We start from the raw sequence: 57025 nt of genomic DNA, 5'->3' as shown, positions 1-57025 counted from the left end.
CTGGTAGACCTCTTCGTGTTCGAGGATGTACAAGTCATTGCCATCGGAATGCACCAGCATCAGGTCGATGTGGTCGGTCTCCAGGCGCTTGAGGCTGCGTTCGATGGAAAAACGCGTGTGAGCGGCGCTGAAGTCGAAGCGAGACTGGCCGCTGTCGAACTCTTCGCCCACCTTGCTGACAATCACCCATTGTTCGCGCTGGCCACGTAGCAATGGGCCGAGACGTTCTTCGCTTCGGCCGTAGGCGGGTGCGGTGTCGATCAGGTTGATGCCCAGCTCGCGCGCTTGCTGGAGCAGCATGCGCGCCTGGTCATCGTCGGGGATGGTAAAGCCGTTGGGGTACTTGACCCCTTGGTCGCGGCCCAGCTTGACCGTGCCCAGGCCCAGCGGCGAAACCCGCAGGCCGGTGCTACCCAAAGGGCGGTGAAGGTCGTGAAGGGTTGGCAGGCTCATGGCAACAGTTGCTCCCATACCGGCACCGCCATCGGGGGTTTCGGCAGGTCAGGCAAGGCGGCGGTATTGGCGGGCTTGATGCCGTCACGCTCAAGGTTGGCCAGTACACGGTCGGCGAAGTCTGGCGCGAGGGCCAGCTTGGTTGGCCAGCCCACCAGCAGGCGATCCTGTTCGGCGAGAAAGGCGTTGTCGGGTCGCACCAGGCCAGACTGTGCAGGTTCAGCGCGGTCGATGCGTGCGGTCGCCCAACGCACCTGGCTCAGGTCGATCCAGGGCAGCAGGCTGGCGACTTCTTTTTTCGCCGCTGCAATTTGTGCTTCCGGTTCGCGGGCCACGCCGTCGGCTTCGGCCAGGTCGCCACCCAGGTACCAGACCCACTGGCCATCGGCAGCCGGATGGCTGGTAACGGTAATGCGCGGCTTGGGGCCACCACCCAGGCAGTGGGCATACAGCGGCTTGAGGCTGGGTCCTTTAGCCATGACCATGTGCAGCGGCCGGCGCTGCATGGCGGGCTGCTTGAGGCCAAGGGTTTCGAGCAAACCGGCATTGCCAGCGCCGGCGCTGAGCACGATGCGCTGGGCGCGGACCTCACGGCCATCGACGCGCAAGCCGGCCAGTTCCCCGCCTTCTTGCAGCGGTTCGATCTGCTCGCCGGCCAGCAAGCTGTCGCCGGCCAGTTCCGCCAGGCGGGTCAGCAGGCTCGGCACATCAATGACCAGTTCCGCCAGGCGATAGACCTTGCCCTTGAAGGCACGGTCCTGCAAGGCAGGAGGCAGTTGCTCGCCCTTGACCTGATCGACCCGCCCACGCACCGCCTTGCTGGCGAAAAAGCTGGTGAGGTTGCCGGCCAGGGTGCCGGGTGACCACAGGTAATGGGCTTCAGACAGCAGGCGCACGCCGCACAGGTCCAGTTCGCCATTGCCGGCCAGGGCTTCGCGCCAGCGTCGCGGCATGTCGGCGATCGCTTCGGAGGCACCGGTCAGGGCGCCATGCAGGGCGTACTTGGCGCCGCCATGAATGATGCCTTGGGATTTGAGGGTTTGCTCGCCACCGAGGCTGGCGCGTTCCACCACCACCGTCGAGTAACCCAGGCGACGCAGGCGAGCATTGAGCCAGAGGCCTGCGACCCCTGCGCCGACGATCAGGACGTCGGTGGAAATAACGGATGGCATGCATGTACCTCACAAGCTTGGACAGACGCCCAGTATACAGCCTGTGAAGCGGATCAATGGCCGGCGGTTTTCGAGAACACCTGGATCACCACCACGCCACCGACAATCATGGCCATGCCGAGCATCGCCGGGAGGTCCAGTTTTTGCCCGTAGATCACCAATGCCGCAATGCTGATCAACACGATACCCAACCCTGACCAGATGGCGTAGGCAATACCCACCGGAATGCTGCGCACCACCAGGGTCAGCATCCAGAACGCCACGGCATAGCCGCAGACCATCAGCAGCAAGGGCAAGGGGGTGCTCAGGCCCTTCACGGCCTTCATCGAGGCGGTGGCAATGACTTCGGCGCAGATGGCAATGGCCAGGTAGGTATAGGCATTCATGGGGGCGGTCCTCTGTTCTGGCTGGGCATTCTAGAGCAAGCCTGGATGGGGTAAAGTCATTACCTATCTTTTATGGAGATAGGTTGTATGGCCGAACAATGGAGTCTGGAGCAACTTCGCCTGTTTGTGAGGGTGGCCGAGCAGCGTTCGTTCTCCGCTGTCGCCCGCACCCAGCGCAAGGCCCAGTCAGCAGTGAGCAATGCCATTGCGCTACTTGAAGCTGACCTGGGCGTCACCTTGTTCGAGCGCAGCAGTGGTCGCCAGCCGCGGCTGACCGAGGCCGGCGCTGCCTTGCTGGAGGATGCCCGCGAGTTGTTGCGCCAATGCGAGCGGCTCGATGGCCGGGCGCTGGCGCTGATGCGGGGGCAGGAGGCGCAGTTGCGAGTGGCCCAGGACGAGGCCATGCCTTATCAGCCGGTGATCGACAGCCTGGATCAACTGGCGCAGCAGTTCCCCTCGCTGGAAGTGCAACTTGCCAGCGGTGCCCAGGGTGATGTGGCGCGCAAGCTGGTGGAGCGCCGCGCAGACCTGGGCTTGCTGTTCCACCATGAACACATGCCGCCTGCGCTTGAGCGCCGGACCCTGGGGCAGGTGGAAATGGTCACGGTCTGCGCTGTAAACCATCCCTTGGCCGAGTTGTCGCGGGTCAACCGCCAGCAACTGGCCCGGCACCGGCAATTGCTGATTACGCCTCAGGCTAGCGGTTATCCGGGAGGCGAACCCATTAGCCCGCAGATCTGGCGCGCAGACAGCTTCTATGCGATCGCTGAGTTGTTGATGCGTGGCCTGGGCTGGGCGTGGCTGCCCCGGCATGTGGTGCAGTACCCGACCTACCATGCGCAAATGGTCGAGTTGAGCAGCGAGTGGACGCCGCCGCCGCTGGTGGTCGAGCTGGTGTGGCGGCGCGACGAACCCCTCGGGCCAGCCGCGCAGTGGTTGGCCGAGCGCTTCGCAGTGCACTTGCGCGCCATTGGCTAGTACACTTTGGCGCCATGAACAGAACTCTTTATTCCTTGCTGTTTCACCTGGGCCTGCCGCTGGTTGCGCTGCGCCTGTTCCTGCGTTCACGCAAGGCGCCGGCTTATGCCCAGCGCGTCGGCGAGCGCTTTGCCGTGAACCTGCCAGCCATGGCCAAGGGCGGGATCTGGGTACATGCCGTGTCGGTGGGCGAGAGCATTGCCGCAGCGCCGATGATCCGCGCGCTGCTCAAGGCTTATCCACAACTGCCGATCACCATCACCTGCATGACCCCGACCGGCTCCGAGCGCGTGCGGGCGATGTTCGCCGACGAACCGCGGATTCAACATTGCTACCTGCCCTATGACTTACCCTGGGCGGCCGGGCGCTTCCTTGAACATATCCAGCCCCGGCTTGCAGTGATCATGGAGACCGAGCTCTGGCCCAACCATATCCATCAATGCGCCAAGCGCGGTATTCCGGTCGCCCTGGCCAATGCACGATTGTCCGAGCGTTCGGCCCGTGGCTATGCCCGCTTTGCCGGGCTGACCCGGCCGATGCTGGCCGAGATGAATTTCATTGCCGTGCAGACCGAGGCCGAGGCCGAGCGCTTCCGCCAACTGGGCGCACGTGCGCAATGCGTGCAGGTGACCGGTTCGATCAAGTTTGATTTGCGCATCGACGAGCAACTGCTGCCCCGGGCGCGCGACCTGCGCGCTCAGTGGCAGGCCAGCCAGCGCCCGGTGTGGATCGCTGCCAGCACCCATGAAGGCGAAGACGCAGTGATTCTCGCCGCACATCGCCAGTTGCTCGCGCAACATGCCGACGCCCTGTTGATCCTGGTGCCGCGGCACCCGGAGCGGTTCAACACGGTGTTCGAGTTGTGCTGTGCGCAGTTCCCGACCATCCGCCGTTCCAGTGCCGAGCCGGTGAGTGCAGAAACAGCGGTATTGCTGGGCGACACAATGGGTGAGCTGCTGTTCCTCTATGCGCTGGCCGATATCGCATTCGTCGGCGGTAGTCTGGTACCCAATGGCGGGCACAACCTGCTGGAGCCGGCGGCCTTGTCTTTGCCTGTGCTCAGTGGTCCGCACCTGTTCAACTTCCTGGAAATCGCGGCGATGTTGCGCGAGGCAGGGGCGTTGCAGGAGGTGGAGGATGCCCAGGGGTTGAAGGCACAGGTTCAGCGCTTGATCGAGTTGCCGCAGGATGCGCAGCGCATGGGTAAGGCGGGGCGGGCGGTGATGCAGGCCAACCAGGGCGCGCTGCAGCGTTTGCTGGAAGGTTTGGGGCGCTTGATGCAGCGCTGAATCACGCGGCAAGCCCGCTCCTACGGTTGCGGTAGGAGCGGGCCTGCCCCGCGATGCACGTCAAGGCCTGGCGTCGAAATTCGCCTTGGCCGCAGCCGCCAGGTCAGGCGGCAGGAAGTCCTTGTCCGGGTTGTAGTCCGGCTTCAGGTACCGGGCCAGGTCTGTCAGATCCTGCGGGCTCAAGGTGCCCGCTGCCTGCTTCAGGCGCAGGTTGTCGAGAATGTAGTCGTAGCGGGTGTTGTTGTAGTCGCGCACCGAGGTGTACAGCTGGCGCTGGGCATCAAGCACGTCGACGATGTTGCGGGTACCGACCTGGTAGCCGATTTCCGTGGCTTCCAGCGCGCTCTGGTTGGAAATGATCGACTGCTTGCGCGCCTGTACTTGCTCGACGTCAGTGTTGACCGCACGGTGCAGGTTGCGGGTGTTTTCCACCACCTGGCGGCGCAGGCTTTCGCGCTGCTGTTCGCTCTGGTTCAAGCGCTGGTACGCCTCGCGCACCTGCGAGCTGATCAGGCCGCCGCTGTAGATCGGGATGTTCAATTGCAGGCCGATGCTGGTCTGCTCGACATCACCGCTGTAGTTCTGTCCGGTCAGGTTGGGGTTGGCAAAGCCCAGGCTATCGTTGTCGCCTTTCTGGTAGCGCGCTACCGCGTCTACCGTTGGCGCGTGACCGGCCTTGCGCTGGCGCAGGGTTTCTTCAGCTGCATCGACCGCGTAGTTGGTCGCCAGGAGGTTGAGGTTCTGCTTGCCGGCGGTTTCGACCCAGGCCTTGGCGTCGTTGGGGATCGGCACCTGCACCGGCAGGGTGTGGACGATGCCCTGTACCGAGTTGTAGTAGCGGTTTGTGAGGGTGATCAGCGCCTCGAAGGCGTCATCGACCTGGCGCTGGGCAACGATGCGGTTGGCCCGCGCGGTGTCGTAGCTGGCCTGGGATTGCAGTACGTCGGTCTTGTCGGAAAGGCCCACGTCGAAGCGTTCGTTGGACTGATCGAGCTGGCGCTTGAAGGCTGCTTCTTCGGCCTTGGTCGAGGCCAGGGTGTCCTGGGCGCGCAGCACCGCGAAGTAGTTTTCTGCGGTCTGCAGGATCAGGTTCTGCTCGGTTGCCGACAGCTCCAGTGCCGCCTGCTCGTTGACCGCTTCGGCCGCTTGCAATTGGAACCAGCGATCGGCTCGGAACACCGGCTGCGCCAATGTGGCCTGCCAGGAGTTGCCGCTGCGGTTGGCGGTGATCGAGGGCGTGTCGATCTTGGTGCGGGTGTTCATCATCTCGGCACCGGCCGAGAGATTCGGCAGCAGGCCGGCGCGGGCCTGGGGTACCACTTCCTTGCGGGCGCCATAGTCGGCGCGGGCTGCGGCGAGATCGGCGTTGTTGTTCACAGCCTCCTGGTAGACGCTCACCAGGTCGGTCTTTGCCGACAAGGGCACATCTGCTGCCCAGGCCATTCCGTTGGTAGCACAAGACACGGCAAGGGCCAGTGAAAGTTTGCGCAGCATAGGGCGATCCTTGAACAATTGAGTGTTTCTGAACCGGTGAGTGTAGATGCGCGGACACTTTGCAACAATCTGCCATTTGCGCCATTTATCGTGCCCGTGCTTGTACTGTTGGCTTTGCGGGTGAGTCCAGTCTAGACTGGACACGTTCTTGTCGGGGTGCCTTGCGTTGAGGCTGAGATCGGATAATCCGGATCCCGTTGAACCTGATCAGGTTAGCGCCTGCGTAGGGAACAAGATTTCTCGCTTTCCCGGCGAGTCTCTTGTGCCAGGTCCGGGAATGTCGAGTCAGCCGTTGCAGCTGCAGGCATCACCGCGCATTTGGCACAGCACCGTCCTTGGTGCGTCCGTGCCTTTCAGGTTCTCCCCCGACATTCCACTGCTAGGAAGCCGTCTGGAGAGCCTGTGATGAGTAAACAAGAAAAATACATTACCAATCTGAGTGAGTCGGCCCAGGTCGATCAACAGTCCGTACAGCCGTTCACCCGCTCGCGCAAAATCTATGTCGAAGGCTCGCGCCCGGACATCCGCGTGCCCATGCGTGAAATCAGCCTGGACGATACCCCCACCGACTTCGGTGGCGAGCCCAATGCCCCGGTGCTGGTCTACGACACTTCCGGCCCCTACACCGATCCTTCGGTCATCATCGATGTGCGCAAAGGCCTGGGCGATGTGCGCTCGGCCTGGATCGACGCCCGTGGTGACACCGAGCGCCTGCAAGGCCTGTCGTCGAACTTCGGTCAACAGCGCCTGGCCGATGCCGAGCTGACCAAGCTGCGCTTCGCCCATGTACGCAACCCGCGCCGGGCCAAGGCCGGCGCCAACGTCAGCCAGATGCACTACGCGCGCCAGGGCATCATTACCGCCGAGATGGAATACGTCGCCATCCGCGAGAACATGAAGCTGCAGGAAGCCCGCGCTGCTGGTCTGCTCAAGCAACAGCACGCCGGGCACAGCTTCGGTGCCAGCATCCCGAAAGAAATCACCGCCGAATTCGTCCGTGAGGAGATCGCCCGCGGTCGTGCGATCATCCCGGCAAACATCAACCACGTGGAGCTGGAGCCGATGATCATCGGCCGCAACTTCCTGGTGAAGATCAACGGCAACATCGGCAACAGCGCCCTGGGCTCGTCCATCGAAGAAGAAGTGGCCAAGCTCACCTGGGGTATCCGCTGGGGTTCGGACACAGTGATGGACTTGTCCACCGGCAAGCACATCCATGAAACCCGCGAGTGGATCATTCGCAACTCGCCGGTACCGATTGGCACCGTACCCATCTACCAGGCGCTGGAGAAGGTCAACGGCGTGGCCGAAGACCTGACCTGGGAGCTGTTCCGCGACACCCTGATCGAGCAGGCCGAGCAAGGCGTGGACTATTTCACCATTCACGCCGGCGTGCTGCTGCGCTATGTGCCGCTGACCGCCAAACGTGTCACCGGCATTGTCAGTCGTGGTGGTTCGATCATGGCCAAGTGGTGCCTGGCGCACCACAAAGAGAACTTCCTCTACACCCACTTCGACGAAATCTGCGAAATCATGAAGGCCTACGACGTCAGCTTCTCGCTGGGCGATGGCCTGCGTCCGGGTTCGATTGCCGACGCCAACGATGAAGCGCAGTTCGGTGAGCTGGAGACGCTCGGTGAGCTGACCAAGATCGCCTGGAAGCACGACGTGCAGTGCATGATCGAAGGCCCGGGCCACGTGCCGATGCAGCTGATCAAGGAGAACATGGACAAGCAGCTGGAGTGCTGCGACGAAGCGCCGTTCTACACCCTTGGCCCGCTGACCACCGACATCGCCCCGGGTTACGACCACATAACCTCCGGTATCGGTGCGGCGATGATCGGCTGGTTCGGTTGCGCCATGCTCTGTTACGTCACGCCCAAGGAGCACCTGGGCCTGCCGAACAAGGATGACGTCAAGACCGGCATCATCACCTACAAGATCGCTGCCCATGCCGCCGACCTTGCCAAGGGCCACCCGGGCGCGCAAATCCGCGACAACGCCTTGTCCAAGGCGCGCTTCGAGTTCCGTTGGGAAGACCAGTTCAACCTCGGCCTCGACCCGGATACCGCGCGGTCGTTCCATGACGAGACACTGCCCAAGGACTCGGCCAAGGTCGCCCACTTCTGTTCGATGTGCGGGCCGAAGTTCTGTTCGATGAAAATCACCCAGGAAGTGCGTGAGTACGCCGCCAACCAGCGCATTGAGGCGGTGGATGTAGCGGTCGAGGATGGCATGCGCGAGCAGGCCGAGCGGTTCCGCCAGGAAGGCAGCCAGTTGTACAAGAAGGTCTGACCGGGCTGTTCAAGCGGTGTGCAGTGCACACCGCATCGCCGGCAAGGCCGGCTCCCACAAAAGCGTGCACGCCATGCCCTTGTGGGAGCCGGCCTTGCCGGCGAAAGGGCCCGAAAGAACAATAATTTTCTCCCTGTCGAGACAACTCTTTGTGAGCACACCCAGCCAATTCTCCCCGGATCACCCGGTCACCACCCAGCAGCGCGTCCTCAGCGGCCGCGATCTCTGTTCCCTCTGGTTCTCCCTCGGCATCGGCCTGATGGTCCTGCAGACTGGCGCCTTGCTCGGCCCCGGCCTTGGCCTGGCCAACGCTGTGCTGGCAATTATCATCGGTACGTCCGTGGGCGTTCTGCTGCTGGCGGCCGTCGGCGTCATCGGCAGCGACACGGGGCTCTCGTCCATGGCCGCGCTGCGTCGTAGCCTGGGTCGCGATGGCGCGCGCCTGCCGGCCCTGCTCAACCTGTTGCAACTGATCGGTTGGGGCTCATTCGAAATCATTGTCATGCGTGATGCCGCAAGCCTTTTGGGCGCACGCGCCTTCGGCGAAGACAGCGCGCTGACCAACCCGTTGCTGTGGACCCTGTGCTTCGGTGCTCTGGCAACCCTGCTGGCCGTCAGCGGGCCGTTGACCTTCGTACGCAAGATCTTGCGCAAGTGGGGCATCTGGCTGTTGCTGGGCGCTTGCCTGTGGCTGACCTGGAACCTGTTCGCCAAGGCGGATCTGGCCGCCTTGTGGGCGCGTGCCGGTGATGGCTCGATGTCGCTCGCCGTGGGTGTCGACATCGCCATCGCCATGCCGCTGTCGTGGCTGCCGCTGATTGCCGACTATTCACGCTTCAGCCGCCATGCCAGTCGTGTGTTCATCGGCACGGCACTGGGCTACTTCGTGGGCAACGTGTGGATGATGAGCCTGGGTGTGGCTTATACCTTGGCCTTTGCTCCGGCAGGGGAGGTCAATACCTTGCTCCTGGCGCTGGCTGGCGCCGGCCTGGGTATTCCGCTGCTGCTGATCCTGCTCGACGAATCGGAAAAGGCCTTTGCCGATATCCATTCGGCGGCGGTTTCCACCGGCCTGCTGATTCGCCTGAAGGTCGAACACCTGGCCTTGGCCATCGGCGTGCTGTGTACCCTGATCGCCTGCTTTGCACCCATGGCGCAGTACCAGAACTTCCTGCTGCTGATCGGCTCGGTGTTTGCCCCGCTGTTCGGCGTGGTGCTGGTCGATCATTTCATCGTGCGTCGCCGTCGCAGCGATGCCAGCCCGATCCATAGCCTGCATTGGCGTGCGCTGTTCGCATGGGGCTGCGGCGTTGCCACTTATCACCTGCTGGCACACTACGCCGCGGATGTCGGCTCGACCCTGCCGGCCTTGCTGCTGGCAGGGTGCGTGTACTGGATGGCGGCGCCGTCCGTCAGCCTCGACCGGGAAACAACGCCGGCTTGATGATGCCGTTCAGGCGCGGGTAGGGGATCTTGAGTTCGATGTGGCCCATGGAATAGGGGGCGATGGCATACACTTCGTACTTGAGCACCACCGCGCCGTACGTCAGGGCAATGTGCGGGGTCTGGCGGAAAGGCCAGGTCTTGACGAACTCGGCGTCCTTGTCCATGCCAGTGCTGATCAGCCAGCCCTTGTGGGCTTCCTCGGCAGTCTTCCAGAACGTCGCTTCCTGGCCCGGCACCAGCATGTCCTGCAGGGTCAGGACCTTGTCCTGCTGGCGCGAATAGTTGATGAAGCCGCGCCCGGGCATGCCATGGGCGCCGCCGGTGTCCAGGTAACTCGACAGCTCGATGATCACCAGTCCGTCATGCTGCTCGCGTACCTTGGCTTGCAGGTAGCTGCTGTGGCGGCTTTCGGCGCTGGCCATGAACGTGTCTTCATAAGCCTTGAGCGAAGTCGGAAGGGCATCGCGCTCGTTATCCTGGGTCATCTGGAGCAGACGTTTCTCGACGATCGCGTCCAGCTTGGGGTTGGCCGGGAAGTGAATGGTGTCGATATTGACCAGGGGGCAGTCAGCCGTATTGCAACCGGGCTTGATGTGCTCCCAACGATCGCGCTTGACCTCCAGTGGCGTGCGCATATTGGGCTGGAACAAGCTTTGACAGGCGCCCAGGGCCAGGGCCAGCACGGCCACGGTAGTCAGTTTCACAAGCGTCATGATGATCCTTGTAAGGCAAAGGTAATCGGGCTTGGACCGTCGGCATGGCCTTCAGTTCGCCACTAAGCTCAATACATCAGCAGGCTGCCTATCCTCGCAGCCAGGGCGCTATCTTTAAAGGGGTGAAACGCGACGGTGCGCAGGTTAGGATGGCGCGATGCAGTACACGAGGTTATGAGGATTCCCATGTCAGACACGCTGAACACTGTGCCCAAGGACGTCGAGATCGTCGAGCGGCTGAACTGCTTCAAGGGCTTCTACCAGCTCGATCGGGTGCGCCTGCGCCATGAGCTGTTCGCTGGGGGCATGGGCCGGGAGATCAGCCGTGAATTGTTCGTGCGCCATGATGCGGTGTGTGTGCTGCCCTACGATGCCCAGCGCGACGAAGTCGTGCTGATCGAGCAGTTTCGCGTCGGCGCCATGGGCAAGACGGCCAACCCCTGGTTGATCGAACTGGTCGCTGGTCTGATCGATAAAGATGAAGCGCCGGAAGAAGTTGCACACCGTGAAGCGCAGGAGGAAGCTGGGCTGAACATTCAGACGCTGTGGCCGATGACGCGGTATTTCCCGTCCCCCGGCGGCAGTGATGAATACGTGCACTTGTACCTGGGGCGTTGCGACAGCGCTGGGGCGGGCGGTCTGCACGGACTGGAAGAAGAGGGCGAAGATATTCGCGTGAAGGTCTGGGCGTTCGAGGATGCGCTGCAGGCAGTGCGCGATGGGCTGATCGCCAATGCGGCAACCATTATTGCCTTGCAGTGGCTGGCCTTGAACCGTGATGAAGTCAGGGGGCTATGGTCGTGAATCTGTTGCGCGAGCGCTACCGGGTCGATCTGGTCGGGTTGCAGGCAGCCTGCGAGGCCAACTATGCGCGTCTGATGCGCCTGTTGCCGGATATGCGCAGCGCCCAGAGCTCGCGTCGCATCGGCATGACCCAGGGCGACCAGATGCTCGGTGTGCTGGTCCTGGATGTGGTGCTCGCCTGCCCGTACACCACCACCCTGCGTGTGCGCCAGGAACACAGCCTGCCCTGGTTGCCGGTGCCGCAACTGGAAGTGCAGGTGTACCACGATGCGCGCATGGCCGAAGTGGTGAGCGCCGAGCATGCCCGGCGTTTTCGCAGCATTTATCCCTATCCGAATGCGGCGATGCACCAGCCCGATGAAAAAGCCCAGCTCAATCTGTTCCTCGGTGAATGGTTGAGCCATTGCCTTGCGTGCGGACATGAACTGGCTGTCGTTCGCTGAAATGTGATGCCGGTTGTTTTCGAGTATTTGCTCAAGCCCTGGCAAACGCCATAATCGCGCTGAATCCGCCCAAGGAGTCGGCCCTTGCCGCAACCATCTACCCCTCATGACCACGCGCCGGTGTACCTGGTGCAGCTGACCGACAGCCACCTGTTTGCCGACGCGGACCGTACATTGCTGGGCATGAACACCTGCGAAAGCCTGCAACGGGTCATCGAGCGCGTGCGCGACGAGCAGCCGCGTATCGACTTGCTACTGGCGACGGGCGACTTGTCGCAGGATGGCACGCAAGCATCCTATGCCCGTTTTCGCGACCTGACGTCGAGCCTCCAGGCGCCGTCCCGCTGGCTCGCCGGCAACCACGACGAACCGCTGTCCATGGAGCAGGCTGCACAGGGTTCGCAGGCGCTGGAGCCGGTGGTGGATATTGGCAACTGGCGTATCCTGATGCTCAACTCGGCCGTGCCAGGCGCCGTGCCAGGGGTACTGGATGAGCGCGAGTTGAAGTTGCTTGATCAAGCCTTGGCCGAGGCGCCCGGGCGCCATCACCTGATCTGTTTCCACCATCAGCCTGTGCCGATCGATTGTGCCTGGATGGCGCCGATCGGCTTGCGCAATGCAGACGCACTGTTTGCAGTGCTGGATCGTTATCCACAGGTGCGTGCCTTGTTGTGGGGGCATATCCACCAGGAGTGGGATCAGATGCGCAATGGGGTGCGGCTGTTGGCCTCTCCTTCCACCTGCATCCAGTTCGAGCCAGGCAGTGAGGACTTCAAGGTCGGCGAACAAGCGCCGGGCTATCGCTGGCTTCGCTTGCACCCTGATGGCGCCGTCGACACCGGCGTGTCGCGGGTGAGCGATTTCGAGTTCACCATCGACTACGAAGACGGCTATTAAATGTTGCTGAATGGCTGAAACCGCTCAATCCATGGTCGAACAGGCTAAAATGCGCGTTTTTCAGCCTGGCATGCCAGGTCAGACAGGTGCATCGGGGGCGGTATGTCGGGATCGATTCTCTATATTCACGGGTTCAACAGTGCGCCCTCGTCAAAGAAGGCCTGTCAGCTGGTCGAGGTGATGCAGCAAGTCGGCCTGGCCGGGCAGCTGCGGGTGCCGGCCTTGCATCACCACCCTCGCCAGGCCATTGCCCAGCTCGAGGCCGACATCGCTGAGCTCGAATCGCCATTACTGGTCGGCAGCTCGCTCGGCGGCTACTATGCCACCCACCTGGCCGAGCGCCACGGGCTCAAGGCGCTGCTGATCAACCCCGCAGTCAACCCGCACCACCTGTTCGACGGGTACCTGGGAACCCAGACCAATCATTACACCGGTGAAACCTGGGAGCTGACCCACGACCACGTGCAGGCCCTGGCCGAACTTGAGGTCGCCGCGCCCACCGATGGCGCGCGCTATCAAGTCTGGCTGCAAACTGCCGATGAGACCCTGGACTATCGCCGGGCCGAGCAGTTCTACCGCGCCTGCGCCCTGCGTATCCAGGCCGGCGGCGATCACAGTTTCCAGGGGTTTGCCGAGCGCCTGCCGGCCTTGCTGAGCTTTGCCGGCATCGACCCGCTGCAGTACCAATCGCTCGATTTTTCTGTATTTTGATGACTTATTTTCACCCACGACTGACGACGAGAACCCATGGCCATTCCCAGCGCTAGTGCCTATAACGCAGACGCCATCGAAGTCCTCTCGGGCCTTGACCCGGTGCGCAAGCGCCCGGGCATGTACACCGACACCAGCCGGCCAAACCATCTGGCCCAGGAAGTCATCGACAACAGTGTCGACGAAGCCCTGGCAGGTCACGCCAAATCGGTGCAGGTGATCCTTCACGCCGACCATTCGCTGGAAGTGTCCGACGACGGGCGCGGCATGCCGGTAGACATTCACCCTGAAGAGGGGGTGTCGGGGGTCGAGCTGATCCTCACCAAGCTGCATGCCGGCGGTAAGTTTTCCAACAAGAACTACCAGTTCTCCGGCGGTCTGCACGGGGTGGGTATTTCTGTGGTCAACGCCTTGTCCAGCCAAGTGCGGGTCAAGGTCAAGCGTGATGGCAACGAATACCAGATGACCTTCGCCGATGGCTACAAGGCCAGCGAGCTGGAAGTGGTCGGCACGGTCGGCAAGCGCAACACCGGTACCAGCGTGTACTTTGCGCCGGACCCCAAGTACTTCGATTCCGCCAAATTCTCCATCAGCCGCCTCAAGCATGTACTCAAGGCCAAGGCGGTCCTGTGCCCGGGGCTGCTGGTCAGCTTTGAAGACAAGGGCAGCGGCGAGAAGGTCGAATGGCACTACGAGGACGGCCTGCGTTCCTACCTGGTCGACTCGGTCAACGAGTTCCTGCGCCTGCCCGATGAACCGTTCTGTGGCAGCCTGGCCGGTAACAAGGAAGCCGTCGACTGGGCCCTGCTGTGGTTGCCGGAAGGCGGCGACAGCGTCCAGGAAAGCTACGTCAACCTGATCCCCACCGCCCAGGGCGGCACCCATGTCAACGGCCTGCGCCAGGGCCTGCTCGATGCCATGCGCGAATTCTGCGAGTTCCGCAACCTGTTGCCGCGTGGGGTCAAGCTGGCCCCGGAGGACGTCTGGGAGCGCATCACCTTCGTGCTCTCGATGAAAATGCAGGAGCCGCAGTTCTCTGGCCAGACCAAGGAGCGCCTGTCGTCCCGCGAGGCGGCCGCGTTTGTTTCCGGCGTGGTCAAGGATGCCTTCAGCCTGTGGCTCAACGCCCATCCAGAGTTGGGCATGCAACTGGCCGAGCTGGCCATCAACAACGCCGGACGCCGTCTCAAGGCCAGCAAGAAGGTCGAGCGCAAGCGTGTCACCCAAGGGCCGGCACTGCCGGGCAAGCTGGCGGACTGCGCCGGCCAGGACCCGATGCGCGCCGAACTGTTCCTGGTCGAGGGTGACTCGGCCGGTGGCTCGGCCAAGCAGGCGCGTGACAAGGAATTCCAGGCGATCCTGCCGCTGCGCGGCAAGATCCTCAATACCTGGGAAGTCGACGGTGGCGAGGTCCTGGCCAGTCAGGAAGTACACAATATTGCCGTGGCCATTGGTGTCGACCCGGGTGCGGCCGACATGAGCCAACTGCGCTACGGCAAGATCTGCATCCTCGCCGACGCCGACTCCGACGGCCTGCACATCGCCACGCTGCTGTGTGCGTTGTTCGTCCAGCATTTCCGTCCGCTGGTCGAAGCCGGCCACGTCTATGTGGCCATGCCGCCGCTGTACCGGATCGACCTGGGCAAGGAGATCTACTACGCCCTGGACGAGGCCGAGCGCGATGGCATTCTGGATCGCCTGGTCGCCGAGAAAAAGCGCGGCAAGCCACAGGTCACCCGCTTCAAGGGGCTGGGTGAAATGAACCCGCCGCAGCTGCGTGAAACCACCATGGACCCGAACACCCGTCGCCTGGTGCAACTGACACTGGATGACCTGGACGGCACCCGCGAGATCATGGACATGCTGCTGGCCAAGAAGCGTGCCGGCGATCGCAAGACGTGGCTGGAGTCCAAAGGCAACCTGGCCGAGGTACTGGCTTGATTCGTCTGCTACTGGCAGCGGCACTTGGTGTGTTTGCCCTGTCATTGCAGGCGGCGCCCTGGCCTGAGCTCAAGCTGGTGAGCGAACATCCGGTCGAGGGCATGCGTGGCGGCAACCTCTCGGGCCTGGCCCTGTGCAAGGGCGAACTGTGGGCGGTATCCGACCGCGACGACGACCTCTTGTACCGGATGGATACCCAGGCCACGGTGTGGCAGGCCGTGTCGATACCGCTGGCTGCTCCCCCGGTGCCGGAAAGCGGCTTGCCCTGGGGTTTGCGCTCACGCACGTGGGCCGCTGGCAAGGTGCGTGGTGGCGACCTGGATTTCGAGGCCATCACCTGTGATGCCGCCGGCAATCGCTATGTGGTCAGTGAAGCCCACGCCGCCGTGTTGCAAGTGCCAGTCGACGGTGAGCCGAATTGGTTGAAGATCGATCCGAGCATGGTTCGTCAGGCCCGGGCCAGCGGCATGCTGCTGCATTTCAATGCCTTGTTCGAAGGCCTGGCGGTAAACCCGGCTGGTGATCGCCTGTGGTTGGCGGCAGAGCGCGAACGTCGCGGCTTGCTGTTGATCAATCGCCAGCAAACGGTGTGGAGCTGCGCCGGCGGCTGTGTGTTGCTGAGCGAGGCGGGGGTCGAGATGCAACCCCTGCAGATGCCCGAGGCGCGTGCGCTGCCGAGGGACTTTGCCGACCTCGCCCTGTTCAACAACAAACTTTTCACCCTGGAACGCAATGCCCACCGGATATGCCGTCGTGATGCAGGCAGCGCGAAAATCGAGCGTTGCTGGTCGTTCGCCGCCGATGCGCTGGCCGAGACGCGGCTGTACACCCAGCCGTTCGGCTTGGCCGAAGCCCTGGTGATCGATGCCAAAGGCGCCTGGGTCGGTGTGGACAACAACGGTGCAACGCGTAACGACGGTGAGTCGCGGCCGGTGGTCTGGCGATTTGCTGCCCCTGAAGGCGGCTGGAGCGCCAAGCCGTGAGCCAGCCACCGGGAAAGCGTGCTGGCAGGGTGTTGCTGGTGTTGGCCTGGTCGGCTGGCTTGTTCCTGGCTACACGCTATTTCGGCGATTGGGAGCAGCGTCAGGCCAACCCCAATACCCAGATCAGTTCGCAGCACGGTGAAGGTTTTATCGAAGTGCAGTTGGCGGGCAACGGCCAGGGGCACTTCGTCGCCGATGGCCAGATCAATGGCCAGGCGGTACATTTTCTGCTCGATACCGGTGCCACCGATGTGGCGATTCCCGAAAGGCTGGCTGGCAAGCTTGATCTCGAGCGTGGTGCTCCTGTGACGCTCAGTACCGCCAATGGACGCACCCAGGGCTATCGCACGCGCCTGGACACGCTGCAACTGGGCGATATCCAGTTGCGCGATCTGCGTGCCCTGGTGGTGCCGGGACTGGAGGGCGACCAGGTCTTGCTGGGCATGAGTGCCCTGAAACAACTCGAATTTACCCAGCGTGGTGGCACCTTGCTGCTGCGCCAGAACCTGAAATGATGAGGCCCGCATGAGCGACTCCCTTGATCTCAGCCTCGATGGCGTAGAGCGCCGGTCACTGGCTGACTTCACCGAACAGGCCTACCTCAACTACTCCATGTACGTGATCATGGACCGCGCCTTGCCGCATATCGGCGACGGCTTGAAGCCGGTGCAGCGACGCATCGTCTATGCCATGAGCGAGCTGGGCCTGGACGCCGACTCCAAGCACAAGAAGTCGGCGCGTACCGTCGGTGACGTGCTCGGCAAATTCCACCCCCACGGGGACTCGGCCTGCTACGAAGCCATGGTGTTGATGGCGCAGCCCTTCAGCTATCGCTACACCCTGGTCGACGGCCAGGGCAACTGGGGTGCTCCGGACGATCCGAAGTCCTTCGCTGCCATGCGTTACACCGAGGCCCGGCTGTCGCGCTACTCCGAAGTGCTGCTCAGCGAACTGGGCCAGGGTACTGCCGACTGGGTGCCCAACTTCGACGGTACCCTGGACGAACCGGCGGTACTGCCGGCACGCCTGCCGAACATCCTGCTCAATGGCACCACCGGTATTGCCGTGGGCATGGCCACCGACGTGCCACCCCACAACCTGCGTGAAGTTGCCAGCGCCTGCGTGCGCTTGCTGGATGAGCCCAAGGCCACAGTCGAGCAATTGTGCGAGCACATTCAGGGGCCGGACTACCCGACCGAAGCCGAGATCATCACGCCGCGCTCGGAGTTGCTGAAAATCTACGAAAGCGGCCGTGGCTCGGTGCGCATGCGTGCGGTCTACCGCATCGAAGACGGGGACATCGTTGTCACCGCATTGCCACACCAGGTCTCCGGGGCCAAGGTACTGGAGCAGATCGCTGCCCAGATGCAGGCCAAGAAACTGCCGATGGTCGCTGACCTGCGCGATGAGTCAGACCACGAGAACCCTTGCCGGATCGTGATCATTGCCCGTTCCAATCGGGTCGACCTCGACGAGCTGATGCAGCACCTGTTCGCCACCACTGACCTGGAGTCCAGTTACCGGGTCAACGTCAATATCATCGGCCTGGATGGTCGCCCGCAGCTGAAAAACCTGCGCGCGTTGCTGGTCGAGTGGCTGGAATTCCGTGTGCAGACGGTGCGCCGCCGACTGAAGTTCCGCCTGGACAAGGTCGAGCGCCGCCTGCATCTGCTCGAAGGCTTGCTGGTTGCCTTCCTCAACCTGGATGAAGTGATCCATATCATCCGCACCGAAGAGCAGCCAAAGGCCGCGCTTATTGCCCGCTTCGACCTGACCGAAACCCAGGCCGAATACATCCTCGAAACCCGCCTGCGCCAGTTGGCGCGGCTGGAAGAGATGAAGATCCGCAACGAACAGGATGAGCTCGCCAAGGAGCAAGCCAAGCTGACTGCCCTGCTGGGTAGCGAAAGCAAGCTGCGCAAGCTGGTACGTGCCGAGCTGATCAAGGACGCCGAAACCTACGGCGATGACCGTCGCTCGCCAATTGTCGAGCGCGCTGAAGCCAAGGCGCTGTCGGAAAACGAGCTGATGCCCACCGAACCTGTCACCGTCGTTCTGTCGGAAAAGGGTTGGGTGCGCTGCGCCAAGGGGCATGACATTGATGCCACGGGCCTGTCGTACAAGGCTGGTGATGGTTTCAAGACTGCTGCGGCCGGGCGTTCCAACCAGTTTGCCGTGTTTATCGACTCCACAGGTCGCAGTTATTCGGTTGCCGCCCATACCTTGCCGTCGGCCCGTGGCCAGGGCGAACCTTTGACCGGCCGTCTGACGCCACCACCAGGTGCCGGCTTCGAGTGCGTGCTGCTGCCTGAAGACGATGCCTTGTATGTCATTGCCTCCGATGCTGGCTACGGCTTCGTGGTCAAGGGCGAAGACTTGCAGGCCAAGAACAAGGCCGGCAAGGCCCTGCTCAGTTTGCCAAACGGGGCCAAGGTCATTGCCCCGCGTGCGGTGGCCGACCGAGAGCAGAACTGGCTTGCCGCGGTGACCACCGAAGGTCGCCTGCTGATTTTCAAAATCAGCGATCTGCCACAGCTTGGTAAAGGAAAGGGCAATAAAATCATTGGTATTCCCGGTGACCGGGTAGCCAGCCGTGAGGAATATGTCACTGATTTGGCGGTGATTCCCGACGGTGCGACGCTTGTGTTGCAGGCTGGTAAGCGTACCCTGTCGTTGAAGGCTGATGACCTGGAGCACTACAAGGGCGAACGCGGTCGTCGAGGCAACAAACTGCCGCGAGGCTTCCAGCGGGTAGACGCTTTGTTGGTCGAGAACGTCGGATAAGCCGGTCTAGAGACCCCGAATGGGTATTTTCGCGCCCGTTCGGGGTTGAAACACTGGAGTCGAACCGCTATTTCGCGGATGATAGGCCCCTTGCGGCATCAGCGTGGCTGTGTGCCCGGACGAATCTATATGAGTATCACTGCGGTTTGCCTTGTGGCGGCCGCCTGGATGGGATGATGAAATTTCTGCGCCTTCCGTTTGTTCTGCTGGTCGGTGTACTCGGACTGACTGGTTGCAGCATGCACCAGCCGGTATCCCTGTATCAGCTCGACAGTGGCGAGCCTGCCCAGCCCAAGCAAAGTGCGGGCATGGCTGTCGTGCTCGGCCCGGTGTCGGTTGCCGATTACCTGCAGCGCGAAACCCTGCTCCAGCGTCAAGCCGATGGTAGCCTGACCGCGGCGACCGATGGCCGTTGGGCTGGCAGCCTGTCGGCAGACATCGATCAGTTGCTGGTACGTCAGTTGGCCTGGCGCCTGGACAGCCAGCGCGTCGTGCTGGCGCCGGGCAACACGGGCTTCACACCGGATGTACAGGTCCTGCTGTCGATCACTCGCCTGGACTCCGGCGTCAACCAGCCTGCGGTGCTTGACGCCCAGTGGCGCCTGCTTGATCGCCGTGGACAGGTCCGTGACAATCGCATTGTCCACCTGGAGCAACAGCACGAGGGCAGCGCGGCAGCGCAGGTGCAGGCCCAGGGCCAGTTGCTGCAGAAGCTGGCCGAACAACTGAGCGTTGCGCTCAAGCCGCTGGCCAACCAGCCGCCGATCGCTGAAGAGCAACCGAAGAAGGCCGCGCCGGTGCAAGTGCGCAAAGAACCGGAGAAGCCAAAGATTCCATTGGCTACGCCGATTCGCACCGATATGGAAGTGTTCCGCTTCTAGGTGAACAGATACAAGAAAGCCCGCAGCGATGCGGGCTTTTTTATTGGGCCTTGTGGGAACAGGTGAAAGCCGTCCACGTCCACTGTGCGCCCGATAACAGGCTGTACCAGCAGCTACAGAACCAGATGCAACAGGTAGCCGCTGCCGAGGTACGAGGCTGCGATCGACTGCGCAGCAGTCGCCATGCAGTCACTCAAGCAGACTTGCCCGCGCTGGGGATCAGCTCTTGACCCGACGCTCGTGCATCCGCGCCAGTTGACGTTCCAGCATCGACGGGTAGGGCTCCATCAGGCGTTCCACGCAGCAGGCACCCTCGGGGCTTGCGATAGGACGGATACGGGCACGTTGGCGGATCAGGGCGTCGTCGCTGATCTTGCGCTCCACCAGCAGCAGGTTGCGGCTGTGTTGCGACAACGCCAGGGCATCTTGGGCCTTTTCGGTCAGCAGCAGGTCGATCTGGCTCATGCCGTCCAGGCCTTCACCCAGTGCCAGGCCCAGCTGCAGTTGCAAGGTGATGCCACTGTCGGCCACCTCGATCTGCAGGGCGTGGCCCAGCGCGCGCAGCAGTTCGCCGCAGCAGATGGCATTGGTGAGGTAATCCTCGCCGCTGTCCTGCTTGTGGAACAGCATCAGGGTGCTGCCGTCGTTGAGGGTATGTACTTCGCTTTCGTACAGTGATGCGGCCTGGTCGAGGCAATCGCGATAGCGCTCCAGCAGCTCGGTCAGGCGCGCCCGGGGCAGGCGGCGCAGTTGTTCCTGGGAGCCCAGTTGTACCGCCAGCACAGCGCTGGCCTGAGGCTCACGCTTGACAGGCGGAGCAGCAGGTTGCGGGGCATCGTCGTGTTCTTCGTCAAGCAGGTCGGCAAACGCGTCGTCGTTTTCATCGTCCTCCGCTACCGGCTTGTTCACCTTGTTCACCGTAGGCGCTTCGTCGAAGCTTGGGTCGCGCAGATTGCGAACCTTGAATTCAGGCTCATCGTCGTCGAGGTGGTCTTCTTCGACGTCATCTTCCGGTTCGATTTCCCGTGGTGGAGGTGCCAGGCGTGCGTGCAGCTGGCGCGCCAGGTCGCCGATTTCGTCCTGGCGCTCGATCGCCGGGGTGAATTCATTGATGTCGCGCAGCCAGACCCGCAGTTGCAGCAAGGGCGTGGAGATGAAGCGTCCCAGGCGCAGGCTCATGGCCAGGGCCAGGGCCAGCAGAATACCGGCAAGGATGCCCATGCTCTGCAGGCTGATGGTCAGCGGTTGCTGGAACTGGCTCATGTCCAGGCTGATGCGCAGTTGGCCTGCGGTCACATCCTGAAAGGTAATCTTGGTCTGGTACAGGCCTTCGGCCTCGCCCAGCAGGCCGTTTTTCGGGCGCTGGCCGGCTTCGGCAAGGATCCGGTTGTCGACGCTATAGATGGCCGCATGGGCGACCAGCGGGTTTTTCACCAGATTGCCCAGCAGCACATTGAGGCTGAGGATGTCGTTGGACACCAGCAGCTCTGTCGCCGAGGTTGCGGTCTGCGTGGTCAGGCTCTGCCCCAGGGCGTCGGCCTGTTCATGCATGGCCTGCTTGAACTGCAAGCCCATCACGCAGGCATAGATCACCAGGGCCAGTGCTACCAGGAACACGTTATGGCAGGCGATCCGCAGCGCAAGCGGCACACGGCGTTGGCGCAGCGCATGAAAAATCAGCAGGAAGAAGTTGTCGGTCTTAACGGGCGTGGGCCGGTTCACAGAGCGCGGCTCTTTATGTCGGAGAAGTTGCTGCGCAGTATAGCGAGCGCTCAAGGGGCGGCAAAGTATCGGCTGCGCCCGATGGTCTGTGAAAATCGGTAGAATGCGCTTTTTTCTACGAGTCGGAGCCCGTCTTGCGCGAAATCGTTCTGATTAACATCACCGGTGAGGACCGCCCTGGTCTCACTGCGGCCATCACCGGCGTTCTGGCCCAGGGTGGTGTGAACATCCTCGACATCGGTCAGGCGGTGATTCATGACACCCTGTCTTTTGGCATCCTGGTGGAAATCCCGGATACCGAGAAGGCCTCCTCGGTGTTGAAAAACATCCTGTTCGCGGGCTACGAACTCGATCAGCAGGTCCGTTTCACGCCAGTTTCCGAAGCGGATTACCAGAGCTGGGTCGAAGGTCAGGGCAAAGCCCGTCACATCGTCACCCTGTTGACTCGCAAGGTGACTGCCGAGCAGTTGCAGCGTGTCAGCTCGATCACCGCCAAGTACGGCTTGAACATCGACCACATCGACCGACTGTCGGGGCGTGTGGCGCTGGATACGCCGGTTGACCAGGGCAAGGGTTGCATCGAGTTCTCGGTGCGTGGGGAGCCTGCCGACCCGCAAGCGCTGCGTGCCGAGTTCCTGAGCGTGGCCCAGGAACTGAATGTCGATATCGCCTTCCAGCAGGATTCGCTGTTCCGTCGCAACCGTCGCCTGGCGGTGTTCGACATGGACTCGACGCTGATCGAGGCCGAGGTGATTGACGAGCTGGCCAAGGCTGCCGGCGTTGGAGAGCAGGTTTCGGAAATCACCGAGCGGGCCATGCGTGGCGAGCTGGATTTCCGTGCCAGCTTCAAGGAGCGCCTGGCCTTGCTCAAGGGGCTGGATGTCGGAGTGCTGGACGAGATCGGTGCGTCGCTGCGCCTGACCGAAGGCGCCGAGACCCTGTTCGCCGAACTCAAACGTCTGGGCTACAAGACGGCAATTCTGTCCGGTGGCTTCACCTACTTCGCCAAGCAACTGCAGGCCAAGCTAGGCATCGACTATGTCTTTGCCAACGAGTTGGAGGTGGTTGACGGCAAGGTGACCGGTGTTGCGGTCGAGCCGATTGTCGACGCCCAGCGCAAGGCCGACCTGCTTGGAGAGCTGGCGCGCAAGGAAGGCTTGCAGATGGAGCAGACCATCGCCGTAGGTGATGGCGCCAACGACCTGCCGATGCTGGCCATTGCCGGCCTGGGCGTAGCGTTCCGTGCCAAGCCGCTGGTCAAGCAGTCGGCCAAGCAGGCGATTTCGACCCTGGGGCTGGACGGTGTGCTATACCTGTTGGGCTTCCGGGATCGTGACGGTCGCGTCTGACCGCTGGGGCTGACTTGCCAGCGATGCGGCCAATGCAGTTGAGTGTGGGCCGGTTTACGGCCGCTACGCGGCCGATCGCGGGCAAGCCCGCTCCCACAGCGCCTATGCAAGACAGTGTTTCCAACAGTGCGCCAAGACAAGCCAATTAAAAAGCCCGCATCGCTGCGGGCTTTTTTATGCTCAAGCCTGGGCAGGCATCGCCAGGCCTTGGCCCATGCTCACCGCAGACCCTGCGCCGAGCGTTTCAGCCCATTTGACCTGATCCGGGCCGAACAGTACGACGGCAGTCGAGCCCAATTTGAAGCGACCCAGCTCCGCACCTTTTTCCAGGTGGATCGGCGCCCGGCTGGCTTCGTCGTAACGGAAGGTCTTGAGCTCACGCTTGGGTGGCGTCACCAAGCCAGCCCAGACGGTTTCGATCGACGCGACGATCATTGCGCCCACCAGCACCACGGCCATCGGGCCGCGCTCGGTGTCGAACAGGCAAACCACGCGCTCGTTGCGGGCAAACAGCTCTGGCACGTTTTCGGCGGTGGTCTGGTTGACCGAGAACAGGCGGCCCGGGACGTAGATCATTTCGCGCAGGGTGCCGGCCAGCGGCATGTGTACGCGGTGGTAATCCTTGGGCGACAGGTAGATGGTGGCGAACTCACCGCCCATGAACGGCGCAGCGTTGGCTGGATCGCCACCCAGCAGCTCCAGGGCGCTGAAGCTGTGACCCTTGGCCTGGAAAATGCGGCCGTGTTCGATCGGGCCGAGCTGGCTGACGGCACCGTCGGCCGGGCAGAGAATGGCCCCCGGGGTTTCATCCAGCGGGCGCGCGCCGGGTTTCAGGGCGCGGGTGAAGAAGGCATTGAAGTGTTCATATGCGGTGATGTCTTCGACCAGGGCCTGGGACATGTCGACCTGGTAGCGCTTGGCGAACCAGTTGGTGAAAGCATTCTTGAACCAGCGCACGCGGCACTCGGCAATGCAGCCGGCCAGGCGCGACAACAGGTGATGCGGCAGCAAATACTGGCTGATGATAAACAAGCGGGATTTCATTGGGTTTCCTTGATTCTTCAATGTTCTACAGGCGTGTCCGGGTGGTTGCCCCACTCGCCCCAGGAGCCGGCGTAGGCCTTGACTCGCGGGTAGCCCAGGGCCTTGGCTACCAGGTAGGTAAAGCCGGAACGATGATGTGTCTGGCAGTGGGTGACCACTTCCTTGTCTTTGCTGATGCCCAGCTGTTCGAGGATTTCGGGCATGTCTTTGCGGATGCGCAGGTGATCGTTCAGGTCCATGCCGGCAGTCCACTCGAAGTTGACCGCGCCGGGAATGTGGCCACCTTTGGCGGCCAGGACTTTTTCACCCCGATATTCCCCCGGGCTACGCGCATCCCAGATGGCCAGGTCGGCAGCGCCGAGGCGGCTTTGCAAGTATTCGCGGGTGGCAGTGGGCTCTTCGTGCAGGACGAGGCTCACCGGACCGCCAGCACTGGCGGGTACTTCGGTGCTGAGGTTATTCGCCGGCCATGCCTGTGCGCCACCATTCAGGTAGTGATAGCGCTTGTGGCCGATCACATCGAGCAGCCAGATAAAGCGCCCGGCCCAGCCACCGCCTTCGTCGTCATACACTACGTACACGGCGTTGGCATTGTGCCCCAGCTCACCGAACAGCTTTTCCAGGTCGGCCTTGGCCGGCAGCAAGCCCGGTGCCGGAGGTTGACCCAGCTGGGTGCGCTTGGGCTCGACGAAGCGTGCCCCGGGAATATGACCACTGCCGTAGCGATTGGCGCTGGTCAGGTCAACCAGGATCAACTCTGGCGCATCAAGCCGGGCTTGCAGGTCTACCGGCTCAATTACCAGGGGCAAGCCAGAAAAATCAGTCATCCAGAGTCTCCATGTCAGGGCAGGGGGAGCGATTGTAGCGCATGGGTCAGGCGCTGCGGTGGCTGAAGGTGGTCAGGGCCCGTTCGATGCACTGCGCGGTTTTGCCGAAGGCCTGCACACTGACGTCGGCCAGCGGTTTGCCGCTCTGGTCAGCCACCAGCAGCATCACGACTCGGCCATTGCTGGACAGTGAACGAAGCAACAGGTGTTCGCTGCGAAACAGTGCCTGCAGGGCCGGCGGAAGCAGTGGCGAGAACTGCGCCTGGTTCTCGGGTGTCAGGCGCAGTTGCGCAGCTTTGCTCATCAAACGCTGCAACAACTTGTTGTGTTCGACAGGTAGCACCAGGCCGGCAGCCTCGCGTGGCAGCCCGGCCAGTTGATGGACCCGCAACAAAGACTGCTGATTGTCGGTCATCAACAGCATCACCCGCTGCATACCACAGGCCACAAGGGCGTCACGGGCTTGGGTGGTCAAGTGAAGGGCGTTGGTGAAGGGGCTGGGCTCGGCCAGCAACTGCGCACAGCGCTTGCGCCAGGTACCCAGGGCCTGGGCCGAGGGCGGTGATGGCGCAACCTGGCCGGGGTGCAGGCGCTGCTGATTCCAGGGCCAGAGCAGCGCTTCGGCCGGATGGAGCAACTGGGTGCAGGGATGTTTGCGAGCGCTGATGGCTGCTTGCTGATGAACCAACTGCTGGACGTCGTCCAGGGAAGTCTGCAGGTACAAGCTGCAGAGCATCTGCCAGCGCGCTACGTGGCCGTTGGTCCAGCCCACTTGTGCGGCGAGTGCCAGCCCATTGGCCAATAGCACGGTATTGGAAGGTTGGTTGAACCAGCGTCGCAATGCCGGCTGCGCGTCCAGCCGCTGTTGTTGGCGCAGGCTATTCTGGTCGCGGGCGATGAGCAGGGCCTTGGCCAATAGTCGGCGTTCATCCTGGAGCAGGTGATAGCCGCGGGTAACCCACTCCGGCAGGCACCAATGCTCGGCCAGTGCCTTGCACAGGCTCAACACGCGCACACCAAACAACTCTTGTTCCACCCGCAGCGCCGACTCGCCCTTGTGCACCACCCGCAGCTCCCAGTCCTCGAGCAGCTTGGGGTGAGTCAAGGCCAGTGGCCACAGGGGCGACAGAAACAGCAGGCTGCCCCAGTGGATTTCTTGCCAAAGCCGCGCCAGGCGACTGGCGAACAGGCCGCTGGCCTGCTGACTGGCGTGCTGGCTGACCAACTGCAACTGCCGCAGTGTCGGGGCGATCTGGTGCTCGGGAAGTACAGGCAGGCGCTCCAGCAGCGCTGTTGTGCGCGCGAGCCCCAGTCGGTTGAGGGCAACCTCCAGGCTTTCAGCGGGTTCGCCGAGGCTGGTGTTGGTGTGGTGGTTGGCCTCGCGCATCACGCTGAGCACCAGGGCCGGGCTTCCTTGCATCAATTCGGCGATGTCGCGCAACGAGCGGCGGCTGTCGGCCATCGCCGCTTTTACCCGCTCGTAGCTGGCCTGCGGAATCGGCAGGCGAACGCTGTCGAGCAGTTTGACCCAGGCATCGAGTGATTGTGGTGTTTGACTTGGCACAGTGGTTTCAATAGGCATGCTGGAGGGGCCGAACTGGCTTTTCGCCTTGACTGACTATAGTCTGGCGCAGATCTGCCGATAAGTAGAAGAAGAGTTTTATTAACGTCCGCTCACGACCCTGACCACGACTGTAAGTGCTTTCTACCTATGGCTAAAATTATCGGCATCATCGTCGTATTCGCGAGCGTGCTCGGCGGATATGTTCTCTCTCACGGCAAGATTGCAGCGCTGATCCAGCCTTTTGAAGTGCTGATCATTGGCGGTGCGGCTTTTGGTGCGTTCCTCCAGGCCAACCCGGGTTACATGACCATGCATGTAATCAAGAAGTCCCTGAAGATGTTCGGTACGCGCTTTACCCACACCTTCTATATAGAAGTGCTGGGGCTGGTCTACGAGATTCTCAACAAGAGTCGGCGCGAAGGCATGATGGCGATCGAAGCCGATATCGAAGACGCCGCTGCCAGTCCCATTTTTGCCAAATACCCGGCTGTACTGGGCGATGACCGCATGACCGCATACATTTGCGATTACCTGCGCATCATGTCCACCGGCAACATGGCACCGCACGAACTCGAAGGCCTGTTCGACATGGAACTGCTGAGCATGAAAGAAGAGCTCGAGCACCCGTCCCATGCGGTGACCGGCATCGCCGATGGCATGCCAGGTTTCGGTATCGTTGCAGCCGTGCTGGGTATCGTGGTGACCATGGCCTCGCTGGGTGATGGCGATCAACAGTCCATCGGCCTGCACGTAGGTGCTGCGTTGGTCGGTACCTTCTTCGGTATTCTCGCCGCATATGGCTTCTTCGGCCCGCTGGCAACGGCCCTGCGCCAGGATGCCAAGGAAGAGCTGAATGTCTATGAAGCGATCAAGGCGTCACTGGTGGCCTCGGCTTCCGGCATGCCGCCGTCGCTGGCCGTAGAGTTCGGTCGCAAGGTGCTGTACCCGGCCCACCGTCCTAGCTTCTCCGAGCTGGAACAAGCGGTTCGCGGACGCTGAGTCATGGAGAACAATCAGCCCATTATCGTCAAGCGCATCAAGCGCTTCGGCGACGGCCATCACGGTGGCGCCTGGAAGATCGCCTTCGCTGACTTTGCCACGGCGATGATGGCGTTCTTCCTGGTGCTCTGGTTGCTGTCCACGGCCACGCCGGAACAGAAGATCGCCATTGCCGGCTACTTCAAAGACCCGATCGGGTTCTCCGAGAGTGGCACGCCTTATGTGATCGACCTGGGTGGCTCGCCCAAGCTCGCGCCGGAAAAAACCATCAACCCGGAAGAAAAGTCCGAGCACACGCCCGACACCAGTATCCAGTTGGACAAGGAACAGGTCGAGAGCATGGCCGAACAGGTCGAGCGTGAGCGACTTGAGCTGTTGCTGCAGGAGCTGCAGAACAAGGTCGAGGAAAACCCGCAGCTGCAGAAATTCAAGGACCAGATTCTCTTCGAAATTACCCAGGATGGCCTGCGTATCCAGATCATGGATGCCGAGAATCGGCCGATGTTCGATCTGGGCAGCGCACATTTGCAGCCTTACTTTGAAGACATCCTGCTGGCCATGGCCGATACCATCAAGGCGGTGCCCAACAAGATCAGCATCAGCGGCCATACCGATGCCAAGCCTTACGCGGGTACAGGCGAGTACGGCAACTGGGAGCTTTCGGCCAACCGTGCCAATGCGGCGCGTCGTGCACTGGTTGCCGGTGGCTACCCTGATAGCCAGGTAGCACGTGTAGTCGGCTATGCTTCTTCGTCGTTGTTTGACCGAGCGAACCCGCTCAATCCGGTAAACCGGCGCATTGATATCATCGTGCTGACCAAGAAGGCCCAGCGCACCATCGAAGGTGAGCAGCCCCAGCCAGCAGCGCCTGAAAACAATCCGCCGGCTCCTGTCACGCCTGCGCCTGCAGCGCCATCGCAAACAGTTCCCGAAGCCGAGCCGATGCAGCCGCGTGAGTTGCGCGAGAAGCTGAATATCTTCGAAGACGGTGTATTGAAGATGGATCAGAGCAAGGAGTGATTCCGCTTCATGATCGAAACGCCCGTGTGCAGTGATGTCCACGGGCTTTTTGCTTTAGGGGGATAGGTCAGAAGCCACGACGGATCTTGGCCTTGAGGTCGGCATGGAAAAAGTCCGCATTGGCGCGATTGGTGGCCTGGGCGTCAGGGTCTTCACGGGTGATCGAACGCTTGAAGGTCCGTTCATCGTGATAGGCATGCACAAACAGGTCGATATGCTCGCGTGTGGTCATGATCGGCCATTTCTCCAGGTAACCCGATGGCGCGCTGCCTGCGTATTGGTACAACGACATGCGCCTGTTGGTCAGGGTGCCAGCGCCCAGTTGGAAGGGTAGCCACCACGCATGGGGCGTGTCTTGCGATAGCACCACGATCAAATGGCTGCAGCTACTGACATGACGCGTGATGAGGCCGCAGATAGCGTCAGTGGTCTGTTGATCATCGTTGTCGAACAGGTCCAGCTGAGTGGCGATGCCTTCGAGTTTCAGGCGTTCGTTGATAGTGAAGGCGTCAAGCCGATCACTGTGGCGGTAGCTGATAAAAACAGGCATCAGAAGCACCCTCCGGGCAAGGTGCAGAGGCAGCGGATGGGCAAGGGTTGGATTGTCATAGTTGATTCCTTTCATGCACAGGGCATGGGGTGGCTCGCTTGGTGATGGCGAATCTGAAAGGTGACAATCTGCGAAAGTATTTCTGGCAGCAAGGGACCACGGCGAATAAGGAATTACCCCGCAATAGCCGGTAATTTCCCCTACAAAAATGCCGCTGTTTTGAGAGGTGAGGCTCGTTGCGAGCCTCACGCGGCGACTGAAAGTTTCAGTATGTGTCTTGAGGCAGGCTGGCGATGATCGAGCGGTAGCTGTTCATGCGCTGTTGTTGCACGCGACCATCCTCCAGGGCCTTGAGCAACGCGCAACCGGGTTCGCGGTCGTGCTTGCAATCGCGAAAGCGGCACGTGCCAATCAGGTCGTTGAACTCGATGAACCCGGCCTCGACATCGGCCCGACTGACATGGCCCAGGCCAAATTCGCGGATGCCGGGGGAGTCGATCAGCTCGCCGCCGCCAGGAAAGTGGTACAGGCGCGCGGTGGTGGTGGTGTGGGTACCTTGGCCGGACCACTCGGACAAATCGCCGACCCGGGTCTGCACTTCGGGCAGCAGGCTGTTGACCAGCGACGATTTGCCGACGCCCGACTGGCCAACGAACACGCTGATATGGCCATCCAGGCGTGCTTGCAGCTGCTGCATGCCGTCGCCGTGGTGGGCCGAAACTTCCAGTATCGGGTAGCCCAGTTGACGATACACCGCCAACAGCGCGTTGAGCGCCGGGGCGTTCTCTTCGTTGATCAGGTCGGCCTTGTTCAGCAGCAACAACGGATGAATGCCGGCATGTTCGGCTGCGACCAGGTAGCGATCGATCAGGTTGGCGTGAGGTTCGGGGGCCGGGGCAAAGACGATCACGATCAGGTCGACGTTGGCCGCCACCGGCTTGAGTTGGCCGCGACTGTCGGGCCGGCACAGCTCGGTGCTGCGTGGCATCTGCGCAACGATTACGCCGATACCCTGGTTGCCGGCGCGCCAGACGACACGGTCGCCAGTGACCAGCGCTGGCAGGTTGGCGCGCAAGTGACAACGAAATACCTGGCCGGCACCCTCGCCATCCTGGGCCTCGACCTCGACCTGTACGCCAAAGTGGGCGATGACCAGGCCGAGTTGCTCCGGCCCCAGGTCGCCGCCTTCGAGTTCCTTCAGGGTCTGTTGTTCGCGTTTGGCGGCGCGGGCAGCGCGTTCACCCTGGATTTTTTCGATCCGCCAGTTTTGGCGGCGATTGAGCTGGCGTTTGGCCATGAAGGTTCCGTGTTCGGCATGCATTATTAAACGGCGAGGAGTTTAGCACGCTCCACTAGGCTAAACTGCGCACCTACCGAGGAGCAGAATCATGCAGAACCCACAGAACCTGATCTGGATCGATCTGGAAATGACCGGCCTGGATCCGGACCATGACGTCATCATCGAGATGGCCACCATTGTCACCGACAGCGACCTGAACACCCTGGCCGAAGGCCCGGTGATTGCCATTCATCACAGCGATGAAGTGCTGGCGCGCATGGACGACTGGAATACCCGTACCCACGGTGCCTCGGGCCTGACCCAGCGGGTCAAGGACAGCAAGGTCAGCATGGCAGAAGCCGAAGCCCAGACCATTGCCTTCCTCGAACAGTGGGTGCCCAAGGGCAAGTCGCCGATCTGCGGCAACAGCATCTGCCAGGATCGACGCTTCCTGTATCGCCATATGCGCAGCCTGGAAAACTACTTCCACTACCGCAACCTTGATGTCTCTACCCTCAAGGAGCTGGCTGCACGCTGGGCGCCAGAGGTTCGCGACAGTTTCAAGAAGGGTGGAACCCACCTGGCGCTGGACGATATCCGCGAGTCGATCAACGAACTGCGCCATTATCGCGAGCACTTCATCAAGTTCTGACGGCTTCGGCGCAGGGTTGTACAGACAATCCATGCTGCGCCCCCTTTTGGTGCCTGTGGCAACTGGTTAGACTGCGCGCCCCCTTGCACGGATCTGCGCCATGTTGTTGATGCTCTACCTCATTGCAATCACCGCCGAAGCCATGACGGGCGCGTTGTCTGCGGGACGACGCGGCATGGACTGGTTCGGCGTGGTGTTGATCGCCTGCATCACCGCCCTGGGCGGCGGCTCGGTGCGCGATGTGCTATTGGGGCACTACCCGCTGACCTGGGTAAAACACCCGGAGTACCTGGTACTGACCAGCTTTGCCGCGTTGATGACCATCTTCATTGCGCCACTGATGCGGCATTTGCGCTCATTGTTCCTGGTACTCGATGCACTGGGGCTGGTGGCCTTTACTCTGATTGGCTGCATGACGGCGCTGGAGATGGGCCAGGGTATGCTGGTGGCATCGATCAGTGGGGTGATCACCGGGGTGTTTGGCGGCATCCTGCGGGATATTTTCTGTAACGATATTCCGTTGATCTTCCGCCGCGAACTCTACGCCAGTGTTTCCTTTGCGGCGGCCTGGTTCTACCTGGGGTGCGTCTATTTCAAGGTCCCGGGCGAGCAGGCCATCCTGCTCACGCTATTTGGCGGGTTCCTTCTGCGCCTGTTGGCCATCCGGTTCCATTGGGAAATGCCGAAGTTTCATTACAACGACGAGCATTGATTATCACGGAGCAGGTGCGGGCTTGCCCCGCGCGGCGTGTTGTTCGAGCGCCCATTGCACGTGCTCACGCACCAGCTCCGACGGATAATCCTGTCGCGCCTTGAGCGCCTCCAGCACCGGAATGGTCGAAGGCGCATTCCCCAGCCCGACCGCCAGGTTGCGTAACCAGCGCTCATAGCCGGCGCGGCGCAATGGCGAGCCTTCGGTGTTGCTGAGGAACGTGGCTTCGTCCCACAGAAACAACTCGGCAAGCCCGGCGTTATCCAGGTTGTGCCGCGGTTTGAAGTCATTCTCGCTGGTGGGCCGGGCGAAGCGGTTCCAGGGGCAGACGATCTGACAGTCATCGCAGCCGAATACGCGGTTGCCGATCAATGCCCGCAGCTCTTCGGGGATGGCGCTTTTCAGCTCGATGGTCAGGTAGGAGATGCACCGGCGCGCGTCCAGTACATACGGACCGACAAATGCCTGGGTCGGGCAGATATCCAGGCAGGCACTGCAGCGGCCGCAATGTTCGCTGGCCTGCGGTGGGTCGACAGGTAGCGGCAGATCGACGAACAACTCGCTGAGAAAGAAGTAGCTGCCGGCCTTGCGGTTGAGCAGCAAGGTATTCTTGCCGATCCAGCCCAGACCGGCCTGCTCGGCAATGGCTTTCTCCAGTACCGGGGCGCTATCGACGAACGCGCGGAAGCCAAACGGGCCGATCTCTGTCTGGATGCGTTCGGCCAGGTGTTGCACGCGCTTGCGGATCAGCTTGTGATAATCGCGGCCCAAAGCGTAACGGGAGATGTAGGCCTTCTCTGGATGAGCCAGTTGCTGGGCCATGCGGGTGTCCCCCGGCAGGTAGTCCATGCGCAGCGACACCACGCGCAGGGTGCCTGGCACCAGTTCGTCGGGGTGCGAGCGCTTGCTGCCATGGGCGCCCATGTAGTCCATCTCACCGTGGTAGCCCGCGTGCAGCCAGCGTTCCAGGTGTTGCTCGTGCTCGGCCAGATCCACCCCGGCGATGCCGACATGGGCAAAGCCGAGTTCTTTGCCCCAATCCTTGATCGATTGGGCCAGTGCGGGAAGATCGGGGATGGCAGCAGACATGGGAAATAAGGCAACGCAGACTCAGGTGCGTATAATTCTGCCAGACATCGGAGCCTTTGACCCATGCCTCAGACCAAACACCCTCCTGGCCAGCTGGAACTACTGACCAGTATCGGCCTCGCGCCACTACCACCCCGCGCGCTTGCGGCCCAGAAAGGTGACTTCGGCCACGTGCTGGTGGTAGGTGGCGACCGAGGTACCGGCGGTGCCGTCCTGCTCAGCGCCGAAGCAGCATTGCGCTGCGGGGCCGGGCTGGTATCGCTGGCCACCCGCAGTGAGCAGGTACCCGCTGCCCTGGCGCGCTTGCCGGAGGTGATGGCCCTGGGCGTTCATTCTGCCAACCAGCTGATGACACCCATCGAGCGCGCATCGGTACTGGTGGTAGGGCCGGGCCTGGGGCAGGCCGCCTGGGGGCGTAGCCTGTTGTCGGCAGTCGCTAATGCCAAGGTGCCGCAAGTATGGGACGCCGATGCCTTGAACCTGCTGGCCCGAGCACCATTGCCGCTGCCCGCGGGTTCCCTGATCACGCCGCACCCGGGGGAGGCAGCCCGGTTGCTGGGGATCTCCACCGAGGCGGTCCAGGCGGACCGTCCCGGGGCTGCGCGCAAACTGGCGCGCAAATATGCGGTCGTGTGTGTACTCAAGGGTGCTGGCACCCTGATTGCGGACCCGGTCGGGAGCGTGGCGCTGTGCAAGCGCGGGCATCCCGCCATGGCGGGCGCGGGCCTGGGGGATGTATTGAGTGGGGTATTGGCCGCCCTGTTGGCCCAGAAGATGTCGAGCTGGGACGCAGCGTGCCTGGGTGTCTGGCTTCACGCCTGTGCCGGCGAGCGGCTGGGCGCGCAAGGCCGCGGGCTGGCGGCCAGTGATCTGGTCCCGGCGATTCGTCATTTATTGGAGGAGCATTCAGCGTGTCAGGCGTAACCCTGTTTTTGGCCGACGAAGAGGCCATGGTCCGCTTCGGCGCCCGCATTGCCGAGGTGACCAGAGGTCACGGCGTGATATTTCTTGAAGGGGACCTGGGGGCGGGCAAGACCACCCTGTCGCGGGGCATCATTCGTGGCCTCGGGCACACTGGCGCAGTCAAAAGCCCGACCTTCACGGTGGTAGAACCCTACGAAATCGGTGAGGTTCGCGCCTTCCATTTCGACCTCTATCGCCTGGTCGATCCAGAAGAGCTGGAGTTCATGGGCATCCGTGACTATTTCGAAGGTGATGCCCTGTGCCTGTTTGAATGGCCCCAAAACGGGGCGGGTGTTTTGCCAAAGCCCGACCTGACCATTACCATAAGCCCCCAGGCGAGCGGACGTTCGCTGAACCTGTCGCCGCAGGGGGCACGTGGCGAAGCCTGGTGTGCCGCTCTGGCCTTGGAATTCAAATAGAAAATGGGGATAGGTATGCGCTTTCGCGCACTGGTTGCGGTCGTAGGATTGCTGCTTACGGCGGTAACTGTTGATGCACTGGCCGTCACGCAAGTCAAAAGTATGCGTTTGTGGCGAGCGCCGGATAACACACGGCTGGTGTTCGACCTTTCCGGGCCTGTGCAGCACAGCGTATTTACGCTGACGGCACCCGATCGCCTGGTCATCGACATCAACGGTGCGACCCTGGCCGCGCCCCTGACGGTCTCGACCTCCAATACGCCGATCACGAGCGTGCGCTCGGCCCAGCGTACGCCTACCGACCTGCGCGTAGTGATCGACCTGAACAAATCGGTCACCCCCAAGAGTTTTACCCTCGCGCCCAACGCCCAGTATGGCAATCGCCTGGTCGTCGACCTGTTCGACCAGGCGGCCGACGCCGTCTCGCCGCCGCCCACCCCTCCGGTCGCTACCACCCCGGCCGTACCTGTGACGCCTACGCAGCCGGCGATCAAGCTGACCCCCGTGCCCAATGGCAAGCGTGACATCGTGATCGCCATCGATGCCGGCCACGGCGGTGAAGATCCGGGGGCTTCAGGGTCTCGGGGGCAGCATGAGAAAGACATCGTGCTGTCGATTGCCAAGGAGCTGCAGCGTCAGATCAACGGCGAAAAAGGTTATCGCGCCGAGCTGACCCGTACCGGCGACTACTTCATCCCGCTGCGCAAGCGCACCGAGATTGCCCGCAAGAAGGGCGCCGACCTGTTTATCTCGATCCATGCCGACGCCGCGCCCTCCAAGGCCGCTTTCGGTGCCTCGGTGTTTGCCCTGTCTGACCGTGGTGCTACCTCGGAAACCGCGCGGTGGCTGGCTGACAGCGAAAACCGCTCGGACCTGATCGGGGGCGCTGGCAACGTCAGCCTGGATGACAAGGACCGCATGCTCGCCGGCGTGCTCCTTGACTTGTCGATGACGGCCTCGCTGAGTTCGAGCCTGAACGTCGGACAGAAAGTGCTGGGGAACATGGGCCGGGTCACGCCGCTGCACAAGCGCCGCGTCGAACAAGCAGGCTTCATGGTGCTCAAGTCCCCGGATATCCCGTCGATCCTGGTAGAAACCGGCTTTATCTCCAACGCCAATGAGGCAGCCAAGCTGGCCACGTCGAGCCACCAGCAATCCCTGGCTCGCTCGATCCATAGTGGCGTGCGGCAGTTTTTCCAGCAGAACCCGCCACCAGGCACCTATATCGCGTTCCTGCGTGACAGTGGCAAGATCGCCCAGGGGCCACGCGAACATAGCGTGCGCCCTGGCGAAACCCTGGCCATGATCGCGGTGCGCTATCAGGTCAGCGTAGGCAGCCTGCGCAGCGCCAACAACCTCAAGAGCGATGAGCTCAAGGTTGGACAGGCCCTGAACATTCCGACCACTGCCCTGGCGGCTCAGCAATGACCGACAGCGCCCGGATCGAACTGCTCAGCCCACGGCTGGCGAACCAGATTGCCGCCGGCGAGGTGGTCGAGCGTCCGGCATCGGTCATCAAGGAGCTGCTGGAAAACAGCCTGGACTCCGGTGCCCGGCGCATTGATGTGGAAGTGGAGCAGGGCGGCGTCAAGCTGCTGCGGGTACGCGACGACGGCAGCGGCATCGCTGCCGATGACCTGCCGCTGGCTTTGGCCCGGCACGCCACCAGCAAAATTCGCGATCTTGAGGATCTTGAGCGGGTCATGAGCCTGGGGTTCCGGGGTGAAGCCCTGGCTTCGATCAGCTCGGTGGCGCGCCTGACCCTCACCTCGCGCACCCGCGAAGCCGAGCAGGCCTGGCAGGTGGAAACCGAAGGCCGCGACATGGCTCCGCGGGTGCAGCCGGCGGCCCACCCAGTAGGGACTTCGGTGGAAGTGCGCGACCTGTTTTTCAACACCCCTGCTCGTCGCAAGTTTCTCAAGACTGAAAAAACCGAATTCGACCACTTGCAGGAAGTGATCCGGCGCCTGGCGCTGGCGCGTTTCGATGTGGGTTTTCACCTGCGTCACAACGGCAAGAGCATACTCAGCCTGCACGACGCCCATGACGACACGGCCCGCGCCCGGCGCGTGGCGGCAATCTGCGGCCCGGGCTTCCTTGAACAGGCCTTGCCGATCGAAGTCGAGCGCAATGGCTTGCACCTCTGGGGTTGGGTAGGGTTGCCGACGTTTTCACGTAGCCAGGCCGATCTGCAGTACTTCTTCGTCAATGGCCGTGCCGTGCGCGACAAGCTGGTCGCCCATGCTGTGCGCCAGGCCTACCGTGACGTGTTGTTCAACGGTCGGCATCCCACCTTTGTGCTGTTTTTCGAGGTCGACCCCACCGGGGTCGATGTCAACGTTCACCCCACCAAGCACGAAGTCCGCTTTCGTGACGGGCGCATGGTCCATGATTTTCTCTACGGCACCCTGCACCGTGCCTTGGCCGATGTGCGCCCTGAAGACCAGTTGGCAGCGCCCGCGGCGACCAGCGAGATCATTCGTCCCAGCGGCATCCAGGCAGGTGAGTTCGGCCCCCAGGGCGAAATGCGCCTGGCTGCCAACCTGCTCGAGCAGCCGGTGGCTGAACCGGGCATGCGCCCAGCGACCGGCAGCGCTGCTGGTGGAGCGGGTGCAGGCTATCAATACCAATACTCTCCGCGCCCGGCTCAGGCCGTCCCGGCTGCCGAGGCGCGGAGTGCCTATCGCGAGTTCTTTGCCCCGCTCAGTGACGCCACGCCGGCCGCTTTGCCTGAGGGCCAGGGAGACATTCCGCCGCTGGGCTATGCCCTGGCCCAGCTCAAGGGTATCTATATCCTGGCCGAAAACGCCGTGGGTCTGGTGCTGGTAGACATGCATGCGGCCCACGAGCGCATCATGTACGAGCGCCTCAAGGTGGCCATGGCCAGCGAAGGCCTCAGTGGCCAGCCGCTGCTGGTACCCGAGTCCCTTGCCTTGAGCCAGCGTGAGGCCGATTGCGCCGAAGAGCACGCGGAGTGGTTCCAGCGCCTGGGCTTCGAACTGCAACGCCTGGGCCCGGAAAGCCTGGCGATCCGACAGATCCCGGCACTCCTCAAGCAGGCCGAGGCCAATCGCCTGGTTCAGGATGTACTGGCCGACCTGATGGAGTACGGTACCAGTGACCGTATCCAGGCCCACCTGAACGAACTGCTTGGCACCATGGCGTGCCACGGCGCCATTCGCGCCAACCGACGCCTGGCCGTAGCCGAGATGAACGGACTGCTGCGCGACATGGAAAACACCGAGCGCAGCGGCCAATGCAACCATGGTCGACCAACCTGGACCCAACTGGGCCTGGACGATCTGGACAAACTGTTCCTGCGCGGTCGATAAGATGAGTGGTAAACCTCCCGCAATATTTCTGATGGGCCCGACTGCGGCGGGCAAAACCGATCTGGCTATCGAACTGACGAAGGTGCTGCCTTGCGAGTTGATCAGTGTCGACTCGGCGCTGGTCTATCGCGGCATGGATATTGGTACGGCCAAGCCCTCCAAAGAGGTGCTGGCCGCTCATCCACACCGGTTGATCGACATCCTCGACCCGGCCCAGAGCTATTCCGCTGCCGACTTTCGTCGTGACGCCCTTGAGGCAATGGCTGACATCACCGCACGGGGCAAGATTCCGCTGCTGGTCGGCGGCACCATGCTTTATTACAAGGCGCTGCTTGACGGCCTGGCTGATATGCCGGCGGCTGATCCACAGGTGCGTGCGCAGCTTGAAGAAGAGGCGGCGCGCCTCGGGTTGCAGGCTTTGCACCAGCAATTGGCGGCAGTCGATCCTGAATCGGCGGCGAGGATTCATCCCAACGACCCCCAGCGCCTGATTCGCGCGCTCGAAGTTTACCGGGTCAGTGGCATGAGTATGACGTCACATCGCCAGCGTCAATCCGCTGAAAGTAGCGCAGCAGGCGCTTCGGGGGCGGGACATTTGCCCTATACTGTCGCCAGCCTGGCCATTGCGCCAAACGATCGTCATGTGTTGCACGAGCGGATTGCGTTACGATTCGGGCAAATGCTGGAACAGGGCTTCGTTGACGAGGTCCGATTGCTGCGAGCCAGAAGTGACTTGCACGCGGGGCTGCCGTCTATACGGGCGGTTGGTTATCGCCAGGTCTGGGATCACCTTGATGGCAAGTTGACATCGCTGGAGATGAAGGAGCGCGGCATTATTGCTACTCGCCAATTGGCGAAACGGCAATTCACCTGGTTGCGTAGTTGGGCTGACCTGCATTGGCTGGATAGCCTGGCTTGCGACAATCTGTCTCGCACCTTGAAATACCTTGGATCGGTCTCCATATTGAGCTGAGTCTTTGTAATTGCCGTCTATCCTTGGGGGTGGGGCGGCTTGAGCCATCAGTTTTTCTTTGATTTTTTTACTATTGATCCTTACAGGAGTGCGGCATATGTCAAAAGGGCATTCGCTACAAGACCCTTACTTGAATACTTTGAGAAAAGAAAAAGTTGGGGTTTCGATTTATCTGGTCAACGGTATCAAGCTGCAAGGCACGATCGAATCTTTCGACCAGTTCGTGATCCTGCTGAAAAACACCGTCAGCCAGATGGTTTACAAGCACGCCATCTCGACAGTTGTTCCTGTGCGTCCGATCCGTCTGCCAAGTGCATCCGAATCCGAGCATGGCGACGCTGAGCCAGGTAACGCCTGATAGGAGTCTGCTTTGTTCTTTGAGCGCCACGGTGGTGGTGAACGAGCGGTCCTCGTTCACTTGGAAGGTCAGAACCCTGAGGCGCGCGAAGATCCGCAGGAGTTTCAGGAGCTGGCATTGTCGGCTGGGGCCGATATTGTCGCGTTCGCCAATGTGGCGCGACATCAGCCCACCGCCAAATACCTGATTGGCAGCGGCAAGGTCGAGGAATTGCGCGACCTGGTCCATGCCGAACAGGTAGATCTGGTGATTTTCAATCACACCCTCACACCCAGTCAGGAACGTAACCTCGAACGCATCTTCGAGTGTCGCGTGCTTGATCGTACCGGTCTGATTCTCGATATCTTCGCCCAGCGGGCGCGTACCCATGAAGGCAAGCTGCAGGTCGAGCTGGCCCAGCTTGAGCATATGAGCACGCGGCTGGTTCGAGGCTGGACGCACCTTGAACGGCAGAAAGGTGGTATCGGTCTGCGCGGCCCGGGTGAGACCCAGCTGGAAACCGACCGGCGACTGCTGCGTGTTCGCCTGCGTCAGATCAAGGCTCGCCTTGAGAAGGTGCGCAGCCAGCGCGAGCAGGCACGTCGGGGTCGCAAGCGGGCAGATATTCCTTCAGTTTCCCTGGTCGGCTATACCAACGCCGGCAAATCGACCCTGTTCAATGCCCTGACCCAATCCGAGGTCTATGCGGCCGACCAGCTGTTCGCCACCCTCGACCCGACCTTGCGCCGGCTCGAGATCGACGACGTCGGGCCGATCGTGCTGGCAGACACCGTAGGCTTCATTCGCCACCTGCCGCACAAGCTGGTCGAAGCTTTTCGGGCTACGCTCGAAGAGTCGAGCAACTCCGACCTGCTGCTGCACGTGATCGACGCCCATGAGCCTGATCGCATGGAGCAGATCGAGCAGGTGATGGCGGTACTGGGGGAGATTGGTGCAGAAGGCTTGCCGATCCTCGAGGTCTATAACAAACTCGACCTGCTTGAGGGCGTCGAGCCGCAGATTCAGCGCGATGCCGACGGCAAGCCGCAGCGGGTCTGGGTTTCAGCGCGTGATGGACGCGGCCTGGAGTTGGTGGGGCAGGCGGTAGCCGAGTTGCTGGGGGATGACCTGTTTATCGGAACCTTGCGCCTTGAACAGCGTTTTGCGCGGTTGCGTGCGCAGTTCTTTGAACTGGGCGCGGTGCAGAGCGAGGAGCATGACGATGAAGGCAGCAGCCTGTTGGCGGTGCGTTTGTCCCGGGTCGAACTCAATCGCCTGGTCAGTCGCGCGGGCCTGAAGCCGTTGGAGTTCATCGAGCAACATACTTTGCAATAAATGCCCGGCGACGCGGTCGGGCAGCCGTGACAGGCATTCTGTAGCATTGGTCGGCGCGCCGTGGGTGCGTCTTTGCTTTATCAGATGGAGAGCGCTATGGCTTGGAATGAGCCGGGTGGCAACTCGAATAATCAGGATCCTTGGGGTGGGCGCCGTGGTGGCGGCGACAAGAAAGGGCCACCGGATCTCGACGAGGCCTTCCGCAAGCTGCAGGACAGCCTGAACGGCATGTTCGGCAGTGGCAAAAAACGCGGTGGTAACGGCGGTATCGGCAAGGGCGGTGGCTTCGGCCTGCTCGGCGTCGGCCTGGCCGTGCTGGCAGCTATCTGGCTGTACAGCGCCGTGTATGTGGTCGATGAACAGGAGCAGGCAGTGGTGCTGCGCTTCGGCAAGTACTACGAAACCGTAGGGCCGGGCCTGAACATCTACTTCCCGCCGATCGATCGCAAGTACATGGAAAACGTCACGCGTGAGCGTGCCTATACCAAGCAGGGGCAGATGCTCACCGAAGACGAGAACATCGTCGAGGTTCCGCTGACCGTGCAGTACAAGATCACCAACCTGCAGGATTTCGTGCTGAACGTCGATCAGCCTGAAGTCAGTCTGCAGCACGCGACCGACAGTGCTCTGCGCCATGTGGTGGGCTCCACCGCCATGGACAAGGTACTGACCGAAGGTCGTGAGCAGATGGCTGTGGAAATCAAGGAGCGCCTGCAGCGTTTCCTCGACACCTACCGTACCGGTATCACCGTCACCCAGGTCAACGTACAGAGCGCAGCAGCCCCGCGTGAAGTGCAGGAAGCCTTCGACGACGTGATCCGTGCCCGTGAAGACGAGCAGCGTGCCCGCAACCAGGCCGAGTCCTACGCCAATGGCGTGGTGCCGGAAGCCCGCGGTCAGGCCCAGCGGATCATCGAGGACGCCAACGGTTATCGTGACGAAGTCGTCTCCCGCGCCAAGGGTGAGGCCGACCGCTTCACTAAGCTGGTAGCCGAGTACCGCAAGGCACCTGAAGTGACCCGTCAGCGCCTGTACCTGGACACCATGCAGGAAGTCTACAGCAACACCAGCAAGGTCCTGGTTTCCGGCAAGGATGGCCAGAGCAATCTGCTTTACCTGCCGCTGGACAAGATGGTCGAAGGTAGCCGCGCCAGCAGCACCCCGGTCAGCAGCGCGCCGGTATCGGCCAACGATGCGGCCAATCGTGCGGCGGCGGAGCTGCAACAGCAGCAACAGCAGTTGCGTTCTAGGGAGAGCCGCTGATGAGCAATAAATCGCTGATCGCCCTGATTGTTGGCGTCGTGCTGGCGATCGTGGCCTGGAACAGCTTCTACATCGTGGCCCAGACCGAGCGTGCGGTACTGCTGCAATTCGGTCGTGTGGTCCAGGCCGATGTCCAGCCTGGCCTGCATGTGAAGGTTCCTTACGTCAACCAGGTGCGCAAGTTCGACGCTCGCCTGATGACCCTGGATGCCCCGACACAGCGCTTCCTGACCCTGGAAAAGAAAGCGGTCATGGTCGATGCCTACGCCAAATGGCGGGTCAAGGATGCCGAGCGCTTCTACACCGCGACCTCGGGCCTCAAACAGATTGCCGACGAACGTCTGTCGCGTCGTCTGGAAAGCGGCCTGCGTGACCAGTTTGGTAAGCGTACCCTGCACGAAGTGGTCTCCGGTGAACGTGACGCGCTGATGGCTGACATCACTGCATCGCTGAACCGCATGGCCAGCAAGGAGCTGGGTATCGAAGTGGTCGACGTTCGCGTCAAGGCCATCGACCTGCCCAAGGAAGTCAACCGCAGCGTCTTCGAGCGGATGAGCACCGAGCGTGAGCGTGAAGCTCGCGAGCACCGCGCCAAGGGTAACGAGCTGGCCGAAGGTATTCGTGCCGACGCCGACCGCCAGCGCCGTGTACTGCTGGCTGAAGCCTATCGTGAGTCGGAAGAGACCCGCGGTGACGGCGATGCTGAGGCTGCGTCGATCTATGCCAAGGCCTACGGCCAGGACCAGGAGTTCTACGCGTTCTATCGTAGCCTCAAGGCCTACCGTGAGAGCTTCGCGAACAAGAGCGACGTGCTGGTGCTTGACCCGAGCAGCGAGTTCTTCCGCTTCATGGACAAACCAAAGCCGTAAGGATGCACACCCCGCCGGGCGGCTAAAATGCCTGGCGGGGTGATCCCGCGAGAAAACGGGTGTATGATGCGGCAGCCGGGAAATTCCCGGCTTTTTTGCGTCTGCGAGATCGAACGGCCGCTAGCGGTCCCCGGTCTACAGAGCAGCCCAAGGTATTCGAGGGTATTGGCACGGCGGTCGCGCTGGAATCAGTGCTGCGCGCTATTGTTTGCCGATACCTGCTCCACTCAAGGCTCGCCCGTGGGCAGGCCGCCCGGACCATAGGGGAAATGGCGTAATGGCAACGGTAGACCGCTGGCTGCTGCCAGATGGCATCGAAGAAGTACTGCCACCTGAGGCGGCGCGCATCGAGATCGCGCGTCGTCAGGTGTTGGATCTGTTCCAGAGCTGGGGTTACGAGTTCGTCGTTACCCCGCATATCGAGTACCTGGAATCGCTGCTCACCGGTGCCGGCCAGGACCTGGATCTGCGCACCTTCAAGGTCATTGACCCTCAGTCGGGCCGGCAGATGGGCTTTCGTGCCGATATCACCCCGCAGGTTGCGCGCATAGATGCGCACACACTGCGCCGTGAAGGCCCGAGCCGCCTGTGCTATGCCGGCAGCGTGCTGCATGCCTTGCCACGTGCACTGTCGACCTCGCGCAGTCCGATCCAGTTGGGTGCCGAATTGTACGGCGACGCCAGCCCGGTCAGTGATGTCGAGGTGATCAGCCTGATGCTGGCCATGCTGCAACTGGCCGATGTGCCGGACGTGCACATGGACCTTGGGCACGTCGGTATTTACCGTGGCCTGGCCCGTGCGGCCGGCCTGTCTGGCGCGGTCGAGCAGCAGTTGTTCGACGCCCTGCAGCGCAAGGCCATCGATGAGGTGATCGAGCTGACTGCCAACCTCCCAGCGGACATCGCCGGCATGCTGCGTTCGTTGACCGAGTTGTGCGGCGGTCGTGAAGTGCTGGCCGAGGCGCGCGTGCGCCTGGGGCGTGCGCCGGCTGCGGTTCTGGCTGCCCTGGACGACCTGATGGCCATCGCCGAACGGCTGGCTACGCGTTATCCCGAGCTGCCACTGTATTTCGACCTGGGGGAGCTTCGCGGTTACCACTACCACACCGGTGTAGTGTTTGCCGTGTTTGTCCCGGGTGTTGGTCAATCGATCGCTCAGGGCGGTCGTTACGACGACATCGGAGCGGACTTTGGCCGGGCACGCCCGGCCACGGGTTTCTCCACGGATTTGAAGACCCTGGTCACACTGGGGCGGGCCGAGGTGGTATTGCCGTCTGGCGGGATCTGGATGCCCGACAGCAGCGATGCGGCACTCTGGCAGTTGGTCTGCCAATTGCGCAGTGAAGGTCAGCGGGTGGTCCAGGCCTTGCCTGGCCAGCCACTGACGGCCGCCGTCGAGGCGGATTGCGATCGGCAATTGATTCAGCAAAACGGGCTTTGGCAGGTTCTGCCGCTGGCCATTTGAGTTTTCCCGCCGGTACGAACCGGCGCCAAGTTTGCGCGAATGAGGACAAGTGTTATGGGTAAGAATGTCGTAGTCCTGGGCACCCAGTGGGGTGATGAGGGCAAAGGCAAGATCGTCGATCTGCTGACCGAACATGCTGCCGCCGTAGTGCGCTACCAAGGTGGCCACAACGCGGGCCACACCTTGGTGATCGACGGTGAAAAGACCGTGCTGCACCTGATCCCGTCGGGCGTTCTGCGCGAAGGCGTGCAGTGCCTGATCGGCAACGGCGTGGTGGTTGCACCCGACGCTCTGCTGCGTGAGATCAACAAGCTGGAAGAGAAGGGTGTACCGGTGCGCGAGCGCCTGCGTATCAGCCCATCCTGCCCGCTGATCCTGTCCTACCACGTTGCCCTGGACCAGGCTCGCGAAAAAGCCCGTGGCGAACAGAAGATCGGTACCACCGGTCGCGGTATCGGCCCGGCTTACGAAGACAAAGTGGCTCGTCGTGGCCTGCGCATCGGTGACCTGTTCCATCGCGAACGTTTCGCTGCCAAGCTCGGCGAACTGCTGGACTACCACAACTTCGTGCTGGTCAATTACTACAAAGAGCCTGCAATCGACTTCCAGAAGACCCTGGACGAGTGCATGGAATACGCCGAGCTGCTCAAGCCGATGATGCTCGACGTCACCGCAGAGCTGCACAACCTGCGTCGCGCCGGCAAGGACATCATGTTCGAGGGTGCCCAGGGCTCGCTGCTGGACATCGACCACGGTACCTACCCGTACGTGACCAGCTCCAACACCACCGCTGGCGGCATCGCCACCGGTTCCGGCGTTGGCCCGATGTACCTGGACTACATTCTGGGTATCACCAAGGCCTACACCACTCGCGTGGGTTCGGGCCCGTTCCCGACTGAGCTGTTCGACGACGTCGGTGCCTTCCTGGCCAAGCGTGGCCACGAGTTCGGTGCTACCACCGGTCGTGCCCGTCGTTGCGGCTGGTTCGATGCTGTCATCCTGCGTCGCGCCATCGATGTCAACAGCATCTCGGGCCTGTGCCTGACCAAGCTGGACGTGCTCGACGGCCTGGAAACCATCCGTATCTGCGTTGGCTACAAAAACGAGAACGGTGCTGTTATCGACGCCCCGACCGACGCCGACAGCTACATCGGCCTGGAGCCGGTGTACGAAGAAATGCCGGGTTGGACCGAATCGACTCTGGGTGCCAAGACCCTGGAAGAGCTGCCGGCCAACGCCCGTGCCTACATCAAGCGTGTAGAAGAGCTGGTCGGCGCGCCGATCGACATCATCTCCACCGGCCCGGACCGCAACGAGACTATCGTTCTGCGTCACCCGTTCGCCTAAGCTGCGCTGATGTGAACACAAAGGCCCCTTCATAGGGGCCTTTGTCGTTTCTGGCTGCTGTTCGGCACAACCTTTGCTGTAAGAATCGCTCCAGGGTAGCCATCATTTTAATGGCCCCAGAAGTAGAGGGTTCTTTTGTGTCTGCCGTTCTCTCACTGTTACGAAGCCGCCTGTTGCGGCCGGTCTTTGTTGCCCTTGGTATCGCTCTTTTGGTGCAAGTGCTGGTCGCGGTTGCGCTGACGCGGAGCACAGTCACCGCGCTTGAAGCGGATTTGGGCAAGCGCCTGGGGGCGGACAGCCAGAAATTGTCCGCCGAGCTCGAGCAGGCCGGGCAGGAAGTCAGCTCGGGTCTGCAAAGCCTCTCCGCCAGCACCCGCCAGCGATTGACCGCCGGTCTGTCGACTCGCCTGCAGGGCGAGCAGGCCCAGTTGCGGGAAGCCCTGGAGAAAAACCTCAAAGACTCGGCCAACGATATGGCGCAACTGCTGGCCTCCGTGGCGCCGCGAGCGATGTGGGACAACGATGTGCCCACCCTGTCCGAATTCTCCCGGCGCGCCCAGCGCAATCCCAATGTGCTGTTTGTGGTCTACGACGATGCTCAGGGCCAGCACCTGACCCGTTACCTGAACCGGCAAAACCCGATCAACCAGGCGCTGCTGGAAAAGGGCCAGGGCGAGCGGGCGCTGGACAAGGTGCTGGATGCAGCTCGTAACGACCCGTCGGTGTACTTCATCGAGGCACCGATCAGCCCCAATGGAGTGGAGATCGGCAAGGTCCTGATGGGGGTTTCCACCGCTTCAGTGGATGCCGAGCTGGTGGCCCTCGACAAACGGTTCTCGGCACTGATCGCCAGTGGCGATCAGCTCGTGGGCGACAGCCTGGTTGGCGCTGCTGCCGACAGCAACAAGGCCTTGCGTGCCCGTCTGGAAGCGGCGCAGGCCAGTGCCGCGGGTATGCAGGCCGGAACCTCGCAGAGCGTCCAGGAGGCAGCGACGACCTTGCGTTGGAACATCGGCCTGGGCCTGGCCCTGGTCGGTCTTGGCGTACTGCTGGTGGTGGCGGTGGTGCTGGGGCGTCGGGTGGTCAGTAAGCTGCGCTTGCTTATTGCTGCGCTGAATGATCTGGCGGCGGGTGAGGGCGACCTGACCAAGCGCGTGCCCATCGACAGTCGTGATGAGATCGGCGACATGGCGGCGGCGGTCAACCAGTTCGTCGACAAGCTCCAGCCGATCGTGCGTGAGGCCGGGGAAGTGGCTCAGCGTACCGGTATCGAGATCGGTGTCATGGCCCAGCGCAATACCGGTGCGGATGCCGCTGCCGAGTTGCAGCGTGATGAGGTAGCGGCCAGCCTGCGTGATCTGTCGACCATGGCCGACGAGGCGCAGGCGGAAAGCCAGGCCATGCAGTCGGCCTTGCAGCAGGTAGTGGATATTCGGCAGGCCACCGATGAAAACACGCGTACGTCGACTCAAGTGGCCAAGTTGATCGAGGACCTGGCCGGGCAGGTGGAGACCGGTTCGAAGGTGATCGAGCGGCTGGCCCAGCAGAGCGAGCAGATCGAAGTGGTGTTGACGGTGATTCACGGCATCGCCGAGCAAACCAACCTGCTGGCGCTCAACGCGGCCATCGAGGCGGCGCGGGCGGGTGAGACCGGGCGCGGTTTCGCCGTGGTCGCCGATGAGGTGAGGGCTCTGGCCAGCAAGACCCAGAGCTCGACGGGTGACATTCAGGCGCATATCGGTGCATTGCAGCAGGGCGCGAAGGAAGCGGTGGCGGCAATCAGTCAGGCGGGGCGTCAGGCCAGCGAAGGCTTGCTGGTATTGCGTGATAACGCACGCTTGCAGCAGTCCGTTCAGGCGTCGGTGGAGCAGGTGCATGCGGCAATCGGGTTGGCGACGCGTGCGGCCGAACAGCAAGCCCAGGGGGCGCAGGCAGTGCGTGGGCGCGTGCAGACCATTCATGCCCAGGCTGAACGGGCTGCCGAGGTGGTGATGCAGACGACTGCCAGCAGCAAAGTGCTCGACAACCTGGCCGACCAGCTCAAAGCCAGCCTCGGGCAGTTCAGGGCCTGAGCATGATCGCGGAGCAAGCCCGATCCTGTGGTAGGAGCGGGCTTGCCCCGCGATGTTCCTACAGCTTCAGGCGCGGTTCAAATACATCCGCGTCGTCAGCAAATACACCGGCAACCCCGACACCACGATCAACAGTGCTGCGTAGGGCGCCGCCGCGGCGAACTCGACATTGGCGGTGTGTGCCCAGACTTCCGTCGCCAGGGTAGTCATGCCAGTCGGGCTGAGCAGCAGGGTTGCCGTCAGTTCCTTCATGGCGTCCAGGAACACCAGGGCGAACGCCGCGGCCAGTGCAGGGAAGATGATCGGCAGCGTTACCCGGCAAAACGCCTTGAACGGCGTTGCGCCCAAGGTGCGTGCGGCTTCTTCGAGTTGCGGCGCGGCCTTGTTCAGGGCGGTGCGAACCGGTGCTTGTGCCAGTGGCAGAAACAGGAGGGCGTAGGCCAGCAGCAACAAGCCGGTGGTCTGGTAAAGCGCCGGAACGTAGTGCAGCGCGAAGTACACCAGTGTCAGGGCAATCACTAGGCCGGGCAGGGCGTGCAGCAGATACGGCAGGCGCTCGGCCCAGATCGCCAATCGGCCCTTGTAGCGCACTACGAGAAAGCTCACCGGCAGCGCCAGTAACAGGCTCAGCCCCGCGCCGCCGAGTGAAAGCGACAGCGAGGAAAACAGCGCCCGGCTGATGTCTGCGACCGGGAAGGCTGCGGAGGAGCCAACGCTCAACCAGTAGCCGAGCATGCCCAGAGGAATGCCGCTGCCCAGCAAGGCCAGCACCAGGCAGAACGCCTGGCCCATCGGCATCCAGCCGCGCAGTCGAATCGGTGCTGCTCGACGTGCCACGCCCTGGCCGATACGGATATGGCGTGCCTTGCCGCGCACGCGCAGTTCCAGCCAGAGCATCAACAGGCACATGAACAGCAGCACCGCTGACAGCATCGCCGCATTGGCGTTGCTGAATTCCAGCTCGAACTGCTGATAGATCGCCGTGGTGAAGGTCTGCAGGCCCAGGATCGACAGCGCGCCGAACTCCACCAGCATATGCAGGGCAATCAGCAGGCTGCCGCCGAGAATCGAGGGCCAGAGCAGCGGCAGGGTAATTCTGAAGAACACGCCCCAGCGATTCTGCCCCAGCGTGCGGGCCGACTCTTCGAGCGAGGTGTCGAGGTTGCGTAGGGTGGCGGCCACTGGCAGGAACACCAGCGGGTACTTTGACAGGCTCATCACCAGGATCGCGCCGCCCAGGCCCTCGAAGCGAGGGCTCAGGGATACCCAGGTAAAGCCACTGACAAACGCCGGTACGGCAAATGGCAGGCACAAGATCACCCCCCACAGTCGCCGCCCTGGCAGGTCGCTGCGCTCCAGCAGCCAGGCCAGGGCCAGGCCGAGCACGGCACAGGCCAACGTAACGCCCACCATCAGCATCAGCGTGTTGCGCATCAGGCCCCAGACGAATGGGCGCCAGAGCAGGCGAAAGGCTTCATGCCAGCCGGCTTGCCAGGCCTTGAGGCCGACATAGGCCAGCGGCAGCAGGCTCAGGCCCACCAGCAGCAGCACAGGCAGCACCACCCAGATCGACGGGCGTTTGCGCCGTGGCACAAAGCGACCAATCAGTGGTTCGGGCAGGGCGGCACTCATCAGAGCAGGCCGACTTCGCGTTCAAGCTCCAGGGCCTCTTCGGCATTGCCCAGGTCGGCCGGGGTGATCTTCGGCGGACGCAGGTCTTCGAATGGCTTCAGGCCCTGGTCGGAGACCATGCCTTTGTGCAACGGGTATTCGGCGGTGGTCTGGGTGATCAGGCGCTGTCCTTCTTCGCTGGCCATCCAGGCGAGCAGGTCTTGAGCCTCTTTCGGGTGCTTGCTGGCCTTGACCGCTGCTGCGCTGGAGATGGTCACCAGGCCGCCGGCGTCACCGTCGGCGAGGTAATAGAGTTTCGAGTCGAGCTGGCCGCGCTCTTTCTTCAGTGCATACCAGTAGTAGTTGTTGACCAGTACGGCAGCCACTTCACCGTTTTCCACGGCTTTGAGGGCAACCATGTTGTTGGTGTAGGTCTTACCGAACGCCTTGAGGCCAGTCAGCCATTCTTCGGTAGCTTCGCGGCCGTGCAGCTTGAGGATGGCCACGGCCTGTTCCTGGAAGGCGCCGCTGGTGGGTACGAAGCCGATCTTGCCTTCCCACTCCGGATTGGCGAAGTCCATGACGGAGGGCGGCAGGTCTTTCTCGTCAATCACCTTGGGGTTGAACGCAACGACCCGTGTGCGAGCGGTGACGCCCATCCAGGTACCGTTGGCCGCCACGTATTCCTTGGGCAATACCTGCAGGGTGGAGTCATCGATCTTCGCCAGCAGGCCCAGCTCCCCCAAGTTGTTCAGTGGGGGCGATTCTTCGGTGTAGATGACATCGGCAGGCGAGCGATCGCCTTCTTCGATGATCTGGCTGGCGAGTTGGTTACTGCTACCCTTGCGGATATTGATGTGAATACCGGTCTTGGCCTCGTAGGCCTTGGCGATGGCTTCACCGATTTCCTTGTGCTGCCCGTTGTACAGGGTCAGTGACACCGGGTCGGCTGCCAGGGCGGCTGGCGTGCCCAGCACCAGGGCAAAAAAGGAGACGGCCAGGCCGCGCAACAGGGGGTTATTGCGGAACGTCATGCGGGTACTTCCTCGCTTGCGGCTACATATCTGGAAACAATGATAATCGATATTGTTTCTCAGATGCGCTTGCTCCCAAAAATTAATGAGCAGGCTATCTTTCTGTGCTCTCCAGGAAGGTCGTTTTAACGGCTGGCTCTTCAGGCGACAACCTTTCAATTGCCCAGCTGGAGAAGGTTGAAGCAGACACCTCTCGATCAAGGGCCAGCACCGGCTGATTCAACATGCGGAAACAGCCAAAATCGTGAACGTTCCGGGCTGAGCGTGCAAAGAGAGGAGATGCTGCTAAGGCATCGAGCGGCGCTATACGACACCGAAGGGAATATTGCGCTTTTTGAGCAAGAACAGGCTGGTCAGCAGGTCGCTGCGAGTGATTCGCTACGCAGCGCATCCCTATCAAGAATTTGGCTTGGGGCGCGGCAAGGTAGTCGGTCTTACGAAAAGTCCTAATGCGTCCTCAGAACTACCCCGCCACGTTGTCAGTGCGATCGGGATTGTTGTGCCGTCATCAGAGTTCTACCATCGAGTAACAGTCTTACTTGATGTTCAGAATGGCCTTTACCGTCAGGCATTTTATTGTAGGTGTATATTGAGAAAGGTGCGCGGCGGTTATATGCATGGGCAGCTGAACCTATTCTTCGGTGGTTTCGGTAATAGGCTGGCAGTTGTCTCGGGATGGGGCGGGTCAGGGTGATTATTTAAATCATAATGTGAAATTGTATCAAGTCAATGTTGCACCTTGCTTAATAGTGCGCCGGGAATTCAGACGCCCGTTTTCAAAAGATATTAAGGGCCAAATCAAGAAGCTGTACCTGTATGGCAACTACCATGGCCCTCTCGCCTTGCTGCAGAACTTGTTCTGGATCAGTCTGGCAATTTATCTTGGAGAGGCCAGTCCCATGGCTAATGCCCCTGGCGACGCTGCTGATCGGTTCATGGCAGCGGGCGTTGGCCACGTTGCTACATGAGGCGGCACGGGGCTTTGTGTCGTAGTAAACGGCTGGGAAAGTTTCTCGGCACCTGGTGCTCCGGATACCTGGTCTTCCAGGGTTGGGTCGGCTACAAGTGCTCGCATACGGTGGATCACCACCACAAGTTGGGTGACCAAGATCGCGACCCTGACTACCGGTACTATCGACAGTCTGGAGTGTTCGAGGCACGTTCGACGCTCGGATTCATGTTCGCACATCTGATAAAACCGTTGTTCTTCTTGAGTGCACCGGAAAGCCTGAGGTATCTGTTGGTTAACCGACTGATGCTCAGTCCCAAAAAGGAGAGTTACTTTCAGTGCTGGCTTGTCAGGGCCTGCTCGCGTTGTGTTTGACGCTGGTGTTAGGGGTAAAAGGTTACCTCTATTGGCTGTTGCCGTACCTCACCACCTTTCAAGCTTTAACTTGGTTCATCGAGCTTGCCGAGCATCCTCGAATTTTGTACCGTCGATGTGGGCTGATATTTTATCGAACGACAAAGCAGCGACAGAGGCCGTCATAACTGCAAGCCAACTTCAGAAAAGGCATCATTTTTGCAGCTCTCTGCTGCTGCGCTGAACGCAACAATCGGTGTGCTCAGTAAAGTGCTCATGAGCAATGGTTTTACAGCCAGTAGTGTTGTCGTTATCAAGACTATCCTGGGTTGCCTGTTACTTTCGGTCTTGTTGCTGTTTCTCAGGCGCCAAGCGACGGCAGCCAAATGGACCCGTGCGGCGATCTGCGCGTTCCTCGGCATCTTCGTATTGTTCCATTTTGAGACCTCAGCCTATCGGCATTATGCGGCGGCGGGCGTAGTGGTGGTGCTGATGGCGAGTGCTTCCATCTCGTCAATCCTGCTTGGGCGAATATTCCTTAAAGATGCCATCACCGCGAATGCAACCGTGGGTGCCACACTGGCTATTGCCGGGATTGCGGTGATTTTCGGCGCAGATTTGCAGCAGGGGTTCACCCTGCAAGGCGCGACACTTGCTTCCATTGCTGGATGCGGTTACGGGGCATTTTCAGTCGCGATGAAGCGGATGGGGGTGTCCGGGGGGGGGGGGGGGGCTGCACTTCACCCGCCAGTTACTGTTCTTCGGAAGCCTCTATTTGCTGATGCCTGCCGCAGCCGATGGTTTCGTGATTGGTGAGCTGTCGCTGATGGCAATTGCTGCACTCTTGGCGCTGGCCGCGCTGCCGACCATCCTCGGCTTCTTTTGCACCACCAAGGCAATCGAGTATCTCAAGCCATCTCAGGTGCAGGCGTTGGAGTTGACCGAGCCATTGTTCGCTGCGCTGCTGGCGTTCATGGTACTCAATGAGGTGCGGCCAGAAAGCCTGTACGCGGGGGCAGCACTGATCATTGTCGGGTTGTGCTTTTCCAATGAGCTGATTTGCTTGAGCAGGAAGGCGCCAGTCGCCTCGAGCGAGTGAAGTGCTGGCGGAGTTCTGGGCCTGTGATTTAAGGATGGTCTGATATCGCCGGGTCTTTTCCGGCTATCAGCGGTCAGCACTTCAAAAAAAGCGGCTGTTGGCGCGTTGAGCGAGGCGGACCTAGTCGAGGTCAGTCGCTTCTGGGATTGGCTGGTGCGAAAATCCAATCGCCAGAAACGAAAAAACCCGCTTTCGCGGGTTTGATCTGAAATATGGTGCCCAGAAGAAGACTCGAACTTCCACGACCGTAAGGTCACCAGCACCTGAAGCTGGCGTGTCTACCAATTTCACCATCTGGGCAGAATGAAGCGGTGTAGCTTGTAACGAAAACAGTGTAGCGTGTTGCAGTAAACCTTAGGAGCGCGGGGCGATTCTAAGATTTGAAATTGGTGCCCAGAAGAAGACTCGAACTTCCACGACCGTAAGGTCACCAGCACCTGAAGCTGGCGTGTCTACCAATTTCACCATCTGGGCATTTCGCTAAGGTCACATGATGCTTCACATCACGTTACATCTCAACTATAACGACGGTGTCCGTCGTTGTGGTGCGCACTATACGGATGCCTCTGATAGCTGTAAAGCCCCGTTCAGAAAAAATCTTAAAAAATTCAAGTCGTTGTTCCTTATGATGGTTTTGGCGCTATCCAGGGGGCTCTGACAGGGCTGTCCAAGCCTGAAATTTCCGGTTTCAATACGCCTATGCCAAACTAACCCTTATATAGACAAGGTGAACCCCTCCTAATGGCCGATTGGCAGACCCTCGATCCCGAGGCCGCTCGTGAAGCGGAAAAATACGAAAACCCTATTCCTAGCCGTGAGCTGATCCTGCAGCGCCTGGACGAGCGCGGCTCGCCGGCTGCGCGCGAGCAGTTGGTCGAAGAGTTCGGCCTGACCACCGAAGACCAGATCGAAGCCCTGCGCCGCCGTTTGCGCGCAATGGAGCGTGACGGCCAGCTGATCTATACCCGGCGCGGCACTTATGCCCCGGTAGACAAGCTGGACCTGATCCTGGGCCGCATTTCCGGGCATCGCGACGGTTTCGGCTTCCTGATCCCTGACGATGGCAGCGACGACCTGTTCCTGAGCCCGGCGCAGATGCGCCTGGTGTTCGATGGTGACCGGGCCCTGGCTCGCGTATCGGGTCTGGATCGCCGCGGCCGCCGCGAAGGCGTTATTGTCGAAGTGATCTCCCGTGCCCACGAGACCATCGTTGGCCGTTACTTCGAAGAAGGCGGTATCGGCTTCGTCACCCCGGACAACCCCAAGGTCCAGCAGGAAGTGCTGGTTACCCCGGGCCGCAACGGCGGTGCCAAGATCGGCCAGTTCGTCGAGGTGAAGATCACCCACTGGCCGACCCCGCGCTTCCAGCCCCAGGGCGATGTCACTGAAGTGATCGGCAACTACATGGCCCCAGGCATGGAAATCGACGTTGCCCTGCGCAGCTACGACATTCCGCATGTCTGGCCGGAAGCCGTGATCAAGGAAGCTCGCAAGCTCAAGCCGGAAGTCGAAGATAAAGACAAAGAGCACCGTATCGACCTGCGGCACCTGCCGTTCGTCACGATCGACGGTGAAGATGCACGCGATTTCGACGATGCGGTCTACTGCGAGAGCCTGGGCAAGTTGCGCCTGTTCTCCGGTGGCTGGCGCCTGTACGTGGCGATCGCCGACGTTTCCAGCTATGTGCGCCTGGGCTCTGCCCTGGATAACGAAGCCCAGGTACGTGGCAACTCGGTGTACTTCCCCGAGCGTGTCGTACCGATGCTGCCTGAAGAACTCTCCAATGGTCTGTGCTCGCTGAACCCGCACGTCGACCGTCTGGCGATGGTCTGCGAAATGACCATCAACAAGTCAGGGCAGATGGTCGATTACCAGTTCTACGAAGCGGTGATCCACTCCCACGCCCGCCTGACCTACAACAAGGTCAGCAGCATGCTCGAGCACGCCCGCACCCGCGAAGGCAAGGCCTTGCGCGAGCAGTACAGCGAAGTGGTGCCGGATCTCAAGCAGCTCTATGCCCTGTACAAGGTGCTGCTGGCGGCTCGTCATACCCGAGGTGCGATCGACTTCGAAACCCAGGAAACCCGGATCATCTTCGGTTCTGAGCGCAAGATCGCCGAAATTCGGCCAACCGTGCGCAACGATGCCCACAAGCTGATCGAGGAGTGCATGCTGGCGGCCAACGTGGCCACCGCCGAGTTCCTCAAGAAGCATGAAATTCCGGCCCTGTACCGTGTTCACGATGGTCCGCCGCCTGAGCGCCTGGAAAAACTGCGCGCCTTCCTCGGCGAGCTGGGCCTGTCGCTGCACAAGGGCAAGGACGGTCCGTCGCCCAAGGATTATCAGGCGCTGTTGGCGAGCATCGCCGACCGTCCGGACTTCCACCTGATCCAGACCGTAATGCTGCGCTCCCTGAGCCAGGCGGTGTACAGCGCCGACAATAATGGCCACTTCGGCCTGAATTACGAGGCGTACACCCACTTCACCTCGCCGATCCGTCGCTACCCGGACCTGCTGACCCATCGGGCGATCCGCAGCGTGATCCGTTCGAAGCAGGAAACACCACACGTCAAGCGTGCCGGTGCGATGAGCATTCCCAAGGCGCGCATCTATCCATACGACGAAGCGACCCTGGAGCAGCTCGGCGAACAGTGCTCGATGAGCGAGCGGCGTGCCGACGAGGCCACCCGCGACGTGGTCAACTGGCTCAAGTGCGAGTACATGAAGGACCGCGTGGGCGAGAGCTTCCCGGGTGTGATCACCGCGGTGACCGGCTTTGGCCTGTTCGTCGAGCTGACCGACATCTACGTCGAAGGCATGGTTCACGTCAGTGCCTTGCCGGGTGACTACTACCACTTCGACCCGGTGCACCATCGCCTGGCGGGTGAGCGTACCGGTCGCAGCTTCCGCCTGGGCGACACGGTCGAAGTGCGCGTGATGCGCGTAGACCTCGAGCAGCGCAAGATCGACTTCGAGATGGCCGAGAACACCCTGAAGGCGCCGATTGGCCGCAAACAGCGTTCCGAAGGTGTACGTCCCCAGGACGGCAAGCCTGTACCGGTGCTCGACAAGTCCGAAACGGCAGCCAAGGCTGAGCCTGCGCGTCGCAGCAAAAAGAGTGAAGCCGCCGAAGCGTACTTCCCGTCCCACGCCGCGGCCAAAAACGCCGAAGTGCGCAAAAGCCGGGAAATGAAGAAGGCGCTGATGTCGGATGCCAAGCATTCCAGCAGCAAGCCTGCCTCCAAGTCGGGCAAGTCGTCGGAGAAACCGAGCAAGCATCGCAAGGGGCCGCCGAAAGCGAGCTCTGGATCACGTAAACCCAAGGCCAAGTCATGAGTCAGTTGGAAAAAATCTACGGCGTTCACGCCGTAGAAGCCCTGTTGCGTCACCACCCGAAGCGGGTCAAGCAGATCTGGCTGTCGGAAGGCCGCAGCGAGCCGCGGCTTCAGCCTCTGCTGGAGCTGGCCGCGCAAAATCGCGTGGCCGTCGGCCAGGCAGAGCGCCGCGAGATGGATGCCTGGGTCGAGGGCGTGCACCAGGGCGTCGTGGCTGAAGTCAGCCCGAGCCAGGTCTGGGGCGAGGCAATGCTTGAAGAACTGCTCGACCGCACCGAAGGCGCTCCGTTGATCCTGGTGCTCGACGGTGTTACCGACCCGCACAACCTTGGCGCCTGCCTGCGTACTGCCGATGCGGCTGGCGCGCTGGCGGTGATCGTGCCCAAGGACAAGTCGGCAACTCTGACCCCGGCGGTGCGCAAGGTAGCTTGCGGTGCCGCCGAGGTGATCCCGCTGGTGGCAGTCACCAACCTGGCGCGTACCCTGGAGAAACTCCAGCAGCGTGGCCTGTGGATTGTCGGTACCGCTGGCGAGGCCGAGCAAGAGCTGTATCAGCAAGACCTGACCGGACCGACCATCCTGATCATGGGTGCTGAAGGCAAGGGCATGCGCCGCCTGACCCGTGAGCACTGTGACTTCCTGGTCAAGTTGCCGATGGCGGGCAGCGTCAGCAGCCTGAACGTGTCGGTGGCCACCGGCGTGTGCCTGTTCGAGGCTGTTCGCCAGCGTAACGCCAAGCAGAAGGCTTGAGGTGCTCGCGGGGCAAGCTCGCTCTCACATGATCGGTGGGAGCGGGCTTGCCCCGCGATGTTCTCCAGCTGTTCAAATATTCACCAATTCCCTTGCTTGTCCCACGGCGCTTCTCTACAATTGCGCCCCTTGCCATCTTGGTAGGCGCTCACGCGCCTTTTCCCAGGGCAAGACTTATAAGTGTCATTCACTCCTTGTCTGACCACCCTGGTGGCAGACTACAACCCGTAAGGAGCATTCATGCGTCATTACGAAATCATCTTTCTGGTCCACCCTGACCAGAGCGAGCAAGTCGGCGGCATGGTTGAGCGTTACACCAAGCTGATCGAAGAAGACGGCGGCAAGATCCACCGTCTGGAAGACTGGGGCCGTCGTCAACTGGCCTATGCAATCAACAATGTTCACAAGGCTCACTACGTGATGCTGAACGTTGAGTGCACCGGCAAGGCCCTGGCCGAGCTGGAAGACAACTTCCGCTACAACGATGCCGTGATCCGTAACCTGGTCATCCGTCGCGACGAAGCCGTTACCGGTCAGTCCGAGATGCTCAAGGCTGAAGAAAACCGCAGTGAGCGCCGTGAGCGTCGCGACCGTCCTGAGCATGCTGACAACGCCGAAGGCGATGACAGCAATGACAGCGACAACAGCGATAACGCTGACGAGTAATCCACGGACCTTTTGAGGAGCCTATTACATGGCACGTTTCTTCCGTCGTCGTAAATTCTGCCGCTTCACTGCTGAAGACGTGAAAGAGATCGATTACAAAGATCTCAACACCCTGAAAGCTTACGTATCCGAAACCGGCAAAATTGTTCCAAGCCGTATCACCGGTACCAAAGCCCGTTATCAGCGTCAGCTGGCTACCGCTATCAAGCGCGCCCGCTTCCTGGCCCTGCTGCCCTACACCGACAGCCACGGCCGCTGAGACCGGGTCGTCGACACGTAGCAAAGGATAGATCGCATGCGCGCCTTGGCTGATTTCATCATGCGCGGTCGCGTGCAAGCCGCCCTCGTGGTGGTGGGTTGTGTGGCATTGCCGCT

At 61.5% G+C, this 57025-nt stretch carries 50 protein-coding genes, 2 tRNA genes, 1 pseudogene and 1 riboswitch (2 of these 54 only partly in view); of the genes and pseudogenes, 37 read left to right on the top strand and 16 right to left on the bottom strand.

Annotated elements, in window-relative coordinates; translation table 11 throughout:
* The 3 genes in view from ABVN19_RS20400 to ABVN19_RS20390 are tightly spaced (at most 53 nt apart) and all read right to left on the bottom strand, a layout consistent with a single transcriptional unit that may run on beyond the window.
* A protein-coding gene (locus tag ABVN19_RS20400) for an aldo/keto reductase (RefSeq protein WP_105642345.1) crosses the window boundary here: on the bottom strand, positions 1-453 show its 5' portion. It extends 357 nt beyond the left edge of the window; the window shows 453 of its 810 coding nt (coding positions 1-453); its start codon is at positions 451-453; its stop codon lies off the left edge, out of view.
* Complete coding sequence (locus tag ABVN19_RS20395) at positions 450-1625, bottom strand: FAD-dependent oxidoreductase (RefSeq protein ID WP_105642344.1); 1176 nt, start codon at positions 1623-1625, stop codon at positions 450-452. Before ABVN19_RS20395 ends, ABVN19_RS20400 begins: the two co-directional genes overlap by 4 nt.
* A 53-nt stretch (positions 1626-1678) precedes the next feature.
* Complete coding sequence (locus ABVN19_RS20390; RefSeq protein ID WP_028945643.1) at positions 1679-2011, bottom strand: SMR family transporter; 333 nt, start codon at positions 2009-2011, stop codon at positions 1679-1681.
* An 87-nt stretch (positions 2012-2098) separates the two neighbouring features.
* Between ABVN19_RS20390 and ABVN19_RS20385 the strand changes: the two genes are divergently transcribed.
* Entirely contained in the window at positions 2099-2989 is an 891-nt protein-coding gene (locus ABVN19_RS20385) for a LysR family transcriptional regulator (protein WP_105642343.1), read from the top strand.
* A gap of 14 nt (positions 2990-3003) precedes the next feature.
* On the top strand, positions 3004-4278 hold the full coding sequence (gene waaA / locus ABVN19_RS20380) for a lipid IV(A) 3-deoxy-D-manno-octulosonic acid transferase (RefSeq protein ID WP_105642342.1): 1275 nt from the start codon (positions 3004-3006) through the stop codon (positions 4276-4278).
* 60 nt (positions 4279-4338) lie between these two features.
* Here waaA and ABVN19_RS20375 read toward each other — a convergent pair whose 3' ends face one another.
* A complete protein-coding gene (locus ABVN19_RS20375; RefSeq protein WP_028945646.1) occupies positions 4339-5772 on the bottom strand; it encodes a TolC family outer membrane protein in 1434 nt (477 codons plus the stop codon).
* Between the two features lie 142 nt (positions 5773-5914).
* Positions 5915-6019, top strand: a riboswitch (TPP riboswitch).
* 158 nt (positions 6020-6177) lie between these two features.
* Between ABVN19_RS20375 and thiC the strand changes: the two genes are divergently transcribed.
* Positions 6178-8067: a phosphomethylpyrimidine synthase ThiC gene (thiC, locus tag ABVN19_RS20370; RefSeq protein ID WP_105642341.1), complete on the top strand. Its 1890-nt coding sequence runs from the start codon at positions 6178-6180 to the stop codon at positions 8065-8067.
* 151 nt (positions 8068-8218) lie between these two features.
* Positions 8219-9511, top strand: coding sequence for a putative hydroxymethylpyrimidine transporter CytX (gene cytX / locus ABVN19_RS20365; protein WP_028945648.1), 1293 nt, complete (start codon positions 8219-8221; stop codon positions 9509-9511).
* Here cytX and ABVN19_RS20360 read toward each other — a convergent pair.
* Positions 9480-10226, bottom strand: a complete 747-nt coding sequence (locus ABVN19_RS20360) for an RsiV family protein (RefSeq protein ID WP_028945649.1) — start codon at positions 10224-10226, stop codon at positions 9480-9482. The genes cytX and ABVN19_RS20360 overlap by 32 nt on opposite strands.
* Before the next feature lie 186 nt (positions 10227-10412).
* On the opposite strand from ABVN19_RS20360, the gene ABVN19_RS20355 reads away from it, so the two are divergent.
* From ABVN19_RS20355 to ABVN19_RS20315, 9 genes are all read left to right on the top strand, one after another.
* Positions 10413-11030, top strand: a complete 618-nt coding sequence (locus ABVN19_RS20355; protein WP_028945650.1) for an NUDIX domain-containing protein — start codon at positions 10413-10415, stop codon at positions 11028-11030.
* Positions 11021-11473 carry a DUF1249 domain-containing protein gene (locus tag ABVN19_RS20350; RefSeq protein ID WP_028945651.1) on the top strand — a complete coding sequence of 151 codons (453 nt, stop codon included), beginning with the start codon at positions 11021-11023 and terminating at the stop codon, positions 11471-11473. The genes ABVN19_RS20355 and ABVN19_RS20350 overlap by 10 nt, the downstream gene beginning before the upstream one ends.
* Before the next feature lie 84 nt (positions 11474-11557).
* Complete coding sequence (gene cpdA, locus ABVN19_RS20345; protein ID WP_105642340.1) at positions 11558-12370, top strand: 3',5'-cyclic-AMP phosphodiesterase; 813 nt, start codon at positions 11558-11560, stop codon at positions 12368-12370.
* A 102-nt stretch (positions 12371-12472) separates the two neighbouring features.
* Entirely contained in the window at positions 12473-13081 is a 609-nt protein-coding gene (locus ABVN19_RS20340) for a YqiA/YcfP family alpha/beta fold hydrolase (protein WP_028945653.1), read from the top strand.
* Between the two features lie 36 nt (positions 13082-13117).
* Positions 13118-15022, top strand: a complete 1905-nt coding sequence (gene parE, locus ABVN19_RS20335) for a DNA topoisomerase IV subunit B (RefSeq protein WP_028945654.1) — start codon at positions 13118-13120, stop codon at positions 15020-15022.
* Positions 15019-16005, top strand: a complete 987-nt coding sequence (locus tag ABVN19_RS20330) for an esterase-like activity of phytase family protein (protein ID WP_028945655.1) — start codon at positions 15019-15021, stop codon at positions 16003-16005. Before parE ends, ABVN19_RS20330 begins: the two co-directional genes overlap by 4 nt.
* On the top strand, positions 16002-16520 hold the full coding sequence (locus ABVN19_RS20325) for a TIGR02281 family clan AA aspartic protease (protein ID WP_028945656.1): 519 nt from the start codon (positions 16002-16004) through the stop codon (positions 16518-16520). Before ABVN19_RS20330 ends, ABVN19_RS20325 begins: the two co-directional genes overlap by 4 nt.
* Positions 16521-16530: 10 nt before the next feature.
* Positions 16531-18789: a DNA topoisomerase IV subunit A gene (parC, locus tag ABVN19_RS20320; protein ID WP_028945657.1), complete on the top strand. Its 2259-nt coding sequence runs from the start codon at positions 16531-16533 to the stop codon at positions 18787-18789.
* Between the two features lie 176 nt (positions 18790-18965).
* Positions 18966-19670 (top strand): ABC-type transport auxiliary lipoprotein family protein, encoded by a 705-nt coding sequence (locus tag ABVN19_RS20315; protein ID WP_028945658.1) that lies wholly within the window; start codon positions 18966-18968, stop codon positions 19668-19670.
* A 219-nt stretch (positions 19671-19889) separates the two neighbouring features.
* Here ABVN19_RS20315 and ABVN19_RS20310 read toward each other — a convergent pair whose 3' ends face one another.
* Positions 19890-21392, bottom strand: a complete 1503-nt coding sequence (locus ABVN19_RS20310; protein ID WP_105642339.1) for a HAMP domain-containing protein — start codon at positions 21390-21392, stop codon at positions 19890-19892.
* Positions 21393-21526: 134 nt separating this feature from the next.
* Between ABVN19_RS20310 and serB the strand changes: the two genes are divergently transcribed.
* A complete protein-coding gene (gene serB / locus ABVN19_RS20305; protein ID WP_028945660.1) occupies positions 21527-22741 on the top strand; it encodes a phosphoserine phosphatase SerB in 1215 nt (404 codons plus the stop codon).
* A gap of 180 nt (positions 22742-22921) precedes the next feature.
* On the opposite strand, the gene asd is transcribed toward serB, so the two are convergent.
* The 3 genes from asd to ABVN19_RS20290 are packed head-to-tail and all read right to left on the bottom strand — an operon-like array spanning position 22922 to position 26194.
* Positions 22922-23785 (bottom strand): archaetidylserine decarboxylase, encoded by an 864-nt coding sequence (gene asd / locus ABVN19_RS20300; RefSeq protein ID WP_028945661.1) that lies wholly within the window; start codon positions 23783-23785, stop codon positions 22922-22924.
* 17 nt (positions 23786-23802) lie between these two features.
* Positions 23803-24612: a rhodanese-like domain-containing protein gene (locus tag ABVN19_RS20295; protein WP_028945662.1), complete on the bottom strand. Its 810-nt coding sequence runs from the start codon at positions 24610-24612 to the stop codon at positions 23803-23805.
* A 46-nt stretch (positions 24613-24658) separates the two neighbouring features.
* A complete protein-coding gene (locus ABVN19_RS20290) occupies positions 24659-26194 on the bottom strand; it encodes an HDOD domain-containing protein (RefSeq protein ID WP_105642338.1) in 1536 nt (511 codons plus the stop codon).
* Positions 26195-26323: 129 nt separating this feature from the next.
* Between ABVN19_RS20290 and motA the strand changes: the two genes are divergently transcribed.
* Complete coding sequence (gene motA / locus ABVN19_RS20285; protein ID WP_028945664.1) at positions 26324-27175, top strand: flagellar motor stator protein MotA; 852 nt, start codon at positions 26324-26326, stop codon at positions 27173-27175.
* 3 nt (positions 27176-27178) lie between these two features.
* On the top strand, positions 27179-28195 hold the full coding sequence (gene motB / locus ABVN19_RS20280; protein WP_028945665.1) for a flagellar motor protein MotB: 1017 nt from the start codon (positions 27179-27181) through the stop codon (positions 28193-28195).
* 67 nt (positions 28196-28262) lie between these two features.
* Here motB and ABVN19_RS20275 read toward each other — a convergent pair whose 3' ends face one another.
* Positions 28263-28745, bottom strand: coding sequence for a toll/interleukin-1 receptor domain-containing protein (locus ABVN19_RS20275; RefSeq protein ID WP_105642337.1), 483 nt, complete (start codon positions 28743-28745; stop codon positions 28263-28265).
* 265 nt (positions 28746-29010) lie between these two features.
* Positions 29011-30042: a small ribosomal subunit biogenesis GTPase RsgA gene (gene rsgA / locus ABVN19_RS20270; RefSeq protein ID WP_028945667.1), complete on the bottom strand. Its 1032-nt coding sequence runs from the start codon at positions 30040-30042 to the stop codon at positions 29011-29013.
* Positions 30043-30133: 91 nt separating this feature from the next.
* Here rsgA and orn point away from each other — a divergent pair, with 91 nt between their 5' ends.
* Positions 30134-30676, top strand: coding sequence for an oligoribonuclease (orn, locus tag ABVN19_RS20265; protein WP_028945668.1), 543 nt, complete (start codon positions 30134-30136; stop codon positions 30674-30676).
* 100 nt (positions 30677-30776) lie between these two features.
* Positions 30777-31388: a trimeric intracellular cation channel family protein gene (locus ABVN19_RS20260; RefSeq protein WP_028945669.1), complete on the top strand. Its 612-nt coding sequence runs from the start codon at positions 30777-30779 to the stop codon at positions 31386-31388.
* 3 nt (positions 31389-31391) lie between these two features.
* On the opposite strand, the gene queG is transcribed toward ABVN19_RS20260, so the two are convergent.
* Positions 31392-32477 (bottom strand): tRNA epoxyqueuosine(34) reductase QueG, encoded by a 1086-nt coding sequence (gene queG, locus ABVN19_RS20255; RefSeq protein ID WP_028945670.1) that lies wholly within the window; start codon positions 32475-32477, stop codon positions 31392-31394.
* 63 nt (positions 32478-32540) lie between these two features.
* On the opposite strand from queG, the gene ABVN19_RS20250 reads away from it, so the two are divergent.
* From ABVN19_RS20250 to ABVN19_RS20195, 12 genes are all read left to right on the top strand, one after another.
* Positions 32541-33401 carry an NAD(P)H-hydrate dehydratase gene (locus tag ABVN19_RS20250; RefSeq protein ID WP_105642336.1) on the top strand — a complete coding sequence of 287 codons (861 nt, stop codon included), beginning with the start codon at positions 32541-32543 and terminating at the stop codon, positions 33399-33401.
* On the top strand, positions 33389-33859 hold the full coding sequence (gene tsaE, locus ABVN19_RS20245; protein WP_028945672.1) for a tRNA (adenosine(37)-N6)-threonylcarbamoyltransferase complex ATPase subunit type 1 TsaE: 471 nt from the start codon (positions 33389-33391) through the stop codon (positions 33857-33859). The genes ABVN19_RS20250 and tsaE overlap by 13 nt, the downstream gene beginning before the upstream one ends.
* Positions 33860-33862: 3 nt before the next feature.
* Complete coding sequence (locus ABVN19_RS20240) at positions 33863-35287, top strand: N-acetylmuramoyl-L-alanine amidase (protein ID WP_209420965.1); 1425 nt, start codon at positions 33863-33865, stop codon at positions 35285-35287.
* The gene (gene mutL, locus ABVN19_RS20235) at positions 35284-37191 is read left to right on the top strand and encodes a DNA mismatch repair endonuclease MutL (protein ID WP_028945674.1); all 1908 of its coding nucleotides are present in this window, start codon (positions 35284-35286) and stop codon (positions 37189-37191) included. Before ABVN19_RS20240 ends, mutL begins: the two co-directional genes overlap by 4 nt.
* 1 nt (position 37192) lies before the next feature.
* Complete coding sequence (miaA, locus tag ABVN19_RS20230) at positions 37193-38164, top strand: tRNA (adenosine(37)-N6)-dimethylallyltransferase MiaA (RefSeq protein WP_105642335.1); 972 nt, start codon at positions 37193-37195, stop codon at positions 38162-38164.
* Between the two features lie 97 nt (positions 38165-38261).
* On the top strand, positions 38262-38522 hold the full coding sequence (gene hfq / locus ABVN19_RS20225) for an RNA chaperone Hfq (RefSeq protein WP_028945676.1): 261 nt from the start codon (positions 38262-38264) through the stop codon (positions 38520-38522).
* Between the two features lie 12 nt (positions 38523-38534).
* On the top strand, positions 38535-39836 hold the full coding sequence (gene hflX, locus ABVN19_RS20220) for a ribosome rescue GTPase HflX (RefSeq protein WP_028945677.1): 1302 nt from the start codon (positions 38535-38537) through the stop codon (positions 39834-39836).
* 96 nt (positions 39837-39932) lie between these two features.
* Positions 39933-41099: an FtsH protease activity modulator HflK gene (gene hflK, locus ABVN19_RS20215; protein WP_028945678.1), complete on the top strand. Its 1167-nt coding sequence runs from the start codon at positions 39933-39935 to the stop codon at positions 41097-41099.
* Positions 41099-41968 (top strand): protease modulator HflC, encoded by an 870-nt coding sequence (hflC, locus tag ABVN19_RS20210; protein WP_028945679.1) that lies wholly within the window; start codon positions 41099-41101, stop codon positions 41966-41968. Before hflK ends, hflC begins: the two co-directional genes overlap by 1 nt.
* A gap of 277 nt (positions 41969-42245) precedes the next feature.
* Complete coding sequence (locus ABVN19_RS20205; protein ID WP_028945680.1) at positions 42246-43433, top strand: ATP phosphoribosyltransferase regulatory subunit; 1188 nt, start codon at positions 42246-42248, stop codon at positions 43431-43433.
* 54 nt (positions 43434-43487) lie between these two features.
* Positions 43488-44780: an adenylosuccinate synthase gene (locus ABVN19_RS20200; RefSeq protein WP_028945681.1), complete on the top strand. Its 1293-nt coding sequence runs from the start codon at positions 43488-43490 to the stop codon at positions 44778-44780.
* Between the two features lie 137 nt (positions 44781-44917).
* Positions 44918-46852, top strand: a complete 1935-nt coding sequence (locus tag ABVN19_RS20195; protein ID WP_105642373.1) for a methyl-accepting chemotaxis protein — start codon at positions 44918-44920, stop codon at positions 46850-46852.
* A 66-nt stretch (positions 46853-46918) separates the two neighbouring features.
* Here the strand turns inward: ABVN19_RS20195 and ABVN19_RS20190 are convergent, their stop codons facing one another.
* Positions 46919-48484, bottom strand: coding sequence for an iron ABC transporter permease (locus tag ABVN19_RS20190; protein WP_028945683.1), 1566 nt, complete (start codon positions 48482-48484; stop codon positions 46919-46921).
* Positions 48484-49497: an extracellular solute-binding protein gene (locus tag ABVN19_RS20185; protein ID WP_105642334.1), complete on the bottom strand. Its 1014-nt coding sequence runs from the start codon at positions 49495-49497 to the stop codon at positions 48484-48486. Before ABVN19_RS20185 ends, ABVN19_RS20190 begins: the two co-directional genes overlap by 1 nt.
* A 964-nt stretch (positions 49498-50461) precedes the next feature.
* Here ABVN19_RS20185 and ABVN19_RS20180 point away from each other — a divergent pair.
* Positions 50462-50821 carry a fatty acid desaturase gene (locus ABVN19_RS20180; RefSeq protein ID WP_105642333.1) on the top strand — a complete coding sequence of 120 codons (360 nt, stop codon included), beginning with the start codon at positions 50462-50464 and terminating at the stop codon, positions 50819-50821.
* Positions 50822-50988: 167 nt separating this feature from the next.
* Positions 50989-51899 (top strand): annotated as a pseudogene (locus tag ABVN19_RS20175) (EamA family transporter).
* A 213-nt stretch (positions 51900-52112) separates the two neighbouring features.
* On the opposite strand, the gene ABVN19_RS20170 reads toward ABVN19_RS20175, so the two are convergent.
* Positions 52113-52199: transfer RNA gene (locus tag ABVN19_RS20170), tRNA-Leu, on the bottom strand.
* A gap of 87 nt (positions 52200-52286) precedes the next feature.
* Positions 52287-52373 (bottom strand) — tRNA-Leu (locus ABVN19_RS20165).
* 267 nt (positions 52374-52640) lie between these two features.
* Between ABVN19_RS20165 and rnr the strand changes: the two genes are divergently transcribed.
* From rnr to ABVN19_RS20140, 5 genes are all read left to right on the top strand, one after another.
* Positions 52641-55235 (top strand): ribonuclease R, encoded by a 2595-nt coding sequence (rnr, locus tag ABVN19_RS20160; RefSeq protein ID WP_028945685.1) that lies wholly within the window; start codon positions 52641-52643, stop codon positions 55233-55235.
* The gene (gene rlmB, locus ABVN19_RS20155; protein ID WP_028945686.1) at positions 55232-55984 is read left to right on the top strand and encodes a 23S rRNA (guanosine(2251)-2'-O)-methyltransferase RlmB; all 753 of its coding nucleotides are present in this window, start codon (positions 55232-55234) and stop codon (positions 55982-55984) included. The genes rnr and rlmB overlap by 4 nt, the downstream gene beginning before the upstream one ends.
* A 240-nt stretch (positions 55985-56224) precedes the next feature.
* A complete protein-coding gene (gene rpsF, locus ABVN19_RS20150) occupies positions 56225-56650 on the top strand; it encodes a 30S ribosomal protein S6 (RefSeq protein ID WP_028945687.1) in 426 nt (141 codons plus the stop codon).
* Between the two features lie 28 nt (positions 56651-56678).
* Positions 56679-56909: a 30S ribosomal protein S18 gene (rpsR, locus tag ABVN19_RS20145; RefSeq protein WP_009403887.1), complete on the top strand. Its 231-nt coding sequence runs from the start codon at positions 56679-56681 to the stop codon at positions 56907-56909.
* Between the two features lie 36 nt (positions 56910-56945).
* Positions 56946-57025, top strand: partial view of a hypothetical protein gene (locus tag ABVN19_RS20140; RefSeq protein WP_028945688.1) — the start only. Its footprint extends 817 nt past the window's final position; 80 of the gene's 897 nt are visible here — the first part of the coding sequence; the start codon lies at positions 56946-56948; its stop codon lies off the right edge, out of view.

Origin of the sequence: Pseudomonas vranovensis (assembly GCF_040438935.1) — a bacterium.
GTDB classification, from domain to species: Bacteria; Pseudomonadota; Gammaproteobacteria; order Pseudomonadales; family Pseudomonadaceae; genus Aquipseudomonas; species Aquipseudomonas vranovensis.
Note: the sequence above shows the minus strand (reverse complement) of the source record. Positions and strands in the feature narration are given on the sequence as shown.

Coding starts and splice junctions, on each gene's coding strand:
- ABVN19_RS20395 (WP_105642344.1), bottom strand. CDS start 1,625: ATGCCATCCGTTATTTCCACCGACGTCCTGATCGTCGGCGCAGGGGTC.
- ABVN19_RS20390 (WP_028945643.1), bottom strand. CDS start 2,011: ATGAATGCCTATACCTACCTGGCCATTGCCATCTGCGCCGAAGTCATT.
- ABVN19_RS20385 (WP_105642343.1), top strand. CDS start 2,099: ATGGCCGAACAATGGAGTCTGGAGCAACTTCGCCTGTTTGTGAGGGTG.
- waaA (WP_105642342.1), top strand. CDS start 3,004: ATGAACAGAACTCTTTATTCCTTGCTGTTTCACCTGGGCCTGCCGCTG.
- ABVN19_RS20375 (WP_028945646.1), bottom strand. CDS start 5,772: ATGCTGCGCAAACTTTCACTGGCCCTTGCCGTGTCTTGTGCTACCAAC.
- thiC (WP_105642341.1), top strand. CDS start 6,178: ATGAGTAAACAAGAAAAATACATTACCAATCTGAGTGAGTCGGCCCAG.
- ABVN19_RS20360 (WP_028945649.1), bottom strand. CDS start 10,226: ATGACGCTTGTGAAACTGACTACCGTGGCCGTGCTGGCCCTGGCCCTG.
- ABVN19_RS20355 (WP_028945650.1), top strand. CDS start 10,413: ATGTCAGACACGCTGAACACTGTGCCCAAGGACGTCGAGATCGTCGAG.
- ABVN19_RS20350 (WP_028945651.1), top strand. CDS start 11,021: ATGGTCGTGAATCTGTTGCGCGAGCGCTACCGGGTCGATCTGGTCGGG.
- ABVN19_RS20340 (WP_028945653.1), top strand. CDS start 12,473: ATGTCGGGATCGATTCTCTATATTCACGGGTTCAACAGTGCGCCCTCG.
- parE (WP_028945654.1), top strand. CDS start 13,118: ATGGCCATTCCCAGCGCTAGTGCCTATAACGCAGACGCCATCGAAGTC.
- parC (WP_028945657.1), top strand. CDS start 16,531: ATGAGCGACTCCCTTGATCTCAGCCTCGATGGCGTAGAGCGCCGGTCA.
- ABVN19_RS20315 (WP_028945658.1), top strand. CDS start 18,966: ATGAAATTTCTGCGCCTTCCGTTTGTTCTGCTGGTCGGTGTACTCGGA.
- asd (WP_028945661.1), bottom strand. CDS start 23,785: ATGAAATCCCGCTTGTTTATCATCAGCCAGTATTTGCTGCCGCATCAC.
- ABVN19_RS20295 (WP_028945662.1), bottom strand. CDS start 24,612: ATGACTGATTTTTCTGGCTTGCCCCTGGTAATTGAGCCGGTAGACCTG.
- ABVN19_RS20290 (WP_105642338.1), bottom strand. CDS start 26,194: ATGCCTATTGAAACCACTGTGCCAAGTCAAACACCACAATCACTCGAT.
- motA (WP_028945664.1), top strand. CDS start 26,324: ATGGCTAAAATTATCGGCATCATCGTCGTATTCGCGAGCGTGCTCGGC.
- motB (WP_028945665.1), top strand. CDS start 27,179: ATGGAGAACAATCAGCCCATTATCGTCAAGCGCATCAAGCGCTTCGGC.
- ABVN19_RS20275 (WP_105642337.1), bottom strand. CDS start 28,745: ATGCCTGTTTTTATCAGCTACCGCCACAGTGATCGGCTTGACGCCTTC.
- rsgA (WP_028945667.1), bottom strand. CDS start 30,042: ATGGCCAAACGCCAGCTCAATCGCCGCCAAAACTGGCGGATCGAAAAA.
- orn (WP_028945668.1), top strand. CDS start 30,134: ATGCAGAACCCACAGAACCTGATCTGGATCGATCTGGAAATGACCGGC.
- ABVN19_RS20260 (WP_028945669.1), top strand. CDS start 30,777: ATGTTGTTGATGCTCTACCTCATTGCAATCACCGCCGAAGCCATGACG.
- queG (WP_028945670.1), bottom strand. CDS start 32,477: ATGTCTGCTGCCATCCCCGATCTTCCCGCACTGGCCCAATCGATCAAG.
- ABVN19_RS20250 (WP_105642336.1), top strand. CDS start 32,541: ATGCCTCAGACCAAACACCCTCCTGGCCAGCTGGAACTACTGACCAGT.
- ABVN19_RS20240 (WP_209420965.1), top strand. CDS start 33,863: ATGGGGATAGGTATGCGCTTTCGCGCACTGGTTGCGGTCGTAGGATTG.
- mutL (WP_028945674.1), top strand. CDS start 35,284: ATGACCGACAGCGCCCGGATCGAACTGCTCAGCCCACGGCTGGCGAAC.
- miaA (WP_105642335.1), top strand. CDS start 37,193: ATGAGTGGTAAACCTCCCGCAATATTTCTGATGGGCCCGACTGCGGCG.
- hfq (WP_028945676.1), top strand. CDS start 38,262: ATGTCAAAAGGGCATTCGCTACAAGACCCTTACTTGAATACTTTGAGA.
- hflK (WP_028945678.1), top strand. CDS start 39,933: ATGGCTTGGAATGAGCCGGGTGGCAACTCGAATAATCAGGATCCTTGG.
- hflC (WP_028945679.1), top strand. CDS start 41,099: ATGAGCAATAAATCGCTGATCGCCCTGATTGTTGGCGTCGTGCTGGCG.
- ABVN19_RS20205 (WP_028945680.1), top strand. CDS start 42,246: ATGGCAACGGTAGACCGCTGGCTGCTGCCAGATGGCATCGAAGAAGTA.
- ABVN19_RS20200 (WP_028945681.1), top strand. CDS start 43,488: ATGGGTAAGAATGTCGTAGTCCTGGGCACCCAGTGGGGTGATGAGGGC.
- ABVN19_RS20190 (WP_028945683.1), bottom strand. CDS start 48,484: ATGAGTGCCGCCCTGCCCGAACCACTGATTGGTCGCTTTGTGCCACGG.
- ABVN19_RS20185 (WP_105642334.1), bottom strand. CDS start 49,497: ATGACGTTCCGCAATAACCCCCTGTTGCGCGGCCTGGCCGTCTCCTTT.
- ABVN19_RS20180 (WP_105642333.1), top strand. CDS start 50,462: ATGAGGCGGCACGGGGCTTTGTGTCGTAGTAAACGGCTGGGAAAGTTT.
- rnr (WP_028945685.1), top strand. CDS start 52,641: ATGGCCGATTGGCAGACCCTCGATCCCGAGGCCGCTCGTGAAGCGGAA.
- rlmB (WP_028945686.1), top strand. CDS start 55,232: ATGAGTCAGTTGGAAAAAATCTACGGCGTTCACGCCGTAGAAGCCCTG.
- rpsF (WP_028945687.1), top strand. CDS start 56,225: ATGCGTCATTACGAAATCATCTTTCTGGTCCACCCTGACCAGAGCGAG.
- rpsR (WP_009403887.1), top strand. CDS start 56,679: ATGGCACGTTTCTTCCGTCGTCGTAAATTCTGCCGCTTCACTGCTGAA.